This window comes from Mesorhizobium sp. M0968 (genome assembly GCF_040319065.1).
In the GTDB taxonomy this organism is placed as follows: Bacteria; Pseudomonadota; Alphaproteobacteria; order Rhizobiales; family Rhizobiaceae; genus Mesorhizobium.
The window spans coordinates 502,024-556,489 of record NZ_JAMYNL010000001.1 but is presented as its reverse complement, the minus strand read 5'-3'; the positions used below and the strand labels follow the sequence as shown (position 1 = coordinate 556,489).

Genomic DNA, 54,466 nt, shown 5'->3' with positions numbered 1-54,466 from the left:
ACCCCCACCCACCCCACCCTCCCCCCGCCACAAATTTTCCCTTAACCCCGGGCCGCCCCCCCCGCCCCTACCCCCCCCCCCGCGGGGGGGGGGGGTGCTCCCCGCCCCCACCTTTTTGTCCGAGCATCGGATTGCCAAAACCGCTTTGGACTTGGGTCAGCTGGAAATAACCGGAGACGATCATGTCGCGCATCGGAATCCACTCATTCGTCTGGTCGGCGAGCTCGGCGCAGGGCGACCTCGAGCGGACGCTGGCCAACACCAGGGAAGCCGGCTTCGACCTGATCGAATTCTCCTATCTCGACCCCGCCAATGTCGACATTGACGGCCTGGCCAAGCGGATCGCCGATCTCGGCCTCGGCGTTGCGATCAGCATTGGACTGCCGGCCGACGGCGATATTTCGAGCGCCGACAAAACGATTGCCGCGCACGGCGTCGAAATCCTGGAACGCACGATCGCGCTGACCCGCGATCTCGGCGGCCAGAAGGTTGCCGGCATCCTCAGCACCAGCCACGGCTTGCAGAGCGAGGCGCCGACGCGTGACCAGTGGAACCGCAGCGCCGGCACGCTGGCCGAGGTGGCGGACACGGCAAAATCAGCCGGCGTCACCCTCAACCTCGAAATCGTCAACCGCTTCGAAAGCAATCTGCTCAACACCGCCGCGCAAGGCATGGCCTTCATCGCGGACAGCGGCTCCGACAATATCTTCCTGCATCTCGACAGCTTCCACATGAACATCGAGGAGGCCGATGTCGGCTTGGCCATTCGCAATGCGGTCGGGAAGATCGGCTATGTCCATATCGGCGAGAGCCATCGCGGCTTCCTCGGCACCGGCAATATCGATTTTGCCGGGATATTCGATGCGCTGACCGCCATCGGCTACAGCGACGACCTCAGCTTCGAATCCTTCTCCTCGGAAATCGTCGACGAGAACCTGTCGCGGAAAACCGCGATCTGGCGCAATCTGTGGACCGACAATATGGAGCTGGCCAAACATGCGCGCCGTTTCATCGCGCTGGGACTGGAGACGGCACGACGCAAGGCCGAGCTTGTTTCCGCAACGCACCGGCCCTGAGCCCTCGCAGTTCCGAAGTCGATCTGGTTAGGCCAGAGGCGCTATATTAGCCGGCAAAACGCGGCCCAAGTTCCTCGATGCGGCGAATCATCGCCTGGAAATCCTCCAAAATGCGCTGGTGCAGGTGAACCGCCAGTTCCGGGTATTCCTCGAGGATGCGGCGGAACATCTTGCGGCTGAGCCGCAGCACTTCCGAATCGATTTCGGCGGAGGCGCTGGTCAGCCGGTTGGTGTCGGCGATCAGCGCCAGTTCGCTGAGCATGGTGCCGGGGCCGACGGTGCCGATCGGGATGCGCTCGCCGTCGTGCTCGCGGTAGAGGACGATGCGGCCGCTGACCACGATGTAGGCCGAATCAGCCTCGTCGTCCTCGCGGTAAAGCTTGTGGTCGGCTTTCAACATGGTGGTTTCGGCGCCGAAGGCGAGCAGACGCAGCTGTTCCTGCGTAAAGCCCTCGAAGAGCCTCACGGTGGACAGGATGCGGATGTCGTCATCCAGCGCCATCTAGCTATGTCCCCGAACCGTCAGTCCGACTCCTCCCCTACGAGGCCGATCCAAAACCACCTCCAGCCTCAGGACCGTACCCGAAAAGCGCCCCGCCCGGATCGCTTATTTGAATAATGAAATGTTTAAGGAACCAGCTTGTAGCCGCCGCTTTCTGTCACGAGAATTTCCGCGTTGGAAGGATCGCGCTCGATCTTCTGGCGCAGCCGGTAGACGTGAGTTTCGAGCGTATGCGTGGTGACGCCGGAATTGTAGCCCCAGACTTCCTCCAGCAGCACGTCGCGGGTCACCACCTTCTGGTCGGCACGGTAGAGATATTTGATGATCGAGGCTTCCTTTTCGGTCAGCCGCACCTTGGCGCCGCGCGGGTCGATCAGAAGCTTCTGGCTGGGCTTGAACGTGTAGGGGCCGACCGAGAAAGTGGCGTCCTCGCTCTGTTCGTGCTGGCGCAACTGCGCGCGGATGCGGGCCAGCAGCACGGCAAAACGGAACGGCTTCGTCACATAGTCGTTGGCGCCGGCCTCGAGGCCAAGGATGGTGTCGGAATCGGTATCATGGCCGGTCAGCATGATGATCGGCGCCTTGTAGCCGCCCTTGCGCAATATCTTTACCGCCTCGCGGCCATCCATGTCGGGCAGGCCGACATCCATGATGAGCAGGTCGATGAGCCCGCCACGCGCCGTGGCGACGCCTTTGGCGGCGGTCGCTTCCTGCAGGACATCGAATTCCTCATAAAGCGACAATTGCTCGACAAGGGTGCCGCGCAGGTCGTCATCGTCGTCGACGATCAGAATGGTGCGTGAAGTCATGGATCAATCCGTTGTTTTGAAAAGAGATTTCAGTTGACCGCTGCCTGTTTATGCGGAAGCTGACCGGCACAACAGCCGTTCACAGTGATTTGTTCCGTGGCACGATCATACAAGAAAAAACACGATCGCAATGCAGTCGGCGCAATTTTGCCTAAAGGGCTCACCGTGCTCACCGTGCGCGCGCGCCCCGGCCAACCCAGCCAGGGCTTTCTGCAGGCCGGCAAACTGGTGTTTCCATGTGCGCTGGGGCATGGCGGCATCTCGGCCGGCAAGCGCGAGGGCGATGGCGCCACGCCGCTTGCCTCGATGCGGATATTGTCGGGATATTTTCGCGGCGACCGTTTTGCCGGCGGCCGCCGGACGCGGCTGGCGATGACGCCGATCGGCCGCGACCTCGGCTGGTGCGAAGTGCCTGGGGACCGCAACTACAACCGCCCGGTCAAAATCCCCTATGGCGCCAGCCATGAGCGGATGCCGCGCACCGACGATCTCTATGACGCCTGCCTGGTGCTGGACTGGAACATTGTGCCGCGCCGGCGCGGGCGCGGCAGCGCCATCTTCTTCCACCTGGCGCGCCCCGGCTTCACGCCGACGCAAGGCTGCGTCGCGGTAACGGCCCGCACCATGGCACGGCTGCTGCCGCTGCTGTCGGAGCGGACGGTGGTAAGGGTGGTAAGGTAAGGGAGTAGGGAAATAAGGGGGTAGGGGAATAGGGCAGTAAGGGTAAGACAGGCGCGGGCGCGCCGCTTAGCTTTCCTACTCCCCTACTCCCCTACTCCCCTACTCCCCTACTCCTTTGCCACCCGATGTCGAGAAGGCCGAGCCGGCCGCGTTCGCGGTCCATGGCGCGTGCGATGTCCTTGCGTTCGCCGCCGATGTCGCGCAGCTGGCGATCGGAGAGATCCTCGACATTTTCGTAGGGAAGACTGACCGCGATTTTTGCGTGCCGAAGCCATTCAAGCACGGCGCGCAGCCAGGCCGGGCGGAGGGTTACCGAGCGCAAGGCGATGTCAGACATGGTGCAATCCGCTTCTCCGGACATCAAATCCGGTTTGATGTTTCTTCGATGCTCAGAGCATGGCGGATTGAAATTCAAACGGGAAACGAGTAGTTTTTTCTGTATCTTCAAGTTCTGTTTGATGATTGGAATGCTCGACCGAACCCTCCTCGTCTGGCACTGATGGCGCGCCTGCTGCCTGGAACTCGTGCGCTGCGGACGCTGGAGGCAGCGGCGCGGCACCTCAATTTCACCCGCGCCGCCGACGAGCTCGGCCTGACGCCGGCAGCGGTCAGCCATCAGATCAAGGAAATCGAGGATCAGCTCGGCATCGTGCTGTTCATACGCACCAGCCGCACGATCCGGCTGACCGAGGCGGGCGCGGTGCTGTTCGAAGCTTCGACCGATGCGCTCGACCTGCTTGGCCGGGCCGTCTCACGGGCGCAGAAGGCGGCGCGCGGATCGGCGCTGCTGAAGGTCACCCTCGATGCGCAATTCGCGACGAAGTGGCTGATGCGGCGCGTCGACGATTTTCGCAAGCAGCATCCGGCAATCGAGCTGCGTTTCGACATCAGTTACGAGGTGCGCGACTTCGATCGCGACGACGTCGATCTCGGCATCCGTTTCGGCACCGGCAAATATCCGGGGCTTCGCTCGCACCGGCTGTTCGAAAACGTCATCATCCCCGTCTGCAGCCCGGCCTTGCTGCGGTCAGGGCCGCCGCTCAAGGAGCCGCGCGACCTGTTCCATCATACGCTGGCGCATATCGAGTGGTCGCGCCAGGGCGTCACCTGGCCGAACTGGAGCATGTGGATGGCGGCGGCGGGCGTCGACGATTTCGACGACAGCCGGACCATCGTGTTCGGCAATTCGACCGATGCCGTCCAGGCCGCGCTCGACGGCAACGCGGTCGCGCTCGCCGATTTCGCCATGGTGGCAAACGACCTTTCGGAAGGTAGGCTGATCCGGCCGTTCGAACTCGGCATCAAGGTCGCGCCCGAATTCGCCTATTTCCTGGTCTATCCGGAGACTGCGGCGAACGATGCGCGCATCGTGGCCTTTCGCGCTTGGCTCCTTGAGGAAATCGCCAGGACCCCGATCTGACGGTCAGCCCGCCGCCGCGCCGAACCAGCCGATCACCGCGCCGATGAGAAGCAGCACGCCGAGCCAGTGACCAACATCGATCAGCGTCAGATCCCAGCCGAAACCTTCGTAGCGATGGTTGACCGAAAGCGTGGTGGCGACGAACCCCAGCCAGAGAACGAAGCCGAAGATCACCCCGGCAAGCAGGCTCGGCTCGCCGCCGGTCACGGCGCCGATGATCAGCGACATGACCAGCGCCATGACGATCTCCGCGACGAAGGAGACGACGAAGGGCAGCATCGATTTGCTCATCGTCGCCGGATCAAGCTTGGCGGCCTTCAGCCACGGCTTGCTCAAGCCCATGTACCAGGCCCCGCCGAACAGCCACGCCACGACGGCGGCGACGATTACCGCCAGCCAATTGATTGCTGAAAAATCCATGGTTCCCTCCGGTCGATTGCGCGATGGAACGCCTGTTCGGCGATGCCGTCAAGCAAGGCGCCAGACGGTGGTGCGCTTGACCTCGGCGTCCTCCAGCGCCCGGGTCACCGCCACTTCATAGACGGCAAGCGGTTCCAGTCCCGCCCTCGGCAGATAGGAACGGCCGGGATCGCCGACGAGGATGTCGCCGCCGCGCGCCTTCAGCGCGACGAACCACGGCATCAGCCTGTCGGCGAAAGTTTTGTCGTAGAAGACGTCGCCGGCCAGCACCACGTCCCAGCCGGCATCGCTGCCGATGCAGTCACCGATGAGGAATTTTATCTCGGTCCCATTTGCCTCGGCATTGAGGCGGATCGCGGTCGCGCAGAATGGGTCGATATCGGCGGCGATCACCTCGGCAGCTCCGGCCTTCACCGCGGCAATGGCGACAAGGCCGGAGCCGGAGGCGAAGTCGAGCACGCACTTGCCGCGCACCGCCGCCGGATTGTCGAGGATGTAGCGGGCAAGGCCTTGGCCGCCGGCCCAGGCAAAAGCCCAGAAGGGTGGCGGCAGGCCGATTTCGGTCAGCTCGTCCTCGGTCCGCTGCCACAGTTCGTGCGCCTCGTCGGCCAGGTGCAGGCGGATCTCCGGCACATGCGGCGGCGCCATCAGCGCCGTGTTGTCGAGGATGAATTTCCTGGCGCTGTCCGGCGTCAGCGCCGTCATGGCGCCGGCGTCAGTTCGCCCATGCGGCAAACCTCTTGCCATTCGGCCGGCGTCACCGGCTGCACGGACAGCCGCCCGAGCCGCACCAGCGCCATGTCGGCCAGCTTTGGATTGGCCTTGGCCTGCTCCAGCGTCACCGGCTTCGGCATGGCCTTGAAGGCGCGGATGTCGACGCACTCCCAGCGGGGATCGTCGGTGGTGCTGTCCTGATGGGCCAGAGCGCAGACTTCGGCGATGCCGACGATGTCCAGCCCGTCATTGGAATGGTAGAAGAAGCCGAGATCGCCGATCTGCATTGCCTTCATGTTGTTGCGCGCCGCATAATTGCGCACGCCGTCCCATTGCGTGCCGGCCTTGCCCTTGGCCTTGAGGTCCTCGAAGGAGAAGACCGAAGGTTCGGATTTGAACAGCCAGTAATTCATCTCAGTTGTCCCGTTGCCGTTGTCGGTTTGTCGCTATCCAGCGTTGGCGCTGCCTTCACCCTTACCCTCTCCCCGTAAGGACGGGGAGAGGGGTCGCCAGCGCTGGAGCTTCTCCCTTCTCCCCGTTCTTCACGGGGAGAAGGTGCCGGCAGGCGGATGAGGGGCAGCGCGAACGAACGATCATTCGCTCACAGGTTTGTTGAAGCTCCAGTTCCACTGCCGGATTTCGACGCTTTCGAACAGCCCTGCCTTGGTATAGGGATCGGCCGCCGACAGGGCTTTTGCCGCCGCCAGATCGGGCGCCTCGACAACGACAAGGCTGCCGTCGGGCTTGCCGTCGGCGTCGAGGAACGGGCCGGCGAAACCCAGTTTCTTGTCGCCGTTCAGCCCTTCCAGAAAGGCAATGTGCTCGGGCCGCGTGTCGAGCCGCACCTGCAGGCTTCCTGGCTTGTCCTTGCAAATCAACGCAAACAGCATCTTTCCATCTCCGCAATCGTTCGCGATTACATGTCGGTTTCGGTCTTGAGTGGCCTTGTCATCAACGCCGACACAGCCTGGTCTATGGTTATGGTGCCGTCCAGTATGGCGGCGACGGCGGCGATGATCGGCGCGTCGATCCGGCGCTCGCCGGCGATGCGGGCGGCGATTGCCGCCGTCGGCACGCCTTCGGCCAAAGGCAAGCCGGCAAGCGGCTTGCCTTGCCCCAGCGCCAGCCCATAGGCGAAATTGCGCGACTGCGCGGACGAGCAGGTGAGCAGCAGGTCGCCGAGGCCGGAAAGCCCCATCAGCGTCTCCGGCCTGGCGCCAAAGGCGGCGCCGATGCGGCGCAATTCGACGAAGCCGCGCGTCACCATCGCCGCCTGGGCGCTGGCACCGAGCCCGGCGCCGGTGACGGCACCCGCGGCAATGGCAAAGACGTTCTTCAGCGCGCCGCCGATCTCGACGCCGATCAGATCGTCGCTCGAATAACAGCGCAGATTTTCCGCCGAAAAGCGGGCGGCAAGGTCGGTGGCCAGAGCCTCGTCGCGGGCGGCGACGACGACGGCCGTCGGCAGGCCCCTGGCGACGTCGGTGGCAAAGCTTGGGCCGGACAAAGCGGCGACCGGATTTGCCGGCAGTATTTCCTCGGTGATGGACGATAGCAGCGCGCCGGTGTCGCGCTCGATGCCCTTGGCGCAGAGGACCAGCGGGACGCCTTCCGGCATATGGCTGGACGCGTCCGTCAGCATAATCCGTAATGATTGCGCCGGCGCTACCGCCAGAACGCAGTCGGCACCGTCGAGCGCCGCCTCGATGTCGCTCGTCGCCACGATGCCGGGATCGAGCGCAATGCCCGGCAGATAGCGCGGATTTTCGCCACGGTCGATCGCCGCGACGGTCTCCGGGTCGCGCGCATAGAGGCGGACGAAATGACCGGCGCGCAGCGTGGCCAGCGCCAGCGCCGTGCCCCAGGCGCCGCCGCCGAGCACGGCGACGCGCCAGCCGCTTGGCGCCTTGTGCTCGCTGCCGGTCATGCCTTGGCCCCTCGCCGGCCCGAGCCGACCATCGGGGCCGAGACGCTGTCCAGCGGCCAGCGCGAGCGCGGCACGAAATCGGCGGCGTTTTCACCTGATATGCCGGCGCGCAAGCGCTCGATGCCGGCCCAGGCGATCATCGCCGCATTGTCGGTGCAGAGGTTAAGCGGCGGCGCAACGAAGCTGAACCCGGGCTGCTCGCACAGGCCCTGCAATGTCGCCTTGATGGTCCGATTGGCGGCGACGCCGCCGGCGACAACCAATGCAGGCGCGGCCTTGTCCGGGAATTGCTGACGGAACCGGGTCAGCGCCCGCGCAACACGGTCGCCCAGCGCATCCGCGACCGCCGCCTGGAACGAGGCGCAGATATCGGCGACATCCTGGTCGCTCAGCGGAGCAATCGCGGTTGCCGCCTGGCGCACCGCGGTCTTGAGGCCGGAGAAGGAAAAATCGGGCTGCACGGAGCCCTTCATCGGGCGCGGAAAGGCGAAGCGCGTCGCGTCACCGGTTGCCGCCGTCTTCTCGACATTCGGTCCGCCCGGATAGGGCAGGCCGAGCATCTTGGCCGTCTTGTCGAAGGCTTCGCCAAGCGCGTCGTCGATGGTCGTCGCCCAGCGCTGGTAGTCGCCGACGCCGCGCACGGCGACGATCTGGGTATGGCCGCCGGAGACCAGCAGCAAGAGGTAGGGAAAGTCGAGGCCGTCGGTCAATCTGGCCGTCAGCGCGTGGCCTTCGAGGTGGTTGATGGCGATCAGCGGTTTTTTTGCTGCCGCGGCGATTGCTTTGGCCGTCATCAGGCCGACGATCAGCCCGCCGACAAGACCGGGGCCGGCGGTGGCGGCAATCGCATCGATGTCGGCGAGCTCGACGCCGGAATCGGCCAGCGCTGCCTCGATGATGCCGTCGAGCGCCTCGACATGGGCGCGCGCGGCGATCTCCGGCACGACGCCGCCGAAAGCAGCATGCTCCTCGATCTGGCTGAGCACGATGTTCGACAGGATTTGCGGCGTGCTGCGACCGTCCAGCGCCACCACGCTGGCGGCGGTCTCGTCGCAACTCGTCTCGATGCCCAGAACGCGGATCAATTCGTCGCTGTCCTCGATGATTGTGCAACCGGCCTTTCCCCGATAGGAGAAAGCCCGAAAACCTGCCGGGGGTTATCACGGACGACGCGTCATGCAAACAACCTTGAGAATTGGAACACGCGGCAGCCCGCTGGCGCTGGCGCAGGCGCATGAAACGCAGGCGCGGCTGATGGCGGCGCACGGCATGCCGGCGGAAGCTTTCGAGGTGGTTGTCATCTCGACCACCGGCGACCGCATCCAGGACCGGCCGCTGTCGGAAGCCGGCGGCAAGGGCCTGTTCACCAAGGAGATCGAGGAGGCGCTGCTGGCGCGCCGCATCGACATCGCCGTGCATTCGTCGAAGGACATGCCGACGCTGTTGCCCGAGGGGCTCGAACTGTCCGCGTTCCTGCCGCGCGAGGACGCGCGCGATGCCTTCATCGGCAAGGCGGCGCGAACGATTGCCGGCCTGCCGCAAGGCGCCAGGGTCGGTTCGTCGTCGCTGCGGCGCCAGGCGCTGATCCGGCGGATGCGGCCGGACATCGAGGTGGTGATGTTTCGCGGCAATGTGCAGACGCGGCTGCGCAAGCTCGACGACGGCATCGCCGACGGCACCATCCTCGCCTATGCCGGGCTGAAGCGGCTCGGGCTCGAAGACGTCGTCACCGACCTGATGCCGCTCGAGGTCTTTCCGCCGGCGCCGGGGCAAGGCGCGATCTGCATCGAAAGCCGCATCGGAGACCGCGACGTGGAACAGATGCTGGCAGCGATCCACGACGGGCCGACCGGCGAGGCGCTGGCCTGCGAGCGCGCCTTCCTGGCGGCGCTCGACGGGTCCTGCCGCACGCCGATCGCCGGACATGCGACGATATCGGGCGGAACGGTTTCCTTTGCCGGGCTGATCATCTCGCCCGATGGCACGCAGTCGCATGAAGTCAGGCTGCAAGGGCCGGCGCAGGAGGCGGCGCGCATTGGCGCGGAAGCCGCGGCGACCGTTCGGGCCAAGGCCGGCGAAACATTCTTCGATGGCTGGACCTGACATGCTCCGCGTCCTGGTGACGAGGCCCGAACCGGGCGCGTCGCGCACGGGGCGCCGGCTTGCGGATGCCGGCTTTCAGCCGATCCTGCTGCCATTGACCGGAACCGTGACGCTGCCGGTCGATGCCGGCGCGCTCGCTGACGCCGCGGCGGTCGCGGTCACCAGCGCCAATGCCGTTCGCCATGCGCCGAAAGAGGTCATCGCGGCGCTCGCCGGCTTGCCGTGCCACGCCGTCGGCAGGAAGACGGCGGAAGCCGCCCGCGCTGCCGGGTTTCTGTCGGTCAGCGAAGGCCCGGGCAATGCCGAGGCGCTGGCCGATGCGCTTGCTGGCGCTTACGCGGGGAAGACGATCGTCTATCTCTGCGGGCGGGTGCGATTTCCCGGCTTCGAGGAAGGGCTGTTGGCGTCGGGCGTTCAGGTCCGCGCCGTCGAGACCTACGACACCGTTGTCCTGGACTACTCCGACGAGGCCGTTCTTGCGCGCCTGTCCGCCCGGCCGGTCGAGGCGGTGCTGCTCTATTCGGCCAAGGCGGCCAAAGCGATGCAGGCCCTGGCTAGCCGGCCGGTGCTGCGTAGCCTTTTCCGGGAAACGCGCTGTTTTGCCTTGTCGGGACGTATTGCCGCCGCCCTCGGCGATGTCGCCGGCGAAAGGATCCGGATTGCGCCTGAGCCCTACGAAGATGCCTTGCTGGGACTTTTGCAGGCGCCGCGCTGATGGCATTAGCGGCGGCTCTGTGCCGTGCTTGAAGGGCGGCGCCAAACGCAGGCGATTGCCCTCGGGCACATTTTGTTCTTGCTTTGTGCCGGCAGCTATGCTAGCAATTTGGTTATGGTGCCAATTGGCTCCAACGACCCGCCCGCCGAGGCGGGTTTTTTGTGTGCCGAGCATGGGCCTTGGCTTGAAACGCGGATTCGGCCCTGCGGCGTTTTGCCAAAACTGAACTCCAAGCCGTGGCGTCATCACGCCGCCCCTTTTCACCGCTTGGTGATGTGCTAGACCCTTTCAACCATCCCGAAGCGAATTTTGCGGAGCCCGAGCATGGTCAAGACGCCGAAGATGCGGCATTCCAAGAGCCGTCGTGAGCCGGTGACCATCGAGCTTGAGCCTGGCGCCGTCTCGCGAGTCGCCGACAAACAGGATGCCGTGACCTCGCAGACCGACGAGGCGCGGGCCGAGGAAGCGGCGAACGCCTCGCAGCCGGAGCCACCTGAAGAGCCGGTGCATGCGGACCAGACCGATCTCGAGCCATGGGAACATGCCGACGCAGCCGCGCCGGCCGGCACGCAAGAGCCGGCGGACGCCGGCGTCGATTCTGCCAGGGAAGCGGAAACCCCTTATCCCGCCGGTTCGGATGCGCCGGCCGGGCGCTCCGCGGTTTCCGATTACAGTTTCGAAGATGCATCCAGCGGAACCGGGGCCAACGAACCGAGGATCCCAGGTTCCGGTGAGAAGACAGCTGAGACGAGGGACGACCATATGGCAGCGCAGCCGAAGCGAAGCGGCATCAACGGCATCGCCGCCGGTATTATCGGCGGCGTCATCGCCCTCGCCGCGGCCGGCGGGCTGCAATTTGCCGGCCTGCTCGGTGCGCCGGGGTCGGGCGGCGTGTCGCTCGACGCGGTCAATGGTGAGATCGTTTCGCTGAAACGCGAGGTCGCGGACCTCAGACAGGCCGGCGCCAACAATGACGCATCGGCCAAGGTGGACGGGCTGTCGTCGGCGCTGGATCAGGTCAGGGCGGACGTCGCGGCGTTGAAGTCGGCGGTCGAGCAAGGCGGTGCCGGCGACAATGCCGGCCTGGCAGCACTTGGCGACAAGGTAAGGCAGATCGAGACGGCGGTTGCGGCCCTCGGCAAAGCCGGCGGTACGGCGCCGGTCGATCTCGGTCCGCTCAACGAAAGGCTGGCCGCGCTCGATGCGCTGGTGAAATCGGCCGGCGAGACGACAAAGGCGCAGGACAGCCGGCTTGCGGCCCTGGAACAGTCGGTTTCACAGATCTCGAGCAAGGTCGATGCACAGGCTTCGCAGCCGAAGATCGCACTGGCCATTGCCGCTTCGGCGCTCAAGGCAGCGCTCGACCGTGGTGCACCGTTCGCCGCCGAGCTCGAAACCTTTGCCGCGATCTCACCCGATGCACCCGAGATCGCGACGTTGCGCACCTATGCCGAAAAGGGCGTCCCGATGCGCTCCGAGATCGCCGCCGAAGCGGACGCCGCCGCCAACGCGATGGTCTCTGCCGCGACGCCCATCGACCAGAATGCCGGCATCCTGCAGAAGCTGCTGTCCAGCGCCGAATCGCTGGTCAAGGTCAGGCCGATCGGCGCCGTCGAAGGCACCGGCGTCCCGGAAACCGTCGCGCGCATGGAGGTCGCAGTCAACCAGGGCGACTACGCCAAGGCGCTCAGCGAATACGAAACCCTGCCTGAGGCGGCCAAGGCCGCCGGCGCCGACTTTGCCGGCAAGTTGAAAGCGCGGATGGAGGTCGAGACGCAGATCGATTCGCTCATCGCCGGCGCGATGAAGGCGTGAGGAACCCGATGATCCGCATCCTCGCCTTCCTTGCCGTCGTCTTTGCGCTCGGGCTCGGCTTCGCCTGGCTGGCCGACCGGCCGGGCGAAATGCTCGTCACCTTCAATGGCTATCAATACCAGGTCAGCCTGATGGTCGCGGCGGTGGCGGTCGTTGCCGTGGTTGCCGCGGTGATGATCGTCTGGTGGGTGATCAAGGCGCTGTGGAACAGCCCCTATACGATCTCGCGCTATTTCCGCGTGCGTCGCCGCGACCGCGGCTACCAGGCGCTGTCGACCGGGATGATCGCCGCCGGGGCCGGTGACGGCGCGCTCGCCCGCAAGAAGACCAAGGAAGCGGCAAAACTGATCCGCTCCGATCAGGAGCCACTGATCCAGCTGCTCGACGCGCAGGCCTCGCTGCTCGAAGGCGACCATGAAGGCGCCCGCGAAAAGTTCGAGACCATGCTCGATGATCCCGAAATGCGGCTGCTCGGCCTGCGCGGGCTTTATCTCGAGGCCGAGCGGCTCGGCGACCGCAACGCAGCCCGCCACTATGCCGGCCGTGCCGCGGCGGTGGCGCCGCAACTGGCCTGGGCGGCCGAATCGACGCTGGAAGACCTGACTGGACGCGGCGACTGGGATGGCGCGCTGAAACTGGTCGACGCCCAGAAGTCGACCCGGCAGATCGAGCGTGACGCCGCCAACCGCCGCCGCGCCGTGCTGCTGACCGCCAAGGCGCAGGCGCTGATCGACAGCGATGCCAATGCCGCAAGGGCGGCGGCGCTCGAAGCCAACCGGCTGCGGCCGGATTTTGCACCGGCGGCGGTCGTCGCGGCGAAATTGCTGTTTAGGCAGAACGACGTGCGCAAAGGCTCGAAAATCCTCGAGGCGGCGTGGAAGGCCGAGCCCCATCCGGAGATCGCCGAGCTCTACACCCATGCCAGGCCGGGCGATGCCGTGCTCGACCGGCTGAACCGGGCAAAGAAGCTGCAGGAGCTGAAGAAGAACCATGCCGAGTCCTCGCTTGCCGTAGCGCGCGCCGCGCTGGATGCGCAGGATTTTTCAACCGCCCGCCGCGAGGCGGAAGCCGCGATCCGCATGGATCGCCGCGAAGGCGCCTATCTGCTGCTGGCCGATACCGAGGAGGCCGAGACCGGCGACCAGGGCAAGGTGCGGCAGTTGCTGTCGAAGGCGGTGAGAGCGCCGCGCGACCCGGCCTGGGTTGCCGATGGTGTCGTCTCCGACCGCTGGGCTCCGGTATCGCCGATCACCGGCAGGCTCGATGCATTCGAATGGCGGGCGCCGATGGAGCGGCTCGGGCAGTTGATCGACGGTCATGAGGATACGCCGGAGGTGCAGGTGCCGGCCATCGCGGCGGCTCCAGCCAGGCCGGTACAGGAAAGAGCCGGGACGATCGAGCACACGGCGGAGACACCGGGCACAGCGACCGAGGAGAAGACGGACGACCGTGCCGGCGAGGACCATGTGACACCAATCACCGCGGCGGCGTTTGCCCAAGTGCCGGAAGATGCCGAGGCCGTCGAGCCGGCGCAGGAGCTGACGCGGCTGCCCGACGACCCCGGCGTCGATCCAGACGACGCGGCGGATAAATCGACGCGCCGGTTTCGTTTGTTCTGATCAGGGTCGAGTGGACCCGGGCTTATTGGGAATGATTTGATGTTCGAACGCGTTTTGTCGTTTCTAAGGGATCTGCCGTCCGGTGGTGGCGCCAGCCCCAGCGCCGACGATCCGCGCATTGCCGCGTCCGCCCTGCTTTTCCACGTGATGAACGCCGACGGGGTGCGCCAGGATAGCGAATGGGAACGGTTCAAGAAGGTGCTGGCGGAAAGCTACTCGATCAGCGGTGACGAACTCGACGCGTTGGCGGCTGCCGGCGAGCGGGCCGACAATGAGGCGATCGACCTCTACGCCTTCACCAGCGTGCTCAAGCGCCATCTCGACGCCGAGGCGCGAAAGGCCTTCATCGGCCTGATGTGGGAGATCGTCTATGCCGATGGCGAGCTGCACGAACTCGAGGACAATACCGTGTGGCGGGTCGCCGAGCTGATCGGCGTCGAACGTCGCGACCGTGTCGAGGCGCGCCTCAAGGCGGCCGCCGCGGCTCCTGGTGCTGCCGGAACCTCAAGCGACGAATAGACAGGATCCCGCCTTCCAATGCCGCCCAAGCCAAGTCCGAGACCAAAGATCCTGATCGTGCTGCATCAGGAGCATTCGAGCCCCGGACGGGTCGGCCATATGCTTATCGAGGAAGGCTTCGACCTCGACATCCGCCGACCGCCGCTCGGCGAGGCCTTGCCGCAGACGCTGGATGGCCATGCCGGCGCCGTGGTGTTCGGCGGGCCGATGAGCGCCAATGACGGCGACGAGTTCGTCCGCCGCGAGACCGACTGGCTCAAAATTCCGCTCAACGAGAACCGGCCGCTGCTTGGCATCTGCCTCGGCGCGCAAATGCTGGTCAAGCATCTTGGCGGCAGGGTCGAGGGCCACGGCGAGGGCCTCGTCGAAATCGGCTGGTATCCGCTGAAGGCGACCGAAGCGGGCAGCAGGCTGATGCATTGGCCGGAGATGGTCTATCAATTCCATCGCGAGGGCTTTTCGCTGCCGAAGGACGCGACGCTTTTGGCGACGGCCGAAACCTATCCCAACCAGGCCTTCCGCTACGGCGACAATGCCTGGGGCATCCAGTTCCATGGCGAATTGACCCGGGCGATGATGCAGCGCTGGGTGGTGCGCGGCGCGCACCGCTTCGAACTGCCCGGCGCGCAGCCCGGCCGCGACCATCTCGGCGGCCGGCTGATCTGGGACATGCACCTCAAGCGCTGGCTCGGCGAGTTCCTGCCGATGATTTTCGGCAAGCCGGCGCTGCCGTAATCAGTTTCGCCCTCTGAGATGACGCACCTTGCGCAGCTGCGGGAACAGCACCGCCCATAGGCCGGCAACAGCGATCGCCCCGACACCCCCGACCACCACGGCCGGAACCGTGCCGATCAACGCCGCCATGGTACCGGCACGGAATTCGCCGAGCTCATTGGAAGCGCCGACAAACACCTGGTTGACAGCGTTGACGCGGCCGCGAACGTCGTCCGGCGTCCACAGCTGGATCAGCGTCTCGCGGATATAGACGCTGAACATGTCGGTGGCGCCGAGCAGCGCAAGGGCCGCAATCGACAGCCAGGTGATGGTCGAGAGGCCGAACAGAACCGTGAACGCGCCGAACAGCGCGACGAAGCCGAGCATCACAAGGCCGGCATGGTTGCGGATCGGGTGTCCGGCCAGCCAGATGGCGACGCAGATGGCGCCGACGCCGGGCGCCGAGCGCAACAGGCCGAGCCCCCATGGGCCGAGTTCGAGGATATCGCGCGCGTAGACCGGCAGCAGCGCCGAGGCGCCGGACAGGAGCACCGCAAACAGATCGAGCGAAATCGCGCCGAGCACGATCTTTTCGCTCCAGATGTAGCCGAAGCCGGCGAACAGGGTCTGTACCGTCGGCCTGTCGGTCCGGCTGCGCTGGGCAGGCTTCGGGATGGTTAAGATCAGCACGGCGGCAACCAGCATCAGCACGGCGGCGGTGGTGTAGGCGGCTTCGGCTGAAAGCCCGTAGAGCAGGCCGCCGGCGACCGGCCCGACGATGGTTGCCGTCTGCCAGGCGGACGAGTTCCAGGCGATGGCGTTGGCGAAATCCTCGGGCGGCACCAGATTGGCGAACAGCGATGAGGAGGCCGGCCCGAAGAAGGCGCGCGCGATGCCGAACATGGCGAGCACGATGAAGACCGGCATCGGCCCGGAGAGGCCGCGTAGCGTCAGCAGCAGCAGGGCCAAGGCGCAGCCCGCCTCGACCAGCACCGCCAGCGCCATGATCAGACGGCGCCCGAAACGATCGGCAACGTCGCCGGTGACCAGCACCAGCAGCAGCGAAGGCAGGAACTGGACGATGCCGACAAGGCCGAGGTCGAACGGGTCGCGGGTCAGATCGTAGATCTGCCAGCCGACGGCGACCGACACGATCTGGGTGGAGAATGTCGAGAGGAAGCGCGCCGCCCAGTAGCTCAGGAACGGCCGGTGGCGAAAGGCGGCATAGCGCTGGTCGGATGGTACTTGGGATTCTGTGGTCATGGAATAAGGCCCCGTGGCGGCTATGTCGGCCGGCGGGGCACTTCCACGATGGGCGCTGGTCCGGCCAAAAAAAAGCCTTTAGCGCAGTTCGGCGCAGGGCGCGCGCAAAAATCCGGCGTGGCTCCAGCTTTTTTCAGGCTGCCATACCAATTGCAGGCGGCAACCACGCTCGGCGGAGATGGAGAGGGTTATTTGGCGCGCAGGTCGAGTTCCTTCGCGCCCCCCTCTGTCCTGCCGGACATCTCCCCCTCAAGGGGGTGTTTGGACGTCGCGACGTCCTTCGCCAGTCTCCGGCTTCGAAGGCAATTTGTACGTTCAAAGATTTGTACGTTTAAAGCGTAGCGCCATCGGCGAGGCAGCTGATCTCCCCCCTTGAGGGGGAGATGTCCGGCAGGACAGAGGGGGGCGCTGTCCCGCCAATCTTCGAGGCTTGCGTTTGCAGGGCTTCGAACGATGCTTTAGGCCGTCGCCTTGGCCTTCCTGCCCCTACCCTTGACGGGCGTGGGCGCGGGCGGGGCTTTGCGGCCGAGGCCGATCGCCTTGGCAAGCTGCGAACGCGAGGCCGCGTAGTTGGGGGCGACCATCGGGTAGTCCGACGGCAGGCCCCATTTGGCGCGATAGGCGTCGGGCGTCAGCCCGAAATGAACGCCGATATGGCGCTTCAAGGATTTGAACTTCTTGCCGTCCTCGAGACAGATGATGTAGTCCGGCGTCACCGATTTCTTGGGATTGACGGCAGGCGTCAGCGGCGCGGCGACCGGCACAGCCGGTTGCCCGAGGCCGCCTATGGCAGCGCTGACGCTGGCGATGAGATCGCCGAGGCCGGAAGCCGGCAAGCGGTTCTTCTCGACATAGGCGGACACGATATGGGCGGTCAGCTCGAGCAGGTCGATATTTTTGCGAGCGTTGTTGTTGTCGTCGGTCAATCTATCTCTCCGTCCATGGGGGTCGCAGAAATTCCTAGTCGGCAAATCTGCGCAATGCAATGACGCCGCACCACGTCACACATTATTTTGAATAATAATACTAACGGCAGCGCGGGATTAACAACCCTGAGCCGGTGCTCGATAATATCAGACAATCAGCAATATCAAATAATCAGGGATTTGTCGCGCCATAGTCGAAATCCGCCCTCGAAGGCGCGTGTGTTGTCGCCGCGTCTGCAATCGGCGGGCAAGTCGGTGAGTTCGTCGACATTGCCGCCGCCGATGACCACGTAGTCCGGCTGCATGGCGGCGCGAAGCCGGTCGACCATGTCGAAGACGTGTTTGCGCCATTTCTTCTTGCCGCGCTTTTGCAGGCCGCGTTCGCCGACATAGTCTTCGAAACTGCCGCGCTTCTTGTAGGGAAGATGGGCAAGCTCCATCGGCTGGGCAACGTTATCGACGATCATCGCGGCCCCAAGGCCGGTGCCGAGGCCAAGGAACAGCATGCGGCCGCCCTCATAACTGCCGATGGCCTGCATGAGCGCATCGTTAACGACCTTGACCGGTTTGCCGAACTCGGCGGCGAAATCGCAGCCGACCCAGCCCTTGCCGAGATTGGCGGGTTCGGTCAGCGGCAGGTTGTGGTGCACCGGGCCCGGATAGCCCATCGAGACAACATCGTAGTGCAGCCCTTCGGCGAGCGTCTTCACCGCCGCGACCATCTGCTGCGGCGTAAGCTCCGGTCCGGAAGCGGTCTTGCGCTCGTCGCCGCCGGCACTGGTGCGGATCTTGACGTGCGAGCCGCCGATATCGATCGCAAGCACGATCTTTTCTTCCTCCGATGCCGGGTGCCTCACCGCCTTGGCCATCGCCTTCGCCTCCCAGAAATCATTTCGCCGGATTGATCCAGCCGTTCGGCGGCCCGAATCCAGCCATGGCTTCGGCCGGCCCCCATGTCTTTGGCGCGTAGACAGGGGGCGGCGTGGTGTCGCCGAGCACCGGGCCGACGATGCGCCAGGCGAGCTCGCTGGCGTCCTGGCGGGTGAACAGCTGGCCGTTGCCGTTCATGGCGTCGCCGATCAACCGCTCGTAAGGCGGCATGTCGCCCTTCGAATCGTCCAGCGCGGTGAGCTCGACCTGCTCACCGACCATGTCATCGCCGGGCGCCTTGCGCCGGGCTCCGATCGAGATCGCCACCTGAGGATCGATGCGGAAGCGCACGTGATTGCAGTCGCCGGGCTTGATCGGATCGAAGACGTCGAGCGGCGGCCGCTTCAGTTGCACGATGACCTCGGTGGCGTGCACCGGCAGGGATTTGCCGGCGCGAATGAAGAACGGCACATCCTGCCAGCGCCAGGTATCGACGAAAAAGCGCACCGCCGCGAAGGTCTCGACCGGCGAGTTCGGCGCCACGCCCGGCTCGCTGAGATAGCCGTCGAACTGGCCGCGCACCACATCGTCCCTGGTCAGCGTCCGGATCGCCCGCAGGACCTGCACCTTCTCGTCGATGAGATCGTCGGCCGAGCGGCCGACCGGCGGTTCCATGGCGAGCAGCAAGAGGATATTGAGCAGATGGTTTTCGATGACGTCGCGAATGCAGCCGACCTCGTCATAGAAGCGGCCGCGGCCCTCGACGCCGAAATCCTCGGCCATGGTGATCTGCACGCTCTCGACGTAATTGCGGTTCCAGATCGGCTCGAGGAAGGAATTGGCGAAACGGAAATAGAGCAGGTTCTGGATCGCCTCCTTGCCGAGATAATGGTCGATGCGGAAGATCGACTTTTCGTCGAAAACCAGATGCAGCACCCGGTTAAGCCAGCGCGCCGATTGCAGATCGTGGCCGAACGGCTTTTCCACCATCAGGCGCGCGCCCTGGGCGGCGCCCGACTGCTCCAGCCCCTGGACGACCACCTCGAACATCGCCGGCGGCACCGCCAGATAGTGCAGCGGCCGCTCAGCGCCGCCGAGCGCGGTCTTCAGCTTCTCGAAGGTCGCAGGCGCCCGATAGTCGCCACTGACATAGCGCAGCAACGATGCAAGCCTGGCAAAGATCTTGTCGTCGATGCTGCCCAAGGCGTTGACGATGCCGTCGCGGGCGCGCGCCTGCAGCTTGGCGAGGTCCCACGGATCGAAGGCGACGCCGATCACCGGCTCGTTCAGCGTCCCTTTGGCCACCATGGCGTAAAGGGCGGGGAAGATCTTCTTGTGGGCGAGATCGCCGGTGGCGCCGAAAAGCACCAGCGTGTCCGATCGTTCCTGGCTCATGGGCGTGCCTCCCTGTCGCCCGTCACGAGCCGGCCTTGGGTTTTTCGACATGGCCGCCAAAGGCATAGCGCATGGCGGACAGAAGCTTGTCGGCGAATTCGGATTCGCCTTGCGAGGAGAACCTGTCGAACAGCGCCGAGGACAGCACCGGCGCCGGCACGCCGGTGTCGATCGCCGCCTTCAGCGTCCAGCGGCCTTCGCCGGAATCCGAGACCCGCCCGCCGAACTGCGTCAACGACGAATCGGCCTTCAGTACGCCGGCCGTCAGGTCGAGCAGCCACGAGCCGATGACGCTGCCGTGCCGCCAGACCTCGGCCACTTCAGCGATGTCGATGTCGAACTGGTAATATTGCGGGTTTTCCAGCGGGCTGGTTTCCGCATCGGCGGTGCGCTGCCGTTTGCCGGCATTCGCCGATTTCAGGATGTTCATGCCTTCGGCATAGGCGGCCATGACGCCATATTCGATGCCGTTATGGACCATCTTGACGAAATGGCCGGCGCCGCTTGGTCCGCAGTGGAGATAGCCGAAGGGCGAGGTTCCGGCATCCTTGGCAGGGGCGGGCGAAGCGGCGTCGGCGCCTGGCGCCAGCGTTGCGAAGACCGGATCGAGATGCCGGACCGCGCTGTCGGGGCCGCCGATCATCAGGCAGTAGCCGCGCTCGAGGCCCCAGACGCCGCCGCTGGTGCCGACATCGACATAGCTCAAGCCTTTCAAGGCGAGGCGCGCGGCGTGGTCGACGGCCTCGTGATAATAGGAATTGCCGCCGTCTATGATGATGTCGCCCGGCTCCATCAGGGCAGCCACCTGGTCGACGATCTTGCCGGTGATCGCCGCAGGCAGCATCAGCCAGGCGCTGCGCGGCTTCGCCAGCTTGCCGACGAACTCCTCCATCGAGGCGGCTCCGACCGCGCCGGCGCTCACAAGCGCGGCGACGCTCGCCGGGTTAATATCGTAGACGACGCATTCGTGGCCATCGCGCAGCAGGCGCCGAACCATGTTGGCGCCCATCCGGCCCAGTCCCATCATTCCTATCTGCATGGTCTCGTCCTGCCTTACTTGAGGGATCGATGATCTAGTGGCGCCGTGATTGAAGCATGATCTTGTCCGAAAACCGGTCTCCACTTTGCGGGGTCATGCTCTATCCTGTATCGCCGATGCCGACAGAAAAGTCAGCATTCTCCCAATGGCCGCTATCGGGCCAGAAGAAAGTGAAGACAATGCTATTGCCCGGGCTATTGCCTGGAGCAATCTCGGCAACCTGCAATTCCGCAAGATGGATGCCGAAAGCATTCGCGGTGGTCTCGGTGTCATGGACGGTTGCCCAATTGTCGCTGCTCCAATGAACCACCGCCCGGGCCAGAAGTTCGATGCGCAGCGCCTTGCCTGCCGGGATGGTACGGATCTTGTGGTTGAAGCGCCATGCCCTGAAGCGCGACACCGTCCTGCCCTCGATATAGCGCTTGACGCCTTGCGGCGGCATGTCGAACACCGTGCCGTCGCGCAGCGACCGCAGCAGCTTGATGTGCTCGGAATGCGCCCAGACCAGCGGCTTGGCGCTGCCGGAGGGCCCGCCATGCCGCAATTCGCGCTCCGGCATGTCGGGACCGTCCCAGACCTGCTCCGGCAGCAGGCCGCCCGGTCCGGCAGAGTTCTCGAACGTCCTGAGCAGGCTTGCCGCACTATCCCTGCGGCCTGCCGCCAGCTCGTAATGAGCACGCTCGCCGACCAGCAGCGGCCAGGGCCGGCCCCGGCCGGTTCCATCGAAGGGCGCGCCGTCGGCATGCTCGCCATAGCCATCGCCATTGTAGCGGTACCAGAGCGGGCCATGCGGCAGTTCGCAGCGCAATTGCGCGTCGATGACCTTGACCGTGTCGAGGATGCGCGGATCGTCGGCCGCCCTGAGGCCGAAGCGGACCAGCGCCAGCGCATCCGGGCTGACGATCGCCTTGGCCGGCCGGTCCGTATCGGCCGGCGGGCGGTTCTTGATCGGGACGTAGCCGTCTTTCGGCGATGCCGCGCCGGCTTTGTCGGGCGGCGCGATGCGGACATAGTAGCCTTCGACGCTGGCTTGCTCGCATGCGGCGGTGCCGGCCACGTAGGTCCAGCGCTCGATCTGATCGTTCCAGACATCGGCGGTTTCGCGCAGATAGTTTGCCGGCTCTGTTTTGCCGGCGGCATCGAAGATGTCCGCAGCCGCAAGCAATGCGGCGATCTCGACCGCAAGTGTGAACGGGCTGTAGCCGGCGTCTTCTTCCCAGCGGTCCTCGCCGGTGACCGGGCCGTTGCGCACGACATAGGCGGCAGCGCGCTCGATCATCGGCATGAAGGAGGAGAGTGCGGCAGGCGGCAAATGGCCGGCGCGGCGCAGTGCGTCGGCAAGCAGCAGCGGGAAGGCGCATTCGTCCATCTGGATGCCCGGCCAATAGGCCGATCCGTCGAGCCAGGCGTTCTGCGGCCAATGGCCGTCCGGCTGCTGGATCGAGCGCAGATAGCCAAGGATGCGCAAGGCTTCCGCCGGGTCGCCGGCAGCGAGGAAGCCGCCGGCGGTTTCGACCAGATCGCGCGGCCAGACCAGGTGATAGCCGCCGAGATCGTCGTCGCCCTTGTTGAAGCCCCACGGGATCGACAGGCTGGCAACGGCTGCTCCGGCGGACGACCGGTGTGTCGCCAGCACCGCCGTGCTGAGGCGGTAGCTGTTGAGGCCGGACGCCGCATGCCGGTCCAGCGGCAGCAATCCGGCCTGCCATTTGCGCCATTTGTCGACGTAGGATCCGGCTGCGGGCTCAAAACCTTGCCTCAGGCTGGCGAAAGCGGTTTCCGCCGCCTGTTGCGGCGTCGTGCCGAAGCCGAGCGCCAGCAATATTTTTGGGTTTGCGGCCGAAAAGGCGATCTCGCCGGTCAGCGCGACATTGCCGTCCTCGGCCCTGCGGCAGGCCGGATCGAGCCGGCCGCCTTGACGAAGCTGCTGCCAGCCGTCGGAGACGCCGACATAGCCGGCCGAGCACGCCTTCCACGGCAGCGACGAGGCGAGCGCCAGGCAGGTGCCGCGTCCCGATGCAAACAGGACAGGCTGTCCTTCATGGTCGTCGATCCAGGCGGTGTTGCCAATGCCGGCGTTGACGAGGTGCGGTGCCAGCAGCGCGTAGACGCGGTAGTCGGCGGCCGCGCCTTTGAGCGGCGTGAACATGATCTCCTGCAGCAAGACGGGACGTTCCGGATCCGTCAGGATGCGCTTTTCGATCCTGTAGGTTCCATCGCTTGCGGTGTTGACCAGCCGGTAGGCAGGCACCCCGTCCGCCAGGGGTTCGATACTGTGTTCGGCGTCGCGTTTTTCTTCCGAGAAATAGCCGTCGGGTCCGGTGACGATCAGCCCCAGATCGCGGGTGCATGCGCTATCGAGGCGCGGGTAGTAGATCTCGTTGAGGATACCGTGGCTGATGGTGAACCAGATCGGGCAGGCCGGCGAGAGCGCGGTGCCGACGCCGCTCTTGGCGCTCGAGGTCCAGCGTGCCGGAATGCCGGGTGCACCCGGGGCAAGGTTCGTCGCCATTCAATCGGTCTCCAGTGCCATCCCTAGACCAGGAGTCGAACCGGTTTCAATGATTGCACCGCAAGTTGATCGCCGGCCATGGTTTGATGTTGACAGCTTGCCGCCTATCTGCATTTGTCTGATAATAGATAAAAAACAAGATTGTGAGCGTATCAGCCAATACCCACCAGCCAGCCATTAACCACCAGTAAGACAGCAACTCACGGGAGGAGTATGACATGAGGAAAATATTCGCTTTGGGGGCTCTTGCGGCGATGCTCGCCGCAGGTACCGCGCTTGCCGACACCAGCGGCAAGAAAATCGCCTTCTCCAACAATTACGCCGGCAATTCCTGGCGGCAGGCGATGCTGGACAGCTACGCCATCGTTACCAAGAAGGCGGTTGCCGACAAGGTGGTCGGCGCCGCGGACGTCTTCACGACGGCCGACAAGGAAGTGCCGACGCAGGCAGCCCAGGTGCAGAACCTGATCCTGCAGGGCTATGACGCGATCGTCATCAACGCGGCGTCTCCGGATGCGCTCAACGGCGCCATCAAGCAGGCCTGCGACGCCGGCATTATCGTCGTTTCCTTCGACGGTATCGTCACCGAACCCTGCGCCTACCGCGTCGTCGTCGACTTCAAGGACATGGGCAAGCAGGAAGTCGAGCAGATGGCCAAGTTCCAGCCCAAGGGCGGCAACCTGCTGGAAATCCGCGGCCTCGCCGGCACTTCGATCGACGATGCCATCCATGCCGGCATCCTCGAAGGCGTCGCTGCCCATCCCGAGTTCAAGATCGTCGGCTCGGTGACCGGCGACTGGGACCAGACCACGGCACAGAAAGCCGTAGCGACGATCCTGCCTTCGCTGCCGGATGTTATCGGGGTCGTCGACCAGGGCGGTGACGGCTACGGCGCGGCGCAGGCTTTCGCCGCCGCCGGCAAGCCACGCCCGACCATCATCATGGGCAATCGCCAGGACGAGTTGCAGTGGTGGAAGGAGCAGAAGGAAAAGGACGGTTACCAGACCTGGTCGGCATCGATCGCACCGGGCGTATCGACGCTTGCCTTCTGGGTGGCGCAGCAGGTGCTCGACGGCCGCACCGACGTGCCGCACGACCTGCTGGTGCCCTATCTTGCCTTCACCCAGGACGATTTCGAGGCCGCGCTGCCGAAGATTCCGAAGGGCGGCGTCGCCAGCCACGAATACACGCAGGAAGACGCCATCGCGGCGATCAAGGCCAACATCAAGTGAGCATGGCACTATTGTTGCCGCCACGGATAACCGGGTATCGTTGAGGGATGCCCGAGGCCAATGCAGACATCATCATGCCGGACGGCGCCGAAAAGCTTTTCGGCGCCGTCAGTTTGGACATCATAAGACTGGACGGAGCCGAAAAACATTTCGGCGCCGTCCGGGCGCTCGCCGGTGTCGATTTCAGCGTTCGTGCCGGAGAATGCGTCGGTCTCGTCGGCCATAACGGCGCCGGAAAATCGACGCTCATGCATATGGTGGCGGGCACGCTTGCCCCCGACAGCGGGCAGATCGCGGTCCGCGGCGGTGTCGAGGCAAGTTATTCGGTGCCGCGCGCGCAGCAGCTCGGCATACGCTGTGTGTTCCAGGAGCTGTCGCTCTGCCCGAACCTCAGCGTCGCCGAGAACACGCGGATCAACCACGCGTCGCTGCATGGCTTCGGCTGGCGGCGCAAGGCGGCCGATCTGATCGCTGCCAAGCTCGACGAGATCTTCCCAGGCCACAGCATCTCGGCATCCGACATCGTCGGTGATCTTTCCATCACCAGCCGGCAGATGGTGGAGGTGGCGCGCGCCTTCACGGTCACGCAGGAGCCGCTCGAGTTGGTTATCCTCGACGAGCCGACATCCTCGCTCGACGCGCATACCGCCGGCCAGCTGCTGGCGTTCGTGCGCCGCTTCATCGCCGCCGGCAAGAGCTGCATCCTGATCTCGCATGTGTTGGGCGAAGTGCTCGGAAATGCCGACCGGATCGTGGTGATGCGCGACGGCAAGGTGGTCGCCGCCGGGCAGGCCGACGCCTTCGACCGCGACAGGCTGGTGACGGCGATGGGCGGAGCGGAGGCGCGCGAGAAGACCGCCGCAGAGATTGCGAGCGGCAAGCCGGAGCCCGGCCCGCTGCGGGTCCGGGCGCGCCCGGCGCGACAGCAGGACGGCAACGAGCTCGTCGCCCGTGCCGGTGAGATCATCGGGCTTGCCGGGCTTGCCGGGCATGGGCAGACCGATCTTTTGCTGGCGATCTTTGCCGCGGCTTCCCGCGCCAAGACCGGCATCGAGGTTACCGCGCCGGTGGCGCTGGTTGCCGGCGACCGCCAGTCGGACGGGATTTTTCCGCAATGGTCGATCGCCGAGAACATCGGCATCCGTTCGCTGGCGCGATTGCGCAACGGCCTTTTGATCTCGCCGCAGCGTGAAGCCGAGCTCGCCGAGTTGTGGCAGCGGAAAATCGGCATCCGTACGCCCGACATGAACAACAACATCTTCTCGCTGTCCGGCGGCAACCAGCAGAAGGCGCTGTTCGCGCGGGCGCTCGGCTCCGACGCCAAGATCGTGCTGATGGACGATCCGATGCGCGGCGTCGACATCGGCACCAAGCTCGAAGTCTACGACCTGGTGCGCGAGGAGGCTCGCCATGGCCGCACTTTCCTCTGGTACACCACCGAAACCGAAGAGCTCGACAATTGCGACCACATCTATGTGTTCAAGAACGGCCGGATCGTCGCCAACCTTCGTCGCGACGAACTGACGGAGGAAAAGATCATCCAGTCGTCGTTCGGCGATGCGGCCTGAGATGACAGCGGTATCCGTCGAGAATGGGCTAAAATCTTCGGCTCGCGCCACCAGGCGGGCGCGCATGCTGCGCAGCCTGCTGCCGGCACTGTCGCTGGCGCTGGTGCTCATCGCCATCGCCTGGCTCAACCCGCGCGCCATCAGCTATTTCGGTTTCAGCCTGATGCTCAATCTGGCGATCCCGATCGCTCTGGCGACGATCGCGCAGATGTTCGTCATCGCCGGCAACGAGCTCGATCTGTCGATCGGCACCTTTGTCGGCTTCGTCGGCTGCGTGACGGCGACATGGCTGAAGGACGCGCCGCTGCTCGGCGTCGTGATCCTGCTCGGGTCGATCGGCGTCTACGCGCTGCTCGGCGCGCTGATCCATCTGCGCAACCTGCCCTCTATCGTGGTGACGCTCGGCATGAGTTTTGTCTGGCAGGGCATGGCCATCCTCATCCTGCCCAAGCCCGGCGGCAAGGCGCCGGACTGGCTGCTGGCGCTGATGGCCTTCAAGCCACCCTTCATTCCGTTCCCGATCATCGCGGCATTGCTGATCGCAGCCGTCGTCCACTTTGGCCTGATGCGTACCTCCTACGGCGTCATCCTGCGTGGATCGGGCGGCAATTCAGCCGCACTCAAGCGCGCCGGCTGGTCGCTGCTGCGCACCAAGATCGCGCTGTTTGCGCTGACCGGCCTGTTCGGCGTTTTGTCCGGCATGGCGCTGATCGGCATCACCACCTCGGCCGATGCCAATATCGGCAATGGCTACACGCTGCTTTCGATCGCCGGCGTCATCCTCGGCGGCGGCGAGTTCGTCGGCGGCCGGGTGTCGCCGATCGGCGCCGTCATCGGCGCGCTGACGCTGGCGCTGGCGGCATCGCCCCTCTTGACGTTCATGCACATTCCGCCCGACTGGCAGGTCGCCGCCAACGGCGCCATCCTGATCATCGTGCTGGCGGCGCGGGTGCTGATCAGCCGCAGGGAGAGGTGAGCATGGCATCGCTGCGGACACTGCTCACCAGACCTTGGATCTGGTCGTTCTTCGGGGCACTGCTGGTGTGGCTGGCGACCATCGCCTTCACCGGCGGCTATGGCGGCGGCGGCATGATCACGGCGGCGCTGTCGCTCGCCGTCTTCACGGTCATCGTCGGCGTCGGGCAGATGTTCGTCATCACGCTCGGGCCGGGCAATGTCGACCTGTCGCTGCCGGCCAATATCGGCCTTGCCAGCGCCGTCGCCATGAAGGTCATGGATGGCAATGATGCGATGATCGCGGTCGGCCTGCTGGCAGCGCTTGCCTGCGGCATGGCGATCGGCGCCGTCAACTATCTGCTGATCTGGGCGCTGCGCATTCCGCCGATCATCGCGACGCTGTCGGCCAGCTTCGTCATCCAGTCGGTCGATATCAGCTATGGGCGGGGCCTGCAGATCAAGCCGCCGCCGGGCTTTGCCGACTTCACCAACTGGCAGGTGTTCGGCATCCCGGTGCTGGCGATCCTCACCGTTCTGTTCACCATCGGCGCCGGCATCGTTTTGCAGCGCATGATCTACGGCCGCTCGGTGCTGGCGATCGGCCAGAACATCCGCGCTGCCTGGCTGGCCGGCGTCAATGTCGGCCGCACCCGTTTCCTCACCTACACGCTGTCGGGCGCGCTCGGCGGCCTCGACGGCGCACTGCTCGCCGGCTATTTCCGCGGCGCCAATGTCGATATCGGCAATGAGTATCTGCTGGCCTCGATCGCCGTCGTCGTCATCGGCGGCACGTCGGTGGCGGGCGGCAAGGCCAATGTGCCGGGGGTCTGGGGCGCGGCGCTGTTCCTGGTGCTGCTGTTGACCATGCTCAACACGTTCGGCGTCAGCGTCGGCGTCCGCCTGGTGCTGACAGGGCTGATCATCGTCGGCGTCATCACCGCCGCGGGCGGGCAGAAGGCGCTGCGCTAAAGCAAGGCCACCCGGCGGCGAAGGGATATCGATCCGGCCTGCAAAACACGTGGTTCCCATCCGCATGCCAGCGCTGTAAATCCCGTCGCGCTATTGGCCAACATCATTGCGTGAGGTTAGCGTGTCCGATTTCGTCAGCACTACAAGGCACGGCAACGTCGCGGTGGTGAGCATCGACAATCCGCCGGTCAACGCGCTGAGCTTCCATGTACGCGAGCCGCTGATGCAGGCGCTCGTTTCCCTGCGCGACGAGCCGTCGGTCGGAGCAATCGTGATAGCATGCGCCGGGCGGACCTTCGTCGCCGGCGCCGACATCACCGAATTCGGCAAGCCGGCGCGGCAACCGGACCTGGGCGCCCTAGTCGCCATGCTGGAAACCATCGCCAAGCCGACGGTCGCGGCCATTCACGGCACTGCGCTCGGCGGCGGCCTGGAACTGGCGCTCGGCTGCCATTTCCGTGTTGCCGACCGAACGGCAAGGCTCGGCCTGCCGGAAGTCAAGCTCGGCCTGCTGCCGGGCGGCGGCGGCACGGTTCGCCTGCCGCGCCTGGTTGGTCCGCTGAAGGCACTCAGCATGATCGTTTCGGGAACGCCGATCGGTGCGGCCGAGGCGCTCGCCGCCGGCCTGGTGGATGCCGTCTTCGATGGCGACCTGACCGCGCAAGCGGTGAGTTTCGCCAACGAAACGGCCGCGGAAGGCGGTCCGTTCACGCCGGTGCGCGACCGCAATGATCGCCTCGACCCGGCCGACTTGCCGGCGTTCGACAAGGAAGCGGCAGTGCTTGCCGGCAAAGCACGCGGCCTCGAGGCGCCGATCGCCTGTGCGCAGTCGGTCCGCAACGCGCTGACGCTGCCCTTCGATGAAGCGCTGGCGGCGGAGCGCGACCTGTTCGTCAAGCTTGTCGCCGGGGACCAATCACGCGCGCAGCGGCATCTGTTCTTCGCTGAACGTGAGGCGGCAAAGATTGCCGGCAAGGACGTCGCCAGGCGCAAGATCGCCCGGGTCGGCGTCATCGGCGCCGGCACGATGGGCGGCGGCATCGCCATGGCGTTCGCCAATGGCGGCGTCCCCGTGACCTTGCTGGAAGCGACACACGAGGCCTTGCAGCGCGGGCTGGCGACGATCAACAAGAATTATGCCGTTTCCGTCATCCGCGGCTCGCTGAGCGAAGACGCCAAGCGCCAACGGCTTGGGTTGTTCAAGGGTTCCACCGACTATGCCGATCTTGCCGATTGCGACCTGATCGTCGAGGCCGTGTTCGAGGAGATGGCGGTCAAGAAGGATGTTTTCGGCAGGCTCGATGCCGTGGCCAAGCCGGGCACGATCCTCGCCACCAACACCTCCTATCTCGACGTCAACGAAATCGCCGCGTCGACGTCGCGGCCGCAAGATCTCCTCGGCATGCATTTCTTTTCGCCGGCTAACGTCATGAAGCTTTTGGAAATCGTCCGCGCCGAAAAGACTTCGCCCGACGTGCTGGCGACCATCGTCGATCTGGCACGGCGGATCGGCAAGGTGCCGGTCGTCGTCGGCGTCTGCCACGGCTTCGTCGGCAACCGCATGCTGGCGGCGCGCGGTGCGGAACTGGAGACGCTTCTGCTGGAAGGCGCAATGCCGCGCCAGGTCGACCAGGTGTTCACCGATTTCGGCTGGCCGATGGGGCCGTTCGAGATGAGCGATCTCGCCGGCCTGGACATAGGCTGGCGCAACCGCAAGGCGCGTGGCCAGACGGCCGTGATCGCCGATGCGTTGTGCGAACAGGGACATTTCGGCCAGAAGACCGGCAGCGGCTTCTATCGCTATGAAGGCGGTTCGCGCACGCCGCTGCCCGATCCCGATGTCGAGGCGCTGATCCGCAACAAGGCTGCCGAGCGCGGTGTTGCACCGCGCGCGATCGGCGCCGAGGAGATCATCGAGCGGACGCTCTATCCGATGATCAACGAGGGCGCCAAAATCCTCAAGGAAAAGATTGCCGCCCGCGCCTCCGATATCGACGTCGTCTGGGTCAACGGCTACGGCTTCCCGGTCGGCAAGGGCGGGCCGATGTTCTGGGCGAGCCTCGAAGGCGTGGACAAGATCATCCGGCGGCTGGATCACTGGCACCAGCAGACCGGCAAGGATGTCTTTCGAGTGGCACCCCGGCTCAGGCAAATGGCCGAAACCGGTTCCTGGGACGGCGCTGCCGGCTGAACTTGGGACTACCGAATCCGTGCGTCCATGATCTCGACAAAACGCGCGAACAGACCCGCCTGCGACTTTATCTTGAGCTTGCGGTAAATGTTGCGGCGATGAACTTTTACGGTTCCCGGCACGATGCGCATCGCCCTGGCAATCGATTCCGTGGAATGGCCCTGAAGCACCAGATCGACGACATGCTGTTCGCGCGGCGTGAGCGAAAGGCTCTTCCAGATGTGAGCACGTTCGAACTCACTGACCGGAGTAATCGCCTCGTCTTGCTTCGTCCCAACCGGTCCGTCAGCCGGAAGGGTAGGCCAGCGTAGCCTGACGAGGCTGATCACCGCAGGCGCCATGTCGCGCAGCAACCTGGCATCGGCGGTTCCGAACGGCCCCGAAGCGCGCAATCGCATTAGCGAGACCACCAGCGCGTCCTTTCCCGGCAGCGGCACGAAAAAGCCGACCTCCTCCGCAAGCCTGGTCTGGCTGTAATAGGAGCGGTAATATTCGCTGGCATAGAAGCGATCCGGCGCCAATTCGCGCATGCGCCAAAAGCCTTCCTTGCGCTCGACTGCCGCATGGTGGAACGGATCGAGCAGATAAGGCCCTTCCTGATAGAGCGCAACGAAGACGTGGCTTTCGGCCGGCGAGAATGTCTCGAACAGCAGCGGCGGGCGTGAGGCGCCGCGATAGCCGAAGATCACGCAATGATCGAAGCTGACATGCTGGCGGAGCCAGGCGACCATCGCCTTGCCGAAAAGCTCGCCGCTCGTCTCCCGCGTCGCTGCGATGAGCGCAGCGAGCCGGCTGTATTCATCGCTGCGTGAAACGCCCAATTCATACCCCTCCATACGAGAAAATAGACGAAATATACCACCTGGGAGGTATATACTAGCCGCCATTGGCTCTGATAGCGTTTCGAGACCAACCAGCCGCTGGAGCCCGCAGCTTTGACCGCAGTGCCCGACATCGAGTTTCGCGGGGTCACCAAACGCTACGGCAGCGTGATCGCGGTCAGCGGCATCGATCTTGCCATCCCGCCGTCTGCCTTTGTCGCGTTGCTCGGGCCGTCCGGCTGCGGCAAGACAACCTGTTTGCGCATGATCGGCGGTTTCGAACAGCCAAGCGAAGGTGTGGTATTCATCCGTGGCCGCGACATGGCCGGCACGCCGCCCTATCGGCGGCCGGTCAACATGGTGTTCCAGCAATATGCGTTGTTTCCGCATCTGGATGTGGCGGACAACGTCGCCTATGGCCTGCGCCAGGCGCGGCCGCGCCTGTCGTCGCGGGAGATCAGCCTGAAGGCAGGCGAGGCGCTCGCCATGGTTAGGCTTGCCGGCTATGGACGCCGCAAGATCCATGAGCTTTCCGGCGGCCAGCAGCAGCGTGTCGCCCTGGCGCGGGCGCTAGTCAACAAGCCGGCGGTGCTGCTGCTCGACGAGCCCCTGGCGGCGCTCGACAAGAAGCTGCGCACCGACATGCAGATAGAGCTGCAGAACCTGCAGCGCGAGATCGGCATCACCTTCGTCCTGGTCACCCACGATCAGGAAGAGGCACTGTCGATGAGCGATTTCGTCTGCGTCATGAATGGCGGGCGCATCGTCCAGCTTGGGCAGCCGAGCGAAATCTACGACGAACCCGCCGACCTCTTCGTCGCCGATTTCGTCGGCAAGACCAATCTCTTGAGCGGCAAGGTCGTCGGGCTCTCGGGCAAGCTCGTCGAGGTAGCGCTTGCCGACGGCACCGTCATCGCCGCGCGCAAGCGCACTTCGCTAGCCCAGGGCGAAGCCGTCTCGGTCAGCCTGCGTCCTGAATCCTTAAGTCTCGGCGCGCCCGGAAGCGGCCGGCTGAACGGGCTTGTCCGCAACCGGATCTTTCTCGGTTCCACCGCGGAATATGCAATCGAGGTCCAAGGCATCGGGACGCTGCTCGCCAAGGCCGATCATCTGGTTGGCGGTGGAAATCTCTTCAAGCCGGGTGAACCCGTCGCCGTCGGCTTTACAGCCGGAACGCCGCTGGCGTTTCCGGAGAATAACGGGACCAACCAGAGGGAAAACAAAAATGTCGAAATCGTATCGTGACGGACTGCCGATAAGCCCTGAAAAATTCGTCGACCAGTTGATGCGCCTCAAGCGCGGTTCCATCGGCCGCCGCGAGTTCCTTGGCCTCACCGGCCTAGGCATCGCAACGGCAGTAATGGCCCGCGAACTCGGCATCATGCCGTCGCCAGCCTTCGCCCAGGAGGGGCTTGGCGACCGCATGTCGATTGCCACCTGGCCCAATTATCACGACCCGGCGACGTTCGAGAATTTCAAGGCCGAAACCGGCGTTGCCGTCGAGGTGAACGTGTTCGGGTCAAACGAGGAGATGCTGGCCAAGCTGCAGGCCGGCGCCTCGGGCTGGAGCCTTTTCGTTCCGACCAACTACACGATCTCGACTTACAAGAAGCTTGGCATCATCGAGGCGCTGGATATGGCCAAGCTTGCCAATTATGACGGCTCGCAAGAAGACCCGCGCTTCACTGGGGAAGGCACGATCGATGGCGTGACCTACGCGGTGCCGAAGAATTGGGGCACCACCGGCTTTGCCGTCAACACCAAGAAACTGACCAAGCCGATGACGAGCTGGAAGGAATTCTGGGACACGGCCATGGCGGAGGGCGACGGCCGGACCATGGTTCATGATTACCAGCTGACCACGATCGGCAACGCGCTGAAATATTTCGGCTTCTCGTTCAACTCGCTGAAGCCGGACGAACTCGCCAAGGCGGAGGAATTGCTGCTGAAGGTCAAGCCGCATCTGTTCGCGGTCTCCAGCGACTACCAGCCGTCGATGCGTGCCGGCGACGCCTGGATGACGATGTGCTGGACCAATGACGGGGCGCAGCTCCACCGCGACATCCCCGAAATCGCCTACGTGCTTGGCAAGGAAGGCGGCGAGATCTGGACCGACTTCTACGCAATACCCAAGGATGCGCCGAACAAGCCTGCCGGCTATGCCTTGCTCAACTATTTGATGAATCCGAAAGTCGCGGTCAAGGAGCACCTGGCCAACGGTGCGCCTTCCACCGATGCGCGGGTCAATGCGCTGCTGCCCAAGGAGGTGCTGGACAATCCGATCCTCTATCCGGCGGCGGATCTGCTGAAGCCGCTCGAATTCGGTGCGGCTGCAACGCTAACCGATCCGGGCCGGGCCGAATTGATGGCACGCTTCAAGTCGGCTTGAACCTGGCAGGCTACAGGCTCGATGCAGGCAACTCCCCGGCGGACAGATGTCCGCCGGCACCGGGGCGGTTTTTTCAATGCGCAGCAATGTCCTTCGTCACAATCTCCTGACCGCCCTGCTGCTCGGTCCAGCAACTGCGTGGCTGGTGGTGTTTTTAGTTTTGCCGTTCGTGGCGATTGCCGTTTTCAGCGTCGGCGAGCGGGCGCCGGAAGGCGGCTATCAGGCCGCTTTCACCTTGGCGCAGTTTGCCAATCTTCCGGCGCGGGCGACCGCCTTGTGGAACACCATGGTGCTGGCGCCGGCGGGCGCACTGGCCTGTCTTCTCGTTGCCTATCCGGTCGCCTATTACCTCGCTTTGCGCGCGCCGGAACGGTGGCGGCTGATCCTGCTGGCGCTTGTCGTCATCCCGTTCTGGACCAGCCTGCTGATGCGAACCTATGCCTGGATGTATGTGCTTGGCGGGCGCGGCATCCCAGCTCTCCTGGCCTATGTCGGGATGGAGGACGTGCGGCTGATCAACACGCCGGGAGCGGTTCTGCTCGGCATCGTCTATGGTTATCTGCCGCTGATGATCCTGCCGATCTATGTCAGCCTCGAGCGGCTCGACCACCGGCTGCTGGAGGCCTCCGCCGATCTCGGCGCGACGCCGATCTCGACATTCCTCGGCGTGACGCTGCGGCTGTCGCTGCCAGGTGTGATGACCGGCTTCTCGCTGGTCATGATCCTGCTGCTCGGCGAATATCTGATCCCGACGCTACTCGGCGGCGGCAAGGTCTTCTTCATCGGCAACGCGCTGGTCGATCTGTTCCTGCAATCGCGCAATTGGCCATTCGGATCGGCAATCGCCATCACACTTGTGGCGGTTTCAGTGGTCGTGCTGCTTGCCGCGAACCGCATTTCGACCCGGCTTTCGGGTGCCCGCCGGGTGGACCTGATCTGATGCGTGCCTTCGTCGTTGCGGTCTTTGCCTTTCTCTACCTGCCGATCGCGCTGGTGGTGCTGTTTTCGTTCAACGCCGGCCACCACGCCAGCGAGTTCACTGGCTTCTCGGTGCAATGGTACGGCAAGGCACTGGCAAACCCGTTCCTGGTCGAAGCGCTGAAGAACAGCCTGTTCATCGCCACGACCAGCGCCTTGCTGGCGGCGCTGTGCGGCACGGCCGCCGCGCTTGGCCTAGCGCGTGTCGGCGCGCGGACGCGAGCCGTGTTCGATGCGCTTTTGGGTGCTGCGATCGTCGTTCCTGGTGTCGTCATCGGCATCTCGACGCTGGTCGCGCTGGTCCAGCTATTCGGGGTGGTCAACCCGTTTGTCGCTTCGCTGTGGCCGAACGACCAGCCGCCGCGCCTGGCGCTCGGCTATGGCTCGATCATCGCCGCGCACGGGCTGTTTTCGATGGCGCTGGTGGCGATGATTGTCAGCACGCGCCTCGGCAGCCTCGACCGCAATCTGGTCGAGGCCTCGAGCGATCTTTACGCTACCCCGCTGACGACGTTCCGCAGCATCGTGTTGCCGCAGATCATGCCGGCGGTGATCGCCGGCTTCCTGCTCGCCTTCACATTCTCCTTCGACGATTTCATCGTCGCGTTCTTCGTCGCCGGCGCACAGACGACGTTGCCGATCTATGTCTTCGCCTCGATCCGGCGCGGGGTCACGCCGGAGATCAATGCCATCGCGACGATCGTGCTCGTCGCCTCCGTTCTGCTCGTGGTGCTTGCCCAATGGCAACTGCGGCAACGAAAACCATCACACTGAAAGATAAAAAACATGATTCTGAGAGATCGCATCGCAGTGGTGACGGGTGCCGGGTCGGGGATCGGGCGTGCCGGCGCCATGATGATGGCCAGGGAAGGTGCGCTCGTGGTGATCGCCGACAGGGACCAGGCGGCGGGGGAAGCAACCGCTTCCGACATTCGTGCGGCCGGTGGTCGGGCCGAGGCCGTCGCCACCGACGTCGGCGAGGATGCGGCGGTCGAGCGGCTCATCGCGAGAACGCTGGGCCGGCATCGGCGGATCGACATCCTGCACAATCATGCCGGGATCCAGGTCGGCGGCACGCTGACCGAAGTCGGCGCCGACGGCATGGATGCCTCCTGGCGGATCAATGTGCGGGCGCAGTTCCTGGCGGCCAGGCTGGTCATGCCGTCGATGATCGCGCAAGGCGGCGGGGTGATCCTGAATACCGCCTCGAATTCGGGTGTGTTCTACGACCGCGAAATGATCGCCTACGCAACGTCAAAACATGCAGTGGTGGCGATGACCCAGCAGATGTCGCTCGACTATGCCAAACACAATGTCCGCATCAACGCGCTGTGCCCCGGCTGGGTCGATACGCCCTTCAACGAGCCGTTCATCGCGCAGATGGGCGGGCGGGCAGCGATCGAGAACTATGTCCGCACCAAAATTCCCATGCAGCGCTGGGCCAGCGCGGAGGAAATCGCCGAAGCGATCCTGTTCCTCGTCTCCGACCGCTCGTCCTTCATGACCGGCCAGGCGCTGGTGATCGACGGTGGAGAAAGCATCGGCTGATCCGCCGCTCCCGGCGGGCGGCAGCTGAAATTCCCTTTGGCCTAACGGCCGGCAGCGAGATGTGCTTTCGTCTCAAGGAGAATGCGGCCAAGATGGCGGGCCGGGAGCAGAAATCGTCAGTGCAAGAGAGAGGCGGCATAATGGCCGAGGCGTATATCTGCGACTACATCCGCACGCCGATCGGGCGCTTCGGCGGTTCGTTGTCGGCGGTCCGTGCCGACGATCTCGGCGCTATCCCTCTGAGGGCGCTGGTCGAGCGTAATTCGGGCATCGACTGGGCCGCCATCGACGATGTCGTCTATGGCTGCGCCAACCAGGCCGGCGAGGACAACCGCAATGTGGCGCGCATGGCGCTGCTGCTGGCCGGCCTGCCCAAGGAGGTTTCGGGCTCGACCGTCAACCGTCTCTGCGGTTCGGGCATGGATGCGGTGATAATTGCTGCCCGCGCCATCAAGGCCGGCGAGGCGGAGCTGATGATATCAGGCGGCGTCGAATCGATGAGCCGCGCTCCGTTCGTGCTGCCGAAGGCAGAGACCGCCTTTTCGCGCAATGCCGAGATTTACGACACCACGATCGGCTGGCGCTTCATCAATCCGCTGATGAAGAAGCAATACGGCGTCGATTCGATGCCGGAGACCGGCGAGAACGTGGCGGAAGAGTTCGCTGTCTCCCGCGCCGACCAGGACGCATTTGCCGTGCGCAGCCAGGACAAGGCTGTAGCCGCACAAGCCAATGGCCGGCTGGCAAAGGAAATCACGCCGGTGACGATCGCGCAGCGCAAGGGCGATCCGGTCGTTGTCGACAAAGATGAGCATCCCCGCGGGGGCACGTCGATCGACGCGTTGGCCAAGTTGCCGACGCCGTTCCGGCAAGGCGGCACGGTTACGGCCGGCAATGCCTCGGGCGTCAATGACGGCGCGGCGGCGCTGATCGTCGCCTCGGAAGCAGCCGCGAAAAGATATGGGCTGACGCCGATCGCCCGTATCCTCGGCGGTGCCACCGCCGGCGTCGCTCCGCGCATCATGGGCATCGGTCCGGTGCCGGCCACGCAGAAGCTGTGTGCCCGGCTCGGCCTGAAGCCACAACAGTTCGATGTCGTCGAGCTCAACGAGGCCTTCGCCTCGCAAGGCATCGCCGTGCTGCGCCAGCTCGGCATTGCCGAGGATGCGGAGCACGTCAACCCGAATGGCGGTGCCATCGCGCTCGGCCATCCGCTCGGCATGTCCGGCGCGCGCATATCAGGCACGGCGGCGCTGGAGCTGCGCGAACGTAGCGCCCGCTATGCACTTGCCACCATGTGCATCGGGGTCGGCCAGGGGATCGCGGTGGCGCTGGAGAGATTGTGAGCAAGCGTCGATTTGCCGGACCATTTAATGGCGCGTTCCGCCCACTCAAATTTGACCATGTGGACAAAAGCCGGGCACCGTTCCATAGTTCCTTCGCTGATATTCCAGAGAAGAGAGCCGGCTCGACACGGCGCCAATCAGAGGGGCATACAATGGACAACGGGAAGAGCAGAATCCAATCGAAACGCGACGGGCTTTCGCGCCGCAACGTGCTGGAGCTGGGCGCGCTCGGCCTGGCGGCAGCGATGCTGCCGGGCAGCGCCTTTGCCAAGACCAAGAAGCTGAAAGTGGCGGCGATCTTCGCCACGCCGATCGAGGAGCCGTGGGACAACCAGATCCACGTTGCCCTGCAGAAGGCCGAGAAGGAACTCGGCATCGAATACAAATGGTCGGAGAAGGTGCAGACCGCCGATTTCAGCCGTGTCATGCGCGAATATGCGCAGGGCGGCTATGAGCTGGTGTTGGGCGATGCCTTCGCCGCCGAGCGCGAATCGCGCAGGACCGCCAAGCAGTTCCCGAAGACCGCCTTCCTGTTCGGCTCCGGCGCCGGGCCGGCCGAGCCGAATTTCGGCGTTTTCGACAACTGGATCCACGAGCCGGCCTATCTGTCCGGCATGATCGCCGGAAAGATGTCGAAGTCAGGCACGGTCGGCGCCGTCGCGGCGATGGGCATTCCGGAAGTGAACCGGCTGGTCAACGCTTTCTTTGCCGGCGCCAGGGAGGTCAATCCCAACATCAAGAAGAAGGTCGCCTTCATCGGCTCGTTCTTCGATCCGCCAAAAGCAAAGGAAGCGGCGGTCGCCCAGATCGACGCCGGCGTCGACGTCATCTATGCCGAGCGCTTCGGCGTCATCGAAGCGGCGGCGGAGAAGAAGATCCTCGCCATCTCCAACATGTCGGACCAGTCGAGCCTCGGCCCCGACACCGTGATCACCGGGCCGGTCTGGGACATGTATCCGACCGTCGAGCAGGCGATCAAGCTGGTCAAGGCCGGCGTCTTCACCGCGCAGGATTACGGCGATTTCTCGCGCATGGCCAAGGGCGGCTCCTACCTCGCGCCCTACCACAAGTTCGACAAGACGCTGCCGGCCGAGGTCAAGGAACTGGTCGAGAAGAAGAAGGCCGAGATACTCGATGGCAATTTCCGCGTCGACGTCGATGAGAATACGCCGGTCTCGGACTGAGCGATGTCTTTTGGGGGTCTGGCGCTTGTCGCACCCCCCTCTGGCCTGCCGGCCATCTCCCCCTCAAGGGGGGAGATTAGCAGCTTCGCCGACAGCACCTCTTCTTCAGCGCTGACGATTTGCGAAAGCCGAAGTGACATCCGATCTCCCCCCTTGAGGGGGAGATGGCCGGCAGGCCAGAGGGGGGTGCAGCGCATTCCCGTCGATCAAAGCTGAACCGTAAAGCCAATTCCGATCGGGAGCACCCTTGTCAACGCCTGCCCCTCTCATCGAAATGCGCGGCATCTCCAAGAACTTTGGCGCCGTCAAGGCGAACGAGGCCGTCGATCTCAGCGTGGCGCCGGGCGAAATCCTCGGGCTGCTCGGCGAAAACGGCGCCGGCAAGACGACGCTGATGAACGTGCTGTTCGGCGCCTATGCGCCCGATGCCGGCGAGATCCTGGTGCAGGGCCGGTCGGTGGCGATCAACAGTTCGGCCGATGCGCTGGCCGCCGGCATCGGCATGGTGCACCAGCATTTTCATCTCGCACCGCGGCTTTCGGTGCTGGAGAACCTCTTGATCGGCATTCCCGGCAGATCGGGCCGGATCGACCGCGCCGGCGGGCTGGCGCGGCTCGCCGAGATCGGCCGCCAGCACGGGCTGACGCTCGACCCGGACCTCCCCGTCTCGGCGCTGTCGGTCGGCGAGCAACAGCGGCTCGAAATCGTCAAGGCGCTGTTTCGCGGCGCAAGGCTGCTGATCCTCGACGAGCCGACGGCGGTGTTGGCGCCAACCGAGGTCGACGGGCTGTTTTCGGCGCTGCGCTCGATGGCGGCACAAGGGCTCGGCATCATCTTCATCTCGCATAAGCTCAACGAGGTGCGGGCGCTGACGCATCGCTGCGTTGTGCTCCGGCATGGGCGCGTTGCCGGCCGCGTCGATGCGCCGGCCAGCACCACGTCCTCGGAGATGGCGCGGCTGATGTGCGGCCACGAGATCGTGCCTCCGGCCAGAGGACCGTCGATGCCCGGCGCGGCCGTGCTGACCCTCGACGGTATCTCGACATCGCATCATTCCGGCATGGCGCTGCGCGATGTTTCGCTGTCGGTTCGTGGCGGCGAGATCCTTGGCATCGCCGGCGTCTCCGGCAATGGCCAGCGCGCGCTTGCCGAGGTCATCTCCGGCGTGCGTGCGCCCGATGCCGGGAAGATGACCATAGCCGGCAAAACGGTTTCGCGGTTCTCGCCGAGCACAGTCCAGGCGCTCGGCCTCGGCCGCATCCCGGAAGACCGCATGACGACAGGGCTGGTCACCAATCTGCCGCTTGCCGATTCGATGGTGCTGCCGCGCATCGGCATGGCGGCGTTCAGCCGCAACGGCCTGCTCAAGCCGGATGCGATCCGCGCCTTCGCCGAGGCGCAGATCAAAGCCTACGATATACGTTGCCCCGGGCCGATGACGCGCGCCGGGGCGCTTTCCGGCGGCAATCTGCAGAAGGCGCTTTTGGCGCGCGAACTCGCCTTCGATCCGAAGGTGCTGATCGTTTCGCAGCCGACTCGCGGCCTCGACATCGGCGCCGCGCGCTTCATCCACGAAAAATTCCTCGACATGCGCGCCAAGGGCTGCGGCATCGTCGTCATCGGCGAGGATCTGGAAGAGTTGCTGATGCTCTCGGATCGTATCGCGGTGATGTATGAGGGCCGCATCGTCGGCACGCTGAACAGCGCCGACGCCAGCATCGCCAGACTCGGGTTGATGATGACCGGAGCGGAGGGCCATGCCTGATGTTCCGTCTCGAGGCCCGCACCTCAACGCCCGCCTGGTTCAATCTGGCGCTGCCGCTGCTCGCCATCGGCGCGACGCTGATCCTGTGCAGCGGCCTCATTGCACTGGCTGGCGCCGGCGTCGTCGAGGCTTATGGCGTTATGTTTTCGGCGTCGCTGGGCGACAGCTACGCCGTCACCGAAACGCTGGTCCGTGCCGCGCCGATGATCTTCACCGGACTGGCCGTGGCAGTCGCCTTCCGCGCCAAATTCTGGAATATCGGCGCCGAAGGGCAATTGCTGGCTGGTGCGGTGTCGAGCTGTGCCGTCGGTGCAATCCCGATGCCGGGGCCGCTCGCCATGCTGCTGATGGCGCTGGCGGGTGCCGCCGCCGGCGCGGCCGTCGCACTGATCCCCGCCACGCTGCGGGTAAAATTCAGGGTCGATGACGTGGTCAGCTCGCTGCTGCTCAACTCGGTCATTTTCTACGCACTGATGGCGCTGATCGAGGGGCCATGGAAGGACAGTTTCAGCGGCTACCCGATCTCGCCGCCGATCGAGGATACGGCCAATTTTCCGGTGCTGCTCGAAGGCACGCGGCTGCATCTCGGGGTCGTCGCGGCGCTGGTCGCCGCACCGGTCATCTGGTTCGTGGTCGCGCGCACCACGCTCGGCTTCCGCATCAGGGTCACCGGCGAAAACCCGGAAGCCGCACGCTATGGCGGCATCAATGTCGAGCGGGTGCTGATTTCGACGGCGCTGCTGTCTGGCGCATTGGCCGGCCTTGCGGGCGTCGGCGAGGTCGGCGGCGTGCATTTCCAGGTGATGAGCGACATCTCGCCGGGCTATGGCTATTCCGGCATCGTCGTCGCCATGCTGGCGAGGCTCAATCCGCTCGGCGTCGTGCCGGCGGCGATCTTCCTTGCCGCGGTGATGACCGGCGCCGAGGCGATGTCGCGGGCGACCGGCGTTCCGGCCTTCCTCAGCGATGTCATCCAGGGAACGGCGCTGCTCGCCATGCTGGTGGCGCTGCTGTTCACCGCCTATCGCATCCGTCGCGTGGGAATAGCCAAATGAGCGTGGTGCTGGAACAGATCTTCCAGGTCGGCTTCCTCGCCGCGATCATCCGCATCGCCACGCCGCTGGCCTTCGCGACGCTGGGCGAGATGTTCTCCGAGCGCGCCGGGGTGCTCAATCTCGGCATCGAAGGCATCATGCTTTTGTCAGCGATGACCGGCTTCACCGCGGCGAGCCTCAGCGGCAGCCTCTGGCTTGGCGTGCTAGCGGCGGTGCTGACCGGGGCGCTGATGGGCGCCATACACGCGCTGTTCACCGTGGCGCTCGGCCTCAGCCAGCATGTCTGCGGCATCGGCGTGACGCTGTTCTCGTCGGGCCTCGCCTATTTCCTCTACCGGCTGATCTTCGGCCAGCAATCGGTACCGCCGAACATCAAGGGATTCGAGACGCTGCCGATCCCGATCCTGTCCGACATACCGGTGCTTGGGCCGGCGGTGTTCAATCAGTTCTCGCTGGTCTACATGGCGATGCTGGCCATACCGCTGGCCGCCTTCGTGCTCTACCGCACGCCTTGGGGCCTAGCGCTGCGCATGGTCGGCGAAAACCCGCGTGCCGCCGATTCTGCCGGCGTCAGCGTCATTGCGACACGCTTCCAGGCGGTGATCCTCGGCGGTGCCTTGATGGGACTGGCCGGTGCCTTCCTGTCGATGGCGCAATTCAACGCCTTCACCTTCGGCGTGGTTTCGGGGCGTGGCTGGGTGGCAATCGCGCTCGTCGTTTTCGGCCGCTGGGATCCGTGGCGATCGGCAGGCGCGGCACTGCTGTTTGCCTTCGTCGACGCCTTGCAGTTGCGTATGCAGGCGAGCGGGCTTGGCCATATCCCCTACGAGGCCTTCCTGATGCTGCCGTTCATCTTCACCATCGTCGCTATGGCCGTGATGTCGCGCAATGCGGTGGCCCCGTCGGCGCTGCTCAAGCCGTTCCGGCGCGAAGAGCGGTAGCGGCGCTTCGCCCTTCACATCGCGGTGAAGCCGTTATCGACGAACAGATGGGCGCCGTTGACGAAGCTGGCCTCGTCGCTGGCCAGGAACAGGGCTGCCTTCGCGACCTCTTCCGGCTCGCCGATCCGCCCTTGCTGCGCCGCCATTGCCGCGTCGGAGACATCGACGCCGAGTTTGTCGAGATCGGCGACCTCGCGCAGGCCATGCGGTGTCCTGATGAAGCCTGGACAGACCGCATTGCAGCGGATATTGCGGTCGCGGAACTCGACGGCGATGGCACGCGCGAACATATGGCAGGCGCCCTTGGTGGTGTCGTAAAGCACCTCCATCGGCGTCGCCGCCACCGCCGAGATCGACGAGGTGCAGACGATGGAACCGCCTCCGGCGGCGATCATGCCGGGCAGCACAGCACGCGTCATCAGGAACATCGAACGCACATTGACGGCATGCAGCCAGTCCCATTCCTGCAGCGTGGTCTCCAGGAAGGGTTTGATGACGAGGGTGCCGGCATGGTTGAACAGAACCGTGACCGGGCCGAATTTTTCCGTCGCGCCCTTCACCGCCGCTTCGACCTGCGCCTCATCCGATACGTCGGCGACCCAGTGTTCGGCGACATGGCCGCGTTGCCTGATTGCCGCTGCGGTGGCCGCCGCCGCTTCGCCGTTGCGGTCGACGATCGCCACCTTGGCGCCCTCGGCCGCGAAAAGCTCCGAGGCCGCACCGCCCATTCCCGTCGCGCCGCCCGAAATGATGGCGACCTTGCCGGCCAGTCTTGTCCCCATGGTTTGCTCCCTGCTGCCTTGCCGTGACGTCGCGGCTTTCCGCTGAAGCGATGCTATCCCTCATCCATTGGATGGCCAAGGAGCCACAGACACATGGACCTGACGTTTCCTGCCGTCACCCCGGCATGCCGCAAAAGGCAGCGCTAAGCAGTAAAAGCACTAACTTGTCCGCCGTTTGGAGAAAATTGTTCTAAGGATCGCGCGAAAATAGCACTCGACAAAGTCTACTGATTTTATAGATTAAGCGCCGAGACGGAGGTCGATATGTCCTATAGCCAGAACGCTCAGACTGCCCGCAAAGGCCAAAGGCTGGGTTCCGACCAGGTGTGGCGGCCGGCCTATGCCGGTGCTTTCGCCTATCTCGTCTTTGCCCTTGCGTTTGTATTCACCGGGGCAGTGGTACTGGGGCTGATCCCCTGATTGTCAAGGCTCTGATCATCGAGGCTTCCTCGGGATAGCGGCCTGCCGTTTGCAGAAATTCCGGAGTTGATGAACCGAATGCCGGTGTGCATTTGCGCGCCCTGATTCCAACGTGATGGAGGAGATGGCAATGCCGATCGAGTTCACGCATGTTCCCGGTAAGATCCACGCTGCCGACGCCAGCTTTTTCTATGACTTTGTCGAGACCGCGACGAAGCTGTCACTGATCGAGGATGCTGGATTCCAGAGGATCGTCATCGACGACCAGGCCGGGCTGCTGACCAATATGGACCTTGCCGCCCAGACGCTGGACCGGACCTCGTCCCTGGAGGTCGTGCTCACGCATTGGGCAGGCGTGATCGAACCAACCGTGGCGGCGCGACAACTCGCTGCCCTCGACGCGAGAAGCGGTGGCCGGCTGTCGCTCAGGATGCTCAGCGAGCCGCTGAGCGACGACGATGCCGAGGCACGTCCGGCCGGCCACACAGTGGTCTGGCAACGCATTGATGAATATCTGGTGCTGCTGAAGCGGTTGTGGTCGAACGACAGGCCGTTCGACCATGAAGGCACCTTTTACAGCATCAAAGGCGGCTATGTGCCGCGCAAGGGGCCGCATGGTGCCGATGTGACCATCCGCATGGGCGGGCAGTCGGGCACTGCGCTCAGGGTCGCGGGCAGGCATGCGGACGTGTTCGAACTGGCGCCTGGCTCGCTTGCAGAAATCCGCCAGTCAATGGAGCGCGTACGCGGCGCTGCTGCCGAACACGGCCGGGCCGGCAAGCTGCGTTTCGCGCTTCCCGTCCGAATCCGTTCGGAAGACAAATCGGCCGCTTCCTGCCAGAAGGCGCTCGAACTTGCCGGGCCGCCGGCGCAGGTCGCGCTGTCGCTGCTTTCCTACGCCGCTTTGGGGATCAAGGAGTTCATGATCGTCGGCGTCGACAGGCCACGCGAGATTGCGACCGCCGGCCGCGAGGCGATCGCGCTCTTGCGCAATTCACTGGCACGGCGCGAGGCCGATGTCCCTCAGCCGGGGGCGTTTGCGTCACGCGCGACACAGGGAGCACGCGCCGGCTGCTGAAAAGCCACCGTCGTCCCGCGCCTTGGTGACGGGTCTACCACCATTCCGGGAAAGCCGCGTAAGCGGCCTTGGCCAGCGTCGGGATCTCCTCGTCGGGAACCGAGTTGTAGGGCCAGAGCAATCGCGGACCGAGCGGCGCCCAGCCGCCGGCCGCCGCCATCGCCTTGTCGAGTGCTGCATCGCTGACATCGTAACGGGTGCGAAACGGTAGAACATGTGCGGCGAGGAACGCCCATATGCGGGCCTCGACCTCGGCAGCTGCGACCATGTCGGTGCGGATCATCTGCCACCACTGCACCGCGCCCTTCGGGTTGAGGCAGGCAACGTTGGAATAGCTGCCATGGGCACCTCCAGCATAGCCTGTTGCCAGCGTGTGGCCGGGGACGAAGACGGAAAATCCGTCCAGTTTGCGGCGCGTGTCGGCATACCAGCCGGCGTCGCCGCCCGGCAGCTTGGCGCCGACCAGCGATGGCACGGCCGCACGCAGACTGGCGATGCCGTCGAGCGTCAGGTGGCGCTTGGCGTGCAGCGGATTGTAGAGCACCAGCGGCGTTTCAGGCGCGGCGTCGCACAGGCCGCCGGCAAAGCGCATGACCTCGTCGTCGCTGGGCGGCCACCAGTCGGGCAGCGTGAACTGCACCGCCGCCGGGCGAAGTCCGGCGACCCGCGTCAGTCGCTCCAGCGCGACGCGCGGATTGGACTGGCTGATGCCGATCTGGAAAGGAAGGCGCGCGCGGCCGGCTATGGTTGCGACCAACTCACAAAGCCGGTCAAATTCGGGCTCGGTCTGGCAATGGAATTCGCAGGCCGTGCCATTGCAATAGACGCCGTCGACGCCTGAGGCGCAGAGTCGGGCGATCGTCTCTTCCGTCGCCTGCCAGTCGATCGCTCCGCGATCGTCGATGGCCAGCATCACCGCGCCCCAGATGCCGCGCGGTGCGTGTGCGGGCAAGCGGGCCAGATGGTCGTCGAGGTCAGCGTCCACCGGCGATCTCGTGTTCGCGGCGGGTTTCGTTCGACGCGAAGGCAGCCTCGATAATGGCGACGATCTTGCGCGCATAGATGCCGTCGACCGGCACCGGCGTGTCATCGGCAATGGCATCGCGCATTGCGCTCCATTCGCGCACCAGCGCGTTATGCATCCAGTTCGGCTCAAAGGAACCGGGCAGCTCGGTCCAGACCGTCTCGCGGCCAAGCATGGTGCCGCGGTCCATGTCGATGCGCAGCGTTCCCCGCTCGCAGACCAGATCCATGGCATAGGTGGTGGCGCCGGTGCGATAGCCGACGCTCTGCACCTGGCCGATGCCGCCGCCGGCGAAGCGCAATCCGAGCAGAGCGCTGTCGTCTGCTTCCTGGTCATGGAACTTGGCGCCGAGCATGCCGCTCACCGACACGACATCGTCATCCATCAGCCAGACCAGGCGATCGACCGCGTGGATGCCGGCCGTCAACAGCATGCCGCCGCCGGTCGCCTTGCGCAGATGCCAGTCGCGGCGATTGTGCTCCATCCACAGCTTGATGATCCAGCTCGATCCGGCGAGCGGCCGGCCGAGCTCGCCTTCCTCCAGAATTTGCCTGGCCGCCATGCAGGGCAGGGCGAAATGCATGAGGTGGGCGACCATCAGCTTGACGCCACCCTTGGCCACGGCGGCGTTGATCGCATCGCAGGCAGCCACCGTCGGCGCCATCGGTTTTTCGAGCAGGATATGCTTGCCGGCCTTTGCCGCGCCGATGGCCATTTCGGCATGGAGATGGTGCGGGCTGGCAATGAGGACCGCATCGACCTCCTTGTCGTCCAGCAGCCTTCGCCAGTCCGCGTAGCCGCGGCCGCCATGTTCAGCGGTGAATTGCTGCAGTGCGTCGGCATTTCCTCGAGAGGCGGCGACGAGGCGAATGCCGCCAGCCTCAGGGATTGCCCGCGCATGGGCTGCGCCGAAATCGCCGGCGCCGATAATTCCTATTCCAATCATGGTCCTGCCTTTTGATAGGCGGCGTCGATCAGCGACATCGCCGCAACGTAATCTTCGATGGACACCGGCGGAGGCGCCTTTCTGGCCAGCCGGTCAAGCGTATCGCGCATGAACAGACGATAGCGCGTCGCCGGCAGTTCGACCGGCAAGTCGGCGATTGCCGCGTCGTCGAGCGTTGCGCAGATAACATGGTCGCCATGATCGATGAGGGTGGCATTGGCACTGACGATGCGCCACTCGAAGTCACCGCCGGGGCGCATCGAAGCAAAGGTGTAACCGGCCTCGACGATGAACAGCGCGCCGGCCTCGTCTTCCAGCACCAGAAGTGCGTGATCCTCGACCGGGCCGGGATGGATGCGGTTCGCGATCGAAACGCTTTTCAGGCCGAGCTTGCCGGTTGCCAGGCTGAGTGCCGCGTCGACGCCGTGTATGCCGAGATTCCTCAACGCACCCCCGCCACCAACCGCCGGGTCGAGCACCCAGGCGACACCGTCGGCGATGTAGCGTTGCGGCGGGCCGTTGACCAGCCGGAACTGGCAATGCGCCACGGGGCCGGCGCGACCTTGCCGGCGCAGCCGTTCAAGGCCGGCAACGGCCGGCCCGAAACGGTTGGGCAGGGGAACAGCGACAAAAGCCTGGTACTGCCTGGCAAGGTCGCGCAGCGCCATCAGTTCCCTCGTATGGCTGGCCGCCGGCTTCTCCAGGATCAGCGGTATCCTTGCCGCGATGATCGCACGTGCCCGCGCCGGCACCATCGAAGGGTGCCCCATCAACAGGATCACATCCGGCGGGCTGGAGAGTATCTCCTTGAAATCTTCGATAAACGGCAGGTCGTGGTGCGCGGCGAACGCATGGGCTTGGCCAGGATTCTCGTCCCAGATACCGGCGATCTCCGCACCGGAAAAGCGTGCGGCGTCGAGGTGCATTTCGGCGTGCCAGTGGCTCGAGCCGGCGAGGATTATCTTCATTCGGGAGTAACACGTTGCTATGGGCTTGCAGGATATCCTACAAGTGGCTATACGACAAGCGGCGGGCAAGCTTCAGCGGATGATGAAAGCAGTGGGATGGCGGAACTGAAGTCGATCGAACCGTTGAGCAGACCACCGCTGCTGCACGTCACCGTGCAGGAAAGCCTCCGGGCCTATATCGAAAGCAACCAGCTCAAGGCCGGCGATCCCTTGCCGCCGGAGACGTTCCTGGCGCAGCGGCTCGGCGTCGGCCGCAACTCCGTGCGGGAGGCCATCAAGGCGCTGGAATCGATTGGCATCCTGGAGACACGGCGCGGCATCGGCGTGTTCGTCAAGGAGTTCTCGTTCAAGCCGCTGCTGGACAACCTGGCCTACGGTTTGCAGGATTCGCTGCGCGATGTCGAAGAGCTGCGCGAAATCCGCCGCGTGCTGGAAACCGGCCTCATCGCCAAGACGATCGAGATGATCAGCGCCGAAGATATCGAAGCGCTGCGCCAGTTGACCGAGCGCATGCGGCAACGTGCCGAGCGCCATGAGAGCTTCGCCGAAGAGGACCAGCAATTCCATCAGCTGCTGTTCCGCTGCCAGAACAATCGCATGCTGAGCGCGCTGATCGACATCTTCTGGATGGCGTTCAACAAGGCCTCGAATTTCACCAATCTCGACAATCCGACGCCGCTGGCGACATGGCGCGACCATCACGAGATCGTCGAGGCTGTCGCCGCCAAGGATGTCGACCAGGCGCGTCGGCGGCTCGATGACCATTACCGGGGGATCCAGCAGGTTATCGCCAAAAACCGAGCAAGCTGAAGAACAACCTGACTATGCCAAGGGAGGAAACCATGCGCATCAGGACCATCGCATTCTCAGTCGCCGGGCTGCTGCTCGCAAGCATTGCCCCATTGACCAGTGTCCAGGCACAAAGCGCCAAGACCATTGCGGGCGGCTTCGACGTCGGCCCCGGCGGTTTTCCCAAGAACTTCAACCCGCTGGTCGCGACCGGCGGCTACACCTGGCTCAGCACCTATTTTGAACCGCTGGTCATCTACAATGCCGGGCTGACCGAGATCGAAGGCGACCTCGCCAAGGACTACAAGATCAGCGACGACCAGCTGAGCTATACGTTCAACCTGGTCAACGAGACCTGGCACGACGGCAAGCCGTTCACCTCGAAGGACGTCAAGTTCACCCTCGAGCTTGCCAGGAACAAGGCCTCCGGCAGCCTGTTTGCCGCCCGCCTCGCCGACATCGCCTCGATCGATGCGCCGGATGACCACACCGCAGTGGTGAAGCTATCGAAACCGAACGGATCGTTTCTATCGATCCTGTCGCAGCTGATGATCCTGCCGGAGCATGCCCTGGCCGCACTGTCGCCGGAATCGCTGGCGACCAGCACCTGGTGGTCGACCACTCCGGTCGGCACCGGCCCGTTCAAGTTCAAGCGCTACGTGAGCGACCAATATGTCGAGCTGGCAGCCGATGACGATTATCGCGGCGGCAAGCCGAAGGTAGACGTGCTCATCAACCGCTATTTCGAGTCGCCGGCGGCGGCCGTTGCCGCGCTCCGTGCCGGCGAAATCCAGTTCACCTATGTCGAGCCCGACGATGCGGCATCGTTCAAGAGCGACAGCAATTTCAAGGTGATCGGAGGTGCCTCGTACGTGGTCAACTATATCGGCCTGAACCAGAAGGTCGACCTGTTTAGGGATATCCGTGTCCGCCAGGCGATCATGTACGCGATCGATCGCAACGGCATCATCGACAGCCTCTACGGCGGTGCCGCCGAGCCAGCCAATTGCGGCTATGTCGCGCCGCACCTTGTTCCCGCAGGCCTCGAACCCTATGCCTACGATCCGGCAAAGGCCAAGGCGCTGCTGAGCGAGGCGGGCTGGGACAAGATCAACGGCGACAAACCGATCACCCTGCTGACCTATTACGGCTCGCCGCAAGCGGCCAACGTGATGGCCGCCATCCAGTCGATGCTGGCCGAAGTCGGCATCAATGTGGTGCCGCGGGTCGTCGATACGCCGACCTACAATGGCATCGTCTACAAGCAAGGCACGCCGGACTGGAACGCCTTTCCGATGGTCTATGCCGGCCTGCAGAATGGCCCCAACCCGGCCGGCCTCAATCCCGGCCTCAACAAGTCGCAGATCCCGCCGGCAGGCTTCAACACCATGCGCATCGGGTTCGACGATCTGAGCGCTGCATTGGACGCCGCGCTAGGCCAGACCGATCCGGCCAAGCTCGATCAATCCTGGCAGGAGGTCTGCAAGGTCATGAACAAGGACCTGCCCTGGGCGACGTTGTGGGTGGCCAACCGCTATGGCGTGGCGTCGACCAAGCTGCATGACTTCGTCTGGACGCCGGCGCCGGGCGGCGGCCCCTACGCAGCTCACCCCGAGCGCTGGGACATCCAGTAAGAAACCCGCAAGCAAGCGAGCAGGCGGGACCACTTTGGCGCCGCCTGCCACCGCCACGGATAGCCGATGTTGAGCTTCATTGCCCGCCGCAGCGCCACAGGATTGCTGATGCTGGTCGCGCTCAGCGTCCTCATCTTCATCCTGTTGCGGCTGGCGCCGGGCGATCCGATCGACGCCTATATCAACCCATCGGTCCCCATGTCGGCTTCCGACCTCGAGGGCCTGCGCGAACGGCTCGGACTCGATCGGCCGCTTCCCGTGCAATATCTCGCCTGGCTGCGCGCGGCGCTGAGCGGTGACTTCGGCTATTCGATCCAGCGCAGCGGCGTTGCCGTGCTGCCACTGGTCATGGAACGCATCGGCCCGACGGCGCTGCTGATGGGTACGGGCCTGGCGATCGCCATCGTGCTCGGCATTTCCGCCGGCATTTTCAGCGCGGTGCGCCGTAACGAACCATCCGACATCGCGCTGTCGGTGCTGTCGTTTATCGGTATCTCCAGCCCGGCTTTTCTGACAGCGCTGCTCGGTCTCTATTTCTTCTCGGTGCTGCTGCGCTGGGCGCCGTCCGGCGGCATGCAGACCGCGGGTGCGCCGTTCTCGGCGACGGATGTGCTTGCGCACCTCGTCCTGCCCGCCTGCCTGCTGTCCGTCGGCCATGCCGCGCTGATCATGCGTTACATGCGCGCCTCGCTGCTGGAAGTGCTCAACCAGGATTACGTGCGGACGGCGCGCGCCAAGGGCGTGCGCGAGTTCTGGGTGATCATCAAGCACGCGACCCGCAATGCGCTCTTGCCGGTCATTACCTTGATCGGCTCTACTGTCGGCATCGCCATCGGCGGCGCTATCTTCCTGGAAAGCGTGTTCAACTGGCCGGGCATGGGACTGCTTCTGGTCAACGCCGTCGGCACCCGCGATTACCCGGTGATCATGGGCGCTACCCTGGTGATCGGCGTTTGCGTCATCCTGGTCAACCTCTTGACCGACGTCGTCTATGCCGTCGTCGACCCGCGCATTCAGGTGGCATGATGGCAATCACGGCGCCAGATCCTACAGTTGACCCGACAGCCGTGCCGCAAACCAAAGGCCCGCTTCGCCGCGCGCTCGACCGCTTTTTTGAAAACCGCGCGGCGCGTGCCGGGCTTTTGATCGTCATCCCGATCCTGCTGGCGGTTTCGACGTATCCTTTGTGGTGGCCGTTCGGTCCTAACACCATCGACCTCCGAGCAATGAACAAGGCGCCGTCGGCCATTCATTGGCTGGGCAGCGACGGCGTCGGGCGCGACGTCATGGCCCGGCTGCTGCAAGGCGGACGGATCTCACTGCTGGTCGCCGTCTGCTCGGTCGCCATATCGACCGTCATCGGCTTCCTGGTCGGCGCCGTCGCCAGCTTTGGCGGGCGTCTTGTCGACGGCACGGTGATGCGCCTGGTCGACCTGGCGATGACGCTGCCGCCGGTGATCTTCCTGCTGGTGCTGGCTTCGATCGCCGGCACCGGCATCGCCCCGACCATCCTGGTGATCTCGCTGCTCTCCTGGCCGGTGCTGTCGCGCATGGTGCGCGCCCGGCTGCTCGAACTGCGCGAGCGCGATTTCGTCGTTGCCGCCCGCGGCATGGGCGCGGGGCTGCCGCATCTGCTGTTCCGGCATGGCCTGCCCAATTGCATCGATATCCTGGTCGTCTACGCCACCTTGCAGATCGCCAACGCCATCCTGCTCGAGGCCGGCCTGTCATTCCTCGGCCTCGGCATCGCACCGCCCGAAGCCAGCTGGGGCAACATGCTCAATCTCGCCCGCTCCACCGTGGTGCTTGAAAATTACCCCTGGCAATGGATGTTCCCGGGCGCCGCACTGGTGCTCACCGTGCTCGCCATCAATTTCATCGGCGACGGCCTGCGCGACGCATTCGACCCCCGCTCCGATCTCAACTGACCTCAAAGGTTTATCAAAATGCCCCTGTTTACCGGCGTCGTGCCACCTGTCGTCACCCCGCTCAATGCCGATTTCAGCATCGACTTTCCGTCGTTCACCCGCACCATCGAGAACCTGCTCGACGGCGGCGTTCACGGGCTGTTCGTGCTCGGCTCGACCAGCGAGGTGGTCTTCCACGACGAGGCGGGCCGCAGGGCCGTCCTCGAGCACGCGGTCAAGGTCAATAACGGCCGGGTTCCGATCTTCGCCGGGGTCATCGACCCGACGACCGACCGCGTCATCAACCACGCCCGCATCGCCAGATCGGCCGGCGCCGACGCCATCGTCGTCACCGCGCCGTTTTATACCCGCACCAGCCAGCCGGAGATCGGCGACCACTTCCGCTATATCAAGGATGCGCTCGACATTCCGGTCATCGCCTACGACATCCCGGTCTGTGTCCACGTCAAGCTGGAGCGAAAGACCACGGTCGGCCTCGCCAGGGAAGGCGCCATCGCGGGCATCAAGGATTCCAGCGGCGATGACGGCAATCTGCGTTACGTGCTCAAGGACATGGCCGACGACCCCGGCTTCTTCGGCATGACCGGCTCCGAGATCCTGGTCGACAGCGTGCTGGCGATGGGTGCGCATGGCGTCGTGCCGGGGCTCGCCAATGTCGACCCGCATGGTTATGTCAGGCTGTGGAAGCTGACGCAGGCGGGCCAGCATGCCGAAGCCCGCGTGGAGCAGGAGCGGTTGCTGAAACTGTTCGAGATCGTCTGGATCTCGCTCGGCAGGACCAGCGCCGGCTCGGCCGGCGTCGGCGCCTTCAAGGCGGCGATGAAGAGCCTCGGCATCATCGCGTCGAACACCATGGCGCGGCCGCAGCGCAGCCTGAACGACGAGGAAACCGCAAAGATCGACATGATCCTTCGCGATGTGGGGCTGCTCCGCTGAGCGCCATGCCGATCCTCTCGATTTCCGGCCTGCGCGCGGTGTTCCGCATCGCGGGGCGCGACATCGCGGCGGTAAGGGATGTCGACCTGACGATCGGCTCCGGCGAGACGGTGGCGCTTGTCGGCGAATCCGGGTCCGGCAAATCTGTCACCAGCCTGTCGATCATCGGCCTGTTGCCAAAGAGGGTCGGACATATCGCCGAGGGGTCGATCGCGCTGCGGCGCAAGAACGGCACGGTTACCGAGCTGACCAGCCTCGATGCCGAGTCGCTGCGCAAGATACGCGGCAATGAGATCGGCATGGTGTTCCAGGAGCCGATGACCAGCCTCAACCCGGTCTACACGATCGGCGAGCAGATCGCCGAACCGATCCGCATCCATCTCGGCAAATCGCACCGCGAGGCAGAAGCAGACGCGGTGCGGCTGCTGGAACAGGTCGGCATTCCCGATCCGAAGCGGCGGGCGCGGCAATATCCACACGAACTTTCGGGCGGGATGCGCCAGCGTGCCACCATTGCCATGGCCCTGTCCTGCGATCCTGGTTTGCTGATCGCCGACGAGCCGACAACCGCATTGGACGTCACCATCCAGGCCCAGATCCTCGATCTTTTGGCCGACCTGCAGGCGCAGCGCGGCATGGGCATCCTGTTCGTCACCCACAATCTCGGCGTCGTCGCCGAAATCGCCGACCGGGTGGCGGTGATGTATGCCGGGCGTATCGTCGAAACAGGTCCGGTGAGCGAAGTGTTCACCCGTCCGCGTCATCCCTATACGGCAGGGTTGATGCGCTCGGTGCCGCGGCTCGGCCAGGCCACGGCGCTGAAGGCGGCGGGAACGCCGCTGCCGACCATTGCCGGAAATGTTCCGTCGCTTGCCTTGCTGCCCATGGGCTGTTCCTTCGCGCCGCGTTGCCCGATGGCTATCCCTGCCTGCCGCGCCGCGGTCCCTCCATCGTTTGCGGCGACGCCGACCCAGCAAAGCCGCTGCCTGCGCTGGGAGGAGCTCTGATGGCCGACGCCCCTTTCCTCGCTGTCAAAAACCTGACCAAGCATTTTGCGCCGACAGCGTTCTCGCGCGGACCCGTCGTAAGGGCGTTGGAGGATATTTCTTTCGATATCGGGCGTGGCCAGGTGGTCGGCCTGGTCGGCGAATCCGGCTCCGGCAAGACGACGATCGGCCGCTCGGTGCTGCGTCTGATCGAGCCGACATCCGGCCAAATCAACTATGACGGCACCGACATCACCAGGCTGGGTGCCGCTCAGTTGCGCCGCCAGCGCCGCAAGATGCAGTATATTTTCCAGGATCCCTTCGCCAGCCTGTCGCCGCGCATGACGATCGGGCAGATCCTCACCGAGGGCCTGGACATTCAAGGCATCGGCAAGAAGTCCGAGCGGCGGGCGAAGGCCGAGAAGGCACTTGCCGCGGTCGAATTGCCGGTCGACGCCTATGACCGTTACGCCCATGAATTTTCGGGCGGCCAGCGCCAGCGCATCGGCATCGCCCGGGCGCTGACGCTCGAGCCGGAATTCATCGTTGCCGACGAGCCGGTCTCGGCACTCGACGTCTCGATCCAGGCGCAAATCATCAATTTGTTGCGCGACCTGCAGCTCCGGCTCGGCCTGACCATGCTGTTCATTTCGCACGATCTGGCTGTCGTCGAGTACATCTGCGACATGGTCATCGTGCTCTATCTCGGGCGCATCATGGAGGTTGCGCCGGCGGCCGAGCTTTATGCCCGGCCGCAGCATCCCTACACGCGCGCGCTGCTGTCAGCCATTCCGTCGCTCGATCCGCTGGCCAGGCAAAGCCGGCAGGTGCTCAAAGGCGATATTCCAAGCCCGGCAAACCCGCCGTCGGGCTGCGTTTTCCGAACCCGTTGCCCGTTCGCGCTGGAAGCTTGCGCCGGGGCTGTACCGCCGCTGAGGGCGACAGCCGAGGGCCATCTGAAGGCCTGCATTCGCGACGACATCGCTTAGGTT

The 54,466-nt window shown here is 64.6% G+C and carries 53 protein-coding genes; 33 read left to right on the top strand and 20 right to left on the bottom strand.

Translation table 11 applies throughout. The features are described from left to right. Positions 1-182: 182 nt before the first annotated feature. The gene (locus NKH67_RS02850; RefSeq protein WP_352470774.1) at positions 183-1,076 is read left to right on the top strand and encodes a sugar phosphate isomerase/epimerase family protein; all 894 of its coding nucleotides are present in this window, start codon (positions 183-185) and stop codon (positions 1,074-1,076) included. Between the two features lie 46 nt (positions 1,077-1,122). Here NKH67_RS02850 and NKH67_RS02845 read toward each other — a convergent pair whose 3' ends face one another. Beyond that, positions 1,123-1,578, bottom strand: coding sequence for a Crp/Fnr family transcriptional regulator (locus NKH67_RS02845; RefSeq protein WP_352470773.1), 456 nt, complete (start codon positions 1,576-1,578; stop codon positions 1,123-1,125). Positions 1,579-1,703: 125 nt separating this feature from the next. Further along, the gene (locus NKH67_RS02840; RefSeq protein ID WP_023680479.1) at positions 1,704-2,387 is read right to left on the bottom strand and encodes a response regulator transcription factor; all 684 of its coding nucleotides are present in this window, start codon (positions 2,385-2,387) and stop codon (positions 1,704-1,706) included. Positions 2,388-2,531: 144 nt separating this feature from the next. Between NKH67_RS02840 and NKH67_RS02835 the strand changes: the two genes are divergently transcribed. After that, a complete protein-coding gene (locus NKH67_RS02835) occupies positions 2,532-3,068 on the top strand; it encodes a L,D-transpeptidase family protein (RefSeq protein WP_352500830.1) in 537 nt (178 codons plus the stop codon). Between the two features lie 91 nt (positions 3,069-3,159). Here NKH67_RS02835 and NKH67_RS02830 read toward each other — a convergent pair whose 3' ends face one another. Next, the gene (locus NKH67_RS02830; protein WP_352470772.1) at positions 3,160-3,405 is read right to left on the bottom strand and encodes a hypothetical protein; all 246 of its coding nucleotides are present in this window, start codon (positions 3,403-3,405) and stop codon (positions 3,160-3,162) included. Positions 3,406-3,567: 162 nt separating this feature from the next. On the opposite strand from NKH67_RS02830, the gene gcvA reads away from it, so the two are divergent. After that, a complete protein-coding gene (gcvA, locus tag NKH67_RS02825; protein ID WP_352470771.1) occupies positions 3,568-4,488 on the top strand; it encodes a transcriptional regulator GcvA in 921 nt (306 codons plus the stop codon). Positions 4,489-4,491: 3 nt separating this feature from the next. On the opposite strand, the gene NKH67_RS02820 is transcribed toward gcvA, so the two are convergent. The 6 genes from NKH67_RS02820 to tsaD all read right to left on the bottom strand — a co-directional run bounded on the left by NKH67_RS02820 (position 4,492) and on the right by tsaD (position 8,631). After that, entirely contained in the window at positions 4,492-4,908 is a 417-nt protein-coding gene (locus NKH67_RS02820; protein ID WP_352470770.1) for a DUF1761 domain-containing protein, read from the bottom strand. Between the two features lie 48 nt (positions 4,909-4,956). After that, positions 4,957-5,613, bottom strand: coding sequence for a class I SAM-dependent methyltransferase (locus tag NKH67_RS02815; protein WP_352500829.1), 657 nt, complete (start codon positions 5,611-5,613; stop codon positions 4,957-4,959). Further along, positions 5,610-6,035, bottom strand: a complete 426-nt coding sequence (locus NKH67_RS02810; RefSeq protein ID WP_352470769.1) for an EVE domain-containing protein — start codon at positions 6,033-6,035, stop codon at positions 5,610-5,612. The genes NKH67_RS02815 and NKH67_RS02810 overlap by 4 nt, the downstream gene beginning before the upstream one ends. Positions 6,036-6,215: 180 nt before the next feature. Beyond that, positions 6,216-6,512, bottom strand: coding sequence for a YciI-like protein (locus NKH67_RS02805; protein WP_352470768.1), 297 nt, complete (start codon positions 6,510-6,512; stop codon positions 6,216-6,218). A 26-nt stretch (positions 6,513-6,538) separates the two neighbouring features. Then, a complete protein-coding gene (locus NKH67_RS02800; protein WP_352470767.1) occupies positions 6,539-7,549 on the bottom strand; it encodes an NAD(P)H-dependent glycerol-3-phosphate dehydrogenase in 1,011 nt (336 codons plus the stop codon). Further along, positions 7,546-8,631, bottom strand: coding sequence for a tRNA (adenosine(37)-N6)-threonylcarbamoyltransferase complex transferase subunit TsaD (gene tsaD, locus NKH67_RS02795; RefSeq protein ID WP_352470909.1), 1,086 nt, complete (start codon positions 8,629-8,631; stop codon positions 7,546-7,548). Before tsaD ends, NKH67_RS02800 begins: the two co-directional genes overlap by 4 nt. A gap of 94 nt (positions 8,632-8,725) precedes the next feature. Here tsaD and hemC point away from each other — a divergent pair, with 94 nt between their 5' ends. From hemC to NKH67_RS02765, 6 genes are all read left to right on the top strand, one after another. Next, the gene (gene hemC / locus NKH67_RS02790) at positions 8,726-9,652 is read left to right on the top strand and encodes a hydroxymethylbilane synthase (protein WP_352470766.1); all 927 of its coding nucleotides are present in this window, start codon (positions 8,726-8,728) and stop codon (positions 9,650-9,652) included. A 1-nt stretch (position 9,653) separates the two neighbouring features. Next, positions 9,654-10,367 (top strand): uroporphyrinogen-III synthase, encoded by a 714-nt coding sequence (locus NKH67_RS02785; protein WP_352470765.1) that lies wholly within the window; start codon positions 9,654-9,656, stop codon positions 10,365-10,367. 324 nt (positions 10,368-10,691) lie between these two features. Next, a complete protein-coding gene (locus NKH67_RS02780; RefSeq protein WP_352470764.1) occupies positions 10,692-12,182 on the top strand; it encodes a COG4223 family protein in 1,491 nt (496 codons plus the stop codon). Positions 12,183-12,190: 8 nt separating this feature from the next. Next, on the top strand, positions 12,191-13,801 hold the full coding sequence (locus NKH67_RS02775; protein ID WP_352470763.1) for a heme biosynthesis protein HemY: 1,611 nt from the start codon (positions 12,191-12,193) through the stop codon (positions 13,799-13,801). Between the two features lie 39 nt (positions 13,802-13,840). After that, positions 13,841-14,320: a tellurite resistance TerB family protein gene (locus tag NKH67_RS02770; RefSeq protein ID WP_352470762.1), complete on the top strand. Its 480-nt coding sequence runs from the start codon at positions 13,841-13,843 to the stop codon at positions 14,318-14,320. Between the two features lie 18 nt (positions 14,321-14,338). Continuing rightward, on the top strand, positions 14,339-15,055 hold the full coding sequence (locus NKH67_RS02765; protein ID WP_352470761.1) for a glutamine amidotransferase: 717 nt from the start codon (positions 14,339-14,341) through the stop codon (positions 15,053-15,055). Here NKH67_RS02765 and NKH67_RS02760 read toward each other — a convergent pair whose 3' ends face one another. From NKH67_RS02760 to NKH67_RS02735, 6 genes are all read right to left on the bottom strand, one after another. Next, on the bottom strand, positions 15,056-16,297 hold the full coding sequence (locus tag NKH67_RS02760) for an MFS transporter (RefSeq protein ID WP_352470760.1): 1,242 nt from the start codon (positions 16,295-16,297) through the stop codon (positions 15,056-15,058). Positions 16,298-16,755: 458 nt separating this feature from the next. After that, the gene (locus NKH67_RS02755; protein ID WP_352470759.1) at positions 16,756-17,223 is read right to left on the bottom strand and encodes a Ros/MucR family transcriptional regulator; all 468 of its coding nucleotides are present in this window, start codon (positions 17,221-17,223) and stop codon (positions 16,756-16,758) included. Positions 17,224-17,387: 164 nt separating this feature from the next. Then, positions 17,388-18,092 carry an ROK family protein gene (locus NKH67_RS02750; RefSeq protein WP_352470758.1) on the bottom strand — a complete coding sequence of 235 codons (705 nt, stop codon included), beginning with the start codon at positions 18,090-18,092 and terminating at the stop codon, positions 17,388-17,390. Between the two features lie 19 nt (positions 18,093-18,111). Beyond that, positions 18,112-19,488 carry a glucose-6-phosphate dehydrogenase gene (zwf, locus tag NKH67_RS02745; RefSeq protein ID WP_352470757.1) on the bottom strand — a complete coding sequence of 459 codons (1,377 nt, stop codon included), beginning with the start codon at positions 19,486-19,488 and terminating at the stop codon, positions 18,112-18,114. Between the two features lie 22 nt (positions 19,489-19,510). Then, positions 19,511-20,527: a phosphogluconate dehydrogenase (NAD(+)-dependent, decarboxylating) gene (gene gnd, locus NKH67_RS02740; RefSeq protein ID WP_352470756.1), complete on the bottom strand. Its 1,017-nt coding sequence runs from the start codon at positions 20,525-20,527 to the stop codon at positions 19,511-19,513. A gap of 100 nt (positions 20,528-20,627) precedes the next feature. Then, positions 20,628-23,039, bottom strand: coding sequence for a glucan 1,4-alpha-glucosidase (locus NKH67_RS02735; RefSeq protein ID WP_352470755.1), 2,412 nt, complete (start codon positions 23,037-23,039; stop codon positions 20,628-20,630). Positions 23,040-23,257: 218 nt separating this feature from the next. Here NKH67_RS02735 and NKH67_RS02730 point away from each other — a divergent pair, with 218 nt between their 5' ends. The 5 genes from NKH67_RS02730 to NKH67_RS02710 all read left to right on the top strand — a co-directional run bounded on the left by NKH67_RS02730 (position 23,258) and on the right by NKH67_RS02710 (position 29,956). Then, positions 23,258-24,271, top strand: coding sequence for an ABC transporter substrate-binding protein (locus tag NKH67_RS02730; protein WP_352500808.1), 1,014 nt, complete (start codon positions 23,258-23,260; stop codon positions 24,269-24,271). Positions 24,272-24,345: 74 nt separating this feature from the next. Continuing rightward, on the top strand, positions 24,346-25,839 hold the full coding sequence (locus NKH67_RS02725; protein WP_352470908.1) for a sugar ABC transporter ATP-binding protein: 1,494 nt from the start codon (positions 24,346-24,348) through the stop codon (positions 25,837-25,839). A 1-nt stretch (position 25,840) separates the two neighbouring features. Continuing rightward, positions 25,841-26,815, top strand: a complete 975-nt coding sequence (locus NKH67_RS02720; protein WP_023678190.1) for an ABC transporter permease — start codon at positions 25,841-25,843, stop codon at positions 26,813-26,815. Between the two features lie 2 nt (positions 26,816-26,817). After that, a complete protein-coding gene (locus tag NKH67_RS02715) occupies positions 26,818-27,765 on the top strand; it encodes an ABC transporter permease (protein WP_352500807.1) in 948 nt (315 codons plus the stop codon). A 121-nt stretch (positions 27,766-27,886) separates the two neighbouring features. Beyond that, on the top strand, positions 27,887-29,956 hold the full coding sequence (locus NKH67_RS02710; RefSeq protein WP_352470753.1) for a 3-hydroxyacyl-CoA dehydrogenase NAD-binding domain-containing protein: 2,070 nt from the start codon (positions 27,887-27,889) through the stop codon (positions 29,954-29,956). A gap of 8 nt (positions 29,957-29,964) precedes the next feature. On the opposite strand, the gene NKH67_RS02705 is transcribed toward NKH67_RS02710, so the two are convergent. Continuing rightward, the gene (locus NKH67_RS02705; RefSeq protein ID WP_352470752.1) at positions 29,965-30,777 is read right to left on the bottom strand and encodes a response regulator transcription factor; all 813 of its coding nucleotides are present in this window, start codon (positions 30,775-30,777) and stop codon (positions 29,965-29,967) included. Positions 30,778-30,891: 114 nt separating this feature from the next. Here NKH67_RS02705 and NKH67_RS02700 point away from each other — a divergent pair, with 114 nt between their 5' ends. The 10 genes from NKH67_RS02700 (at position 30,892) to NKH67_RS02655 (ending at position 41,983) form a co-directional block, all read left to right on the top strand. Then, on the top strand, positions 30,892-32,022 hold the full coding sequence (locus tag NKH67_RS02700) for an ABC transporter ATP-binding protein (protein WP_023678187.1): 1,131 nt from the start codon (positions 30,892-30,894) through the stop codon (positions 32,020-32,022). Then, positions 32,003-33,166 (top strand): ABC transporter substrate-binding protein, encoded by a 1,164-nt coding sequence (locus NKH67_RS02695; RefSeq protein WP_352470751.1) that lies wholly within the window; start codon positions 32,003-32,005, stop codon positions 33,164-33,166. The genes NKH67_RS02700 and NKH67_RS02695 overlap by 20 nt, the downstream gene beginning before the upstream one ends. Before the next feature lie 76 nt (positions 33,167-33,242). Continuing rightward, positions 33,243-34,106, top strand: coding sequence for an ABC transporter permease (locus NKH67_RS02690; protein ID WP_352470750.1), 864 nt, complete (start codon positions 33,243-33,245; stop codon positions 34,104-34,106). Beyond that, complete coding sequence (locus NKH67_RS02685; protein ID WP_352470749.1) at positions 34,106-34,918, top strand: ABC transporter permease; 813 nt, start codon at positions 34,106-34,108, stop codon at positions 34,916-34,918. Before NKH67_RS02690 ends, NKH67_RS02685 begins: the two co-directional genes overlap by 1 nt. Positions 34,919-34,930: 12 nt before the next feature. After that, positions 34,931-35,692 carry an SDR family NAD(P)-dependent oxidoreductase gene (locus NKH67_RS02680; RefSeq protein ID WP_352470748.1) on the top strand — a complete coding sequence of 254 codons (762 nt, stop codon included), beginning with the start codon at positions 34,931-34,933 and terminating at the stop codon, positions 35,690-35,692. 140 nt (positions 35,693-35,832) lie between these two features. Then, complete coding sequence (pcaF, locus tag NKH67_RS02675) at positions 35,833-37,038, top strand: 3-oxoadipyl-CoA thiolase (RefSeq protein WP_352500806.1); 1,206 nt, start codon at positions 35,833-35,835, stop codon at positions 37,036-37,038. Between the two features lie 152 nt (positions 37,039-37,190). After that, the gene (locus NKH67_RS02670) at positions 37,191-38,222 is read left to right on the top strand and encodes a BMP family protein (protein WP_352470746.1); all 1,032 of its coding nucleotides are present in this window, start codon (positions 37,191-37,193) and stop codon (positions 38,220-38,222) included. A gap of 274 nt (positions 38,223-38,496) precedes the next feature. Next, positions 38,497-39,987, top strand: a complete 1,491-nt coding sequence (locus NKH67_RS02665; protein WP_502893711.1) for an ABC transporter ATP-binding protein — start codon at positions 38,497-38,499, stop codon at positions 39,985-39,987. Then, entirely contained in the window at positions 39,987-41,042 is a 1,056-nt protein-coding gene (locus tag NKH67_RS02660) for an ABC transporter permease (protein WP_352500805.1), read from the top strand. The genes NKH67_RS02665 and NKH67_RS02660 overlap by 1 nt, the downstream gene beginning before the upstream one ends. Continuing rightward, a complete protein-coding gene (locus NKH67_RS02655; protein ID WP_352470744.1) occupies positions 41,039-41,983 on the top strand; it encodes an ABC transporter permease in 945 nt (314 codons plus the stop codon). Before NKH67_RS02660 ends, NKH67_RS02655 begins: the two co-directional genes overlap by 4 nt. A gap of 14 nt (positions 41,984-41,997) precedes the next feature. On the opposite strand, the gene NKH67_RS02650 is transcribed toward NKH67_RS02655, so the two are convergent. Beyond that, entirely contained in the window at positions 41,998-42,765 is a 768-nt protein-coding gene (locus NKH67_RS02650) for an SDR family NAD(P)-dependent oxidoreductase (protein ID WP_352470743.1), read from the bottom strand. A 264-nt stretch (positions 42,766-43,029) separates the two neighbouring features. Between NKH67_RS02650 and NKH67_RS02645 the strand changes: the two genes are divergently transcribed. After that, the gene (locus NKH67_RS02645; RefSeq protein WP_023678176.1) at positions 43,030-43,185 is read left to right on the top strand and encodes a hypothetical protein; all 156 of its coding nucleotides are present in this window, start codon (positions 43,030-43,032) and stop codon (positions 43,183-43,185) included. A gap of 130 nt (positions 43,186-43,315) precedes the next feature. Then, the gene (locus tag NKH67_RS02640) at positions 43,316-44,263 is read left to right on the top strand and encodes an LLM class flavin-dependent oxidoreductase (protein ID WP_352470742.1); all 948 of its coding nucleotides are present in this window, start codon (positions 43,316-43,318) and stop codon (positions 44,261-44,263) included. Positions 44,264-44,297: 34 nt separating this feature from the next. On the opposite strand, the gene NKH67_RS02635 is transcribed toward NKH67_RS02640, so the two are convergent. Genes NKH67_RS02635 through NKH67_RS02625 form a run of 3 tightly spaced genes read right to left on the bottom strand, consistent with a single transcriptional unit; the run spans position 44,298 to position 47,201 of the window. Continuing rightward, positions 44,298-45,248: a dihydrodipicolinate synthase family protein gene (locus NKH67_RS02635; protein ID WP_352470741.1), complete on the bottom strand. Its 951-nt coding sequence runs from the start codon at positions 45,246-45,248 to the stop codon at positions 44,298-44,300. Then, complete coding sequence (locus tag NKH67_RS02630; RefSeq protein WP_352470740.1) at positions 45,238-46,233, bottom strand: Gfo/Idh/MocA family protein; 996 nt, start codon at positions 46,231-46,233, stop codon at positions 45,238-45,240. Before NKH67_RS02630 ends, NKH67_RS02635 begins: the two co-directional genes overlap by 11 nt. Continuing rightward, positions 46,230-47,201, bottom strand: a complete 972-nt coding sequence (locus NKH67_RS02625; protein WP_352470739.1) for a Gfo/Idh/MocA family protein — start codon at positions 47,199-47,201, stop codon at positions 46,230-46,232. Before NKH67_RS02625 ends, NKH67_RS02630 begins: the two co-directional genes overlap by 4 nt. 96 nt (positions 47,202-47,297) lie before the next feature. Here NKH67_RS02625 and NKH67_RS02620 point away from each other — a divergent pair, with 96 nt between their 5' ends. From NKH67_RS02620 to NKH67_RS02590, 7 genes are all read left to right on the top strand, one after another. Then, positions 47,298-48,011, top strand: a complete 714-nt coding sequence (locus tag NKH67_RS02620; protein ID WP_352470738.1) for a FadR/GntR family transcriptional regulator — start codon at positions 47,298-47,300, stop codon at positions 48,009-48,011. A gap of 32 nt (positions 48,012-48,043) precedes the next feature. After that, positions 48,044-49,624: an ABC transporter substrate-binding protein gene (locus NKH67_RS02615; protein WP_353030246.1), complete on the top strand. Its 1,581-nt coding sequence runs from the start codon at positions 48,044-48,046 to the stop codon at positions 49,622-49,624. A gap of 66 nt (positions 49,625-49,690) precedes the next feature. Further along, positions 49,691-50,650, top strand: coding sequence for an ABC transporter permease (locus NKH67_RS02610; RefSeq protein WP_023678169.1), 960 nt, complete (start codon positions 49,691-49,693; stop codon positions 50,648-50,650). After that, on the top strand, positions 50,647-51,552 hold the full coding sequence (locus NKH67_RS02605) for an ABC transporter permease (RefSeq protein WP_502893704.1): 906 nt from the start codon (positions 50,647-50,649) through the stop codon (positions 51,550-51,552). The genes NKH67_RS02610 and NKH67_RS02605 overlap by 4 nt, the downstream gene beginning before the upstream one ends. 18 nt (positions 51,553-51,570) lie before the next feature. After that, positions 51,571-52,488 carry a dihydrodipicolinate synthase family protein gene (locus NKH67_RS02600; RefSeq protein ID WP_352470734.1) on the top strand — a complete coding sequence of 306 codons (918 nt, stop codon included), beginning with the start codon at positions 51,571-51,573 and terminating at the stop codon, positions 52,486-52,488. Then, positions 52,485-53,495: an ABC transporter ATP-binding protein gene (locus NKH67_RS02595; RefSeq protein ID WP_352470907.1), complete on the top strand. Its 1,011-nt coding sequence runs from the start codon at positions 52,485-52,487 to the stop codon at positions 53,493-53,495. Before NKH67_RS02600 ends, NKH67_RS02595 begins: the two co-directional genes overlap by 4 nt. After that, entirely contained in the window at positions 53,495-54,463 is a 969-nt protein-coding gene (locus NKH67_RS02590; RefSeq protein ID WP_352470733.1) for an ABC transporter ATP-binding protein, read from the top strand. Before NKH67_RS02595 ends, NKH67_RS02590 begins: the two co-directional genes overlap by 1 nt. The last annotated feature ends 3 nt before the right edge of the window (positions 54,464-54,466 follow it).

What these genes read in the sequence shown, in the direction of transcription:
- NKH67_RS02850 (WP_352470774.1), top strand. Translation starts at nt 183, where the DNA reads ATGTCGCGCATCGGAATCCACTCATTCGTCTGGTCGGCGAGCTCGGCG.
- NKH67_RS02845 (WP_352470773.1), bottom strand. Translation starts at nt 1,578, where the DNA reads ATGGCGCTGGATGACGACATCCGCATCCTGTCCACCGTGAGGCTCTTC.
- NKH67_RS02840 (WP_023680479.1), bottom strand. Translation starts at nt 2,387, where the DNA reads ATGACTTCACGCACCATTCTGATCGTCGACGACGATGACGACCTGCGC.
- NKH67_RS02830 (WP_352470772.1), bottom strand. Translation starts at nt 3,405, where the DNA reads ATGTCTGACATCGCCTTGCGCTCGGTAACCCTCCGCCCGGCCTGGCTG.
- gcvA (WP_352470771.1), top strand. Translation starts at nt 3,568, where the DNA reads ATGGCGCGCCTGCTGCCTGGAACTCGTGCGCTGCGGACGCTGGAGGCA.
- NKH67_RS02820 (WP_352470770.1), bottom strand. Translation starts at nt 4,908, where the DNA reads ATGGATTTTTCAGCAATCAATTGGCTGGCGGTAATCGTCGCCGCCGTC.
- NKH67_RS02815 (WP_352500829.1), bottom strand. Translation starts at nt 5,613, where the DNA reads ATGACGGCGCTGACGCCGGACAGCGCCAGGAAATTCATCCTCGACAAC.
- NKH67_RS02810 (WP_352470769.1), bottom strand. Translation starts at nt 6,035, where the DNA reads ATGAATTACTGGCTGTTCAAATCCGAACCTTCGGTCTTCTCCTTCGAG.
- NKH67_RS02805 (WP_352470768.1), bottom strand. Translation starts at nt 6,512, where the DNA reads ATGCTGTTTGCGTTGATTTGCAAGGACAAGCCAGGAAGCCTGCAGGTG.
- NKH67_RS02800 (WP_352470767.1), bottom strand. Translation starts at nt 7,549, where the DNA reads ATGACCGGCAGCGAGCACAAGGCGCCAAGCGGCTGGCGCGTCGCCGTG.
- hemC (WP_352470766.1), top strand. Translation starts at nt 8,726, where the DNA reads ATGCAAACAACCTTGAGAATTGGAACACGCGGCAGCCCGCTGGCGCTG.
- NKH67_RS02785 (WP_352470765.1), top strand. Translation starts at nt 9,654, where the DNA reads ATGCTCCGCGTCCTGGTGACGAGGCCCGAACCGGGCGCGTCGCGCACG.
- NKH67_RS02780 (WP_352470764.1), top strand. Translation starts at nt 10,692, where the DNA reads ATGGTCAAGACGCCGAAGATGCGGCATTCCAAGAGCCGTCGTGAGCCG.
- NKH67_RS02775 (WP_352470763.1), top strand. Translation starts at nt 12,191, where the DNA reads ATGATCCGCATCCTCGCCTTCCTTGCCGTCGTCTTTGCGCTCGGGCTC.
- NKH67_RS02770 (WP_352470762.1), top strand. Translation starts at nt 13,841, where the DNA reads ATGTTCGAACGCGTTTTGTCGTTTCTAAGGGATCTGCCGTCCGGTGGT.
- NKH67_RS02765 (WP_352470761.1), top strand. Translation starts at nt 14,339, where the DNA reads ATGCCGCCCAAGCCAAGTCCGAGACCAAAGATCCTGATCGTGCTGCAT.
- NKH67_RS02760 (WP_352470760.1), bottom strand. Translation starts at nt 16,297, where the DNA reads ATGACCACAGAATCCCAAGTACCATCCGACCAGCGCTATGCCGCCTTT.
- NKH67_RS02750 (WP_352470758.1), bottom strand. Translation starts at nt 18,092, where the DNA reads ATGGCCAAGGCGGTGAGGCACCCGGCATCGGAGGAAGAAAAGATCGTG.
- zwf (WP_352470757.1), bottom strand. Translation starts at nt 19,488, where the DNA reads ATGAGCCAGGAACGATCGGACACGCTGGTGCTTTTCGGCGCCACCGGC.
- gnd (WP_352470756.1), bottom strand. Translation starts at nt 20,527, where the DNA reads ATGCAGATAGGAATGATGGGACTGGGCCGGATGGGCGCCAACATGGTT.
- NKH67_RS02735 (WP_352470755.1), bottom strand. Translation starts at nt 23,039, where the DNA reads ATGGCGACGAACCTTGCCCCGGGTGCACCCGGCATTCCGGCACGCTGG.
- NKH67_RS02730 (WP_352500808.1), top strand. Translation starts at nt 23,258, where the DNA reads ATGAGGAAAATATTCGCTTTGGGGGCTCTTGCGGCGATGCTCGCCGCA.
- NKH67_RS02725 (WP_352470908.1), top strand. Translation starts at nt 24,346, where the DNA reads ATGCCGGACGGCGCCGAAAAGCTTTTCGGCGCCGTCAGTTTGGACATC.
- NKH67_RS02720 (WP_023678190.1), top strand. Translation starts at nt 25,841, where the DNA reads ATGACAGCGGTATCCGTCGAGAATGGGCTAAAATCTTCGGCTCGCGCC.
- NKH67_RS02715 (WP_352500807.1), top strand. Translation starts at nt 26,818, where the DNA reads ATGGCATCGCTGCGGACACTGCTCACCAGACCTTGGATCTGGTCGTTC.
- NKH67_RS02695 (WP_352470751.1), top strand. Translation starts at nt 32,003, where the DNA reads ATGTCGAAATCGTATCGTGACGGACTGCCGATAAGCCCTGAAAAATTC.
- NKH67_RS02690 (WP_352470750.1), top strand. Translation starts at nt 33,243, where the DNA reads ATGCGCAGCAATGTCCTTCGTCACAATCTCCTGACCGCCCTGCTGCTC.
- NKH67_RS02685 (WP_352470749.1), top strand. Translation starts at nt 34,106, where the DNA reads ATGCGTGCCTTCGTCGTTGCGGTCTTTGCCTTTCTCTACCTGCCGATC.
- NKH67_RS02680 (WP_352470748.1), top strand. Translation starts at nt 34,931, where the DNA reads ATGATTCTGAGAGATCGCATCGCAGTGGTGACGGGTGCCGGGTCGGGG.
- pcaF (WP_352500806.1), top strand. Translation starts at nt 35,833, where the DNA reads ATGGCCGAGGCGTATATCTGCGACTACATCCGCACGCCGATCGGGCGC.
- NKH67_RS02670 (WP_352470746.1), top strand. Translation starts at nt 37,191, where the DNA reads ATGGACAACGGGAAGAGCAGAATCCAATCGAAACGCGACGGGCTTTCG.
- NKH67_RS02665 (WP_502893711.1), top strand. Translation starts at nt 38,497, where the DNA reads ATGCGCGGCATCTCCAAGAACTTTGGCGCCGTCAAGGCGAACGAGGCC.
- NKH67_RS02660 (WP_352500805.1), top strand. Translation starts at nt 39,987, where the DNA reads ATGTTCCGTCTCGAGGCCCGCACCTCAACGCCCGCCTGGTTCAATCTG.
- NKH67_RS02655 (WP_352470744.1), top strand. Translation starts at nt 41,039, where the DNA reads ATGAGCGTGGTGCTGGAACAGATCTTCCAGGTCGGCTTCCTCGCCGCG.
- NKH67_RS02650 (WP_352470743.1), bottom strand. Translation starts at nt 42,765, where the DNA reads ATGGGGACAAGACTGGCCGGCAAGGTCGCCATCATTTCGGGCGGCGCG.
- NKH67_RS02645 (WP_023678176.1), top strand. Translation starts at nt 43,030, where the DNA reads ATGTCCTATAGCCAGAACGCTCAGACTGCCCGCAAAGGCCAAAGGCTG.
- NKH67_RS02640 (WP_352470742.1), top strand. Translation starts at nt 43,316, where the DNA reads ATGCCGATCGAGTTCACGCATGTTCCCGGTAAGATCCACGCTGCCGAC.
- NKH67_RS02630 (WP_352470740.1), bottom strand. Translation starts at nt 46,233, where the DNA reads ATGATTGGAATAGGAATTATCGGCGCCGGCGATTTCGGCGCAGCCCAT.
- NKH67_RS02625 (WP_352470739.1), bottom strand. Translation starts at nt 47,201, where the DNA reads ATGAAGATAATCCTCGCCGGCTCGAGCCACTGGCACGCCGAAATGCAC.
- NKH67_RS02620 (WP_352470738.1), top strand. Translation starts at nt 47,298, where the DNA reads ATGGCGGAACTGAAGTCGATCGAACCGTTGAGCAGACCACCGCTGCTG.
- NKH67_RS02615 (WP_353030246.1), top strand. Translation starts at nt 48,044, where the DNA reads ATGCGCATCAGGACCATCGCATTCTCAGTCGCCGGGCTGCTGCTCGCA.
- NKH67_RS02610 (WP_023678169.1), top strand. Translation starts at nt 49,691, where the DNA reads ATGTTGAGCTTCATTGCCCGCCGCAGCGCCACAGGATTGCTGATGCTG.
- NKH67_RS02605 (WP_502893704.1), top strand. Translation starts at nt 50,647, where the DNA reads ATGATGGCAATCACGGCGCCAGATCCTACAGTTGACCCGACAGCCGTG.
- NKH67_RS02600 (WP_352470734.1), top strand. Translation starts at nt 51,571, where the DNA reads ATGCCCCTGTTTACCGGCGTCGTGCCACCTGTCGTCACCCCGCTCAAT.
- NKH67_RS02590 (WP_352470733.1), top strand. Translation starts at nt 53,495, where the DNA reads ATGGCCGACGCCCCTTTCCTCGCTGTCAAAAACCTGACCAAGCATTTT.